The sequence below is a fragment of the Mycobacterium kyogaense genome (genome assembly GCF_036946525.1).
Classification (GTDB): Bacteria; Actinomycetota; Actinomycetes; order Mycobacteriales; family Mycobacteriaceae; genus Mycobacterium; species Mycobacterium kyogaense_A.
This window is the reverse complement of sequence record NZ_JAQIIY010000010.1, coordinates 113146-169506: the sequence shown is the minus strand read 5'-3', so window position 1 is coordinate 169506 and position 56361 is coordinate 113146. Positions and strand designations below refer to the sequence as shown.

Genomic DNA, 56361 nt, shown 5'->3' with positions numbered 1-56361 from the left:
GCCGGTTATGCTCGCGCTGCCCATTGGCGGACAGGAGACCACATGACCACCACTGCGCGGGCCGGGCTCATCGCGCTGGCCACACTCACTCTCGGCGTCGGACTCTCGGCTTGCTCCAACGACACATCGGGCAGCGCGTCCAGCGCGTCGTCGTCGGCGGCATCGTCGTCGGCGTCACCGACCTCGTCTGCCCAAGCCGCCCCGCCCACGTCGTCGGCACCGCCCGCGCCGATCGTGACGCTGGCTGATTACATCCGCGACAACAACATCGTCGAAACCCCGGTGACGCCTGGCGATGCCGGCTCCCCGACGATCGAGCTGCCCACCGTCGAAGGCTGGGAGGACATGGGCGGCAACGCCCCCGAGGGCTCGTACTCGGCCATGACTTTCACGGGCGACCCGGCTGCCACAGCCGACCCCGCGACCGTCATCACCAAGGTGATCAAGCTGACCGGCAACGTCGACCCTGCCAAGGTGCTCGAGGTGGCGCCCGGTGAACTGCGCGCCCTGCCGGGATTCGACGGCCCCTCGGCCGGTCAGCCCAACAAGCTCAGCGGCTTCGACGCGTCGGTCATCGGCGGGACCTACACCAAAGACGGTGCGCCGCGGATGGTCGCCCAGAAGACCGTGGCCATCCCCGGCCAGGACGGCCTCTACGTGTTGCAGATCAACGCCGAGGGCACCCCGGACGAAGCGAACGCGCTGATAGATGCGACGTCGGCGATCGACGACCAGGCGAAGATCACGCCCTAGCCGGAGTCACGCCCGGGAGATCGCGGAGGCTTCCGCGATCTGCTCCGGCGTCGGCCGCACCCCGGTGTAGCGCTCGAACTGCTCGGCGGCCTGCAGCGCTATCACTTCCGCCCCGGTGATCACCGCGATGCCCGCGCGGCGGGCGGCTGCGATCAGTGGCGTCTCCGACGGCAGCGCGACCACGTCGAAGACGGTGTGCGCGTTACGGATCGCGTGCTCGTCGAACGCCAGGTCGTGTTCCTCGGCACCGCCAGCCATCCCGATGGGCGTGACGTTGACGACGATGTCGGCGGTGTGCGGCGCACCCCCGCCGCCGTCGCTGCCGGATTCGTAGGAGTAACCGAGCCGGTCTGCCAGCGCACGGCCGGCGTCGGCGTTGCGCGCGACGATCGTGCCGGCACGAAAACCGCGGTCGGCGAACGCCGCCCCGACCGCACTGGCCATCCCGCCGCTGCCCCTGATCAGCACCGACTGCCCCGGGGCGAGGCCGTTGTCGTCGATGAGTTGTTGCACCGCAAGGTAATCGGTGTTCGATGCGGTCAGTCTGCCGTCATCGTTGACGATGGTGTTGACCGACTGCAGCGTCTGCGCCGAGGGCTCCACCACATCGACGAGCTCGAGCACGTCGGCCTTGAACGGCATGGACACCGAACATCCTCGGATGCCGAGCGCTCGGACGCCACCGATGGCGGCGGCGATGTCCGTGGTGGTGAACGCCTTGTAGATGAAATCCAGTCCGAGCACGTCGTAAAGATGATTGTGAAACCGTGTACCGATGTTGCTCGGACGCCCGGCGAGCGAGATACACACGCGAGTGTCTTTGTTCAGCGCGGGTTTTCGATCAGCCGGGCTCATCCGACGGCCCTGATCACCTGGCGCGCCACGTCGCGGATCTGCTGCACGAGTTCGGCGTCGAAGGGCAGTTCGGACGGTTTCGGCACGTCGATATCGGTGACGACGACGCCGAGGTCGTCGCGGTGCCAGACGGCGCCGAACCGGTCGAGGATCGCCCGCATGGGCATGTTGTCCGACAGCACACGCGCGGTGAATCGGCGCACACCGTCGTCGTACGCCGCCACCGAGATGGCCCGCATCAGGAACGTCCCGATGCCCCGACCCTGGTAGGCGTCGCCGACGATGAAGGCGATCTCCGCCTCCTCGGGATGGCGCTCGTCGCGCACGAATCGTGCGTCTGCCACCACCGGACCGTCCACGCCCTCGGTCAACACGAACACAAAGTGGTCGAGGTAGTCCACCTCGAACAGGTAGGTCATCAACGTCTTGGTCGGTGAGCGGACGGACTGGAAGCGGCGGTAGAGCGTCTCGCTGGAGAACTCGACGGGCCCGTCGGTGGTGCGCGCGTTGTCGCCTGGCAGCACCGGACGCAGATGGAACACACTGCCGTCGCGCATCATCACCGGGATCGGAGTGATGAACGCGGCCAGTCGTTGTCGCGCCGTCCGCACCAGCTTGTCCATCATGCCGGGGATCTCGAGCATCGTGGCGAAGGCTTCGCGTCCGCCCACCCAGCCGGTCAGCGGCTCGGTGGCGATCACGGTGGCCGTGCGGGGAGCGTCGCGCAGCAGCGCGATCTCGCCGACGATCAGTCCGGTACTCACGTCGACCACGGTGTCGTGTCCGTCGGTGCCGGCGTGACTGACCTCGGCGTGCCCCGAGCCGATCAACAGGAAGCTCACGGCGAGCTCACCCTGCTGCATGAGCACCTGGCCGGGGGCGGCGGACAGCGGGCGCAACTGCTCCGCCAGCGGCACCAACGTCGTCACCGCTACCCCGGCGAAGACATCGAGGGCGGCGAGGTCGTCGGCCTCTACGGCGGTCACCCCGGGCATATCTCGAGGCTACGGGCGCCCGTCGGAGCCCGGCAACACTTCCGATGTGACGGTCGGCATATTGCTAGGACCCTAACTATTAGGGCACCATGATTTTGTGACCGCCGCCGCTGACGTCGACCCGCTCGCCCTGGAGCAGCAGGTGTGCTTCGCGCTGGCGGCCACCAACCGTGCAGTGCTCGCGGTGTACCGCCCCCTGCTGGAGCCCCTGGGTCTGACGCACCCGAAATACCTGGTGATGCTCGCCCTGTGGGACCACCGGGGAGCAGCCGGGGACGACCCGGCGCCGATGTCGGTCAAGCAGATCGCCACCACCTTGCAGATGGACTCCGCCACACTGTCTCCGATGCTCAAGCGCCTCGAATCGCTGGGTCTCGTCACCCGCACCCGCAGCGCGGCCGACGAGCGGGCCACCGACGTCGAGCTCACGTCGGACGGCATTGCGCTACGCGAGCGGGCGCTGACCATACCGACCACGGTGATGGCCCGCCTCGGCGTCGACATGGCCGAACTCGACATGCTGCGCTCTGCCCTGACCCGCGTGAACACCGCCGCCCTGGCCGCCGGCGCCCTGTACGAATGAACCCCACCCGAGGAGCCGACATGTCCGCCGACAAGCCCACACTGTGGCAGTACCTGACCTACATCTACGGTCGGCGGCTGCCGTCGTCGATGAATCGCTGGGTCGCCGAGGATCTCGCCGGCGAGGGCGCCGTGCGGCGGCACATGATCCGCTACTCGATCCCACCGATCTTCGTGCTGGCCCCGTTCTGGCTCATCCCGGTCAACCTCTACATGCACCTTGAGATGACCGCGCCCATCTACGTGTGGGCCGTGCTGATGGCGCTGGCGCTGAACAAGCCGTGGCGGCGGCACCGGCTGGCCGTCCACGGACTGGACCCCAACCTCGTCGACGTGATCAAGCGCAAGAAGCAGGCGCAGATGCACGAGGACTACGCACGGCGTTTCGGCGCACGCCCCGAATCAGCGGATTGGCAGCAGAACAGCAGCCCGTTCTGACGAACGTCAGCCCAGGCCGGGAGTCGGCACCAGCACCTCGGTGACGTTGCCGTTGACGGTCACCTGATTCGCCGGATCGTCGATGTTGATGTCCGAGTAATCGGTGTGCCGCTTGCTCATCTGGCCGTCGATCGACCGCTCGTCGCCTGGGATGTAGTAGCAGAAGCCATCCCATTTCCGGCAGATGTCCACCACCTTGTACGGGGTGTTGGGCGGGATGCCGAAACCTTGGGGTGCGCGCCAACGGTTCTTGCCCTCGGGATCGGTGTAGACGAACCCCGTGCCCGCGCGTTCGGGGGAACCGGTGGTGACGAACCGCAGCTCGCTGGGCGGCGGTGCGGTCGGGTCGAACGAGAACTGGCGCAGCCACCGGTTGATGACGTTGGAGCCCAGCGAGTGCCCGAACACGATCTTGGGTCCCGGGGTGTTCCTGATCCATCCGTCGAGCCTCGCCACACCGTCGTCGAGACTGGCCTGCCCGATGGCCGGGCCCGCGAGACCGACGTTCATGTAGTTGATCGGCTCGCAGATGTTCGGCGGCGCACACAGCGAGCCGTGCAGCTGCTGCATGGTCCGCTCGGGCCTGTCGAGCGCTCCGGCGAGCACCGCGACATGAGCTCCGGAACCGGCGCCGTCGTCGACGTCGGCATGAGCGATCGCGGGCGTGACGCCGAACAGCGCCATCGTCACGGTCGCGAGAGTCACCAGTCGTGCTTTCATCGCGTCTTTCCCTTGCACAGGCCGAGTACGGGGTCTGGTCTCTGCATCGCAACACCAGGCCACAAGGTTACGTCCGAACTGGCGACTGTGGACCGCCCCTGATGCGTCGAAATTGCGGCTGACGCGCACCGGCGTTCATGGCGAACACGCCCTCCGACGGGCCGCACTCCCAGACAAGTACGACGCCCACGATGCTTCGAGCAGTCGGAGGATGCGCGGCTCTGTCGAAAAGGTCTGCACGACTGCGCAATAGCCTCGTACAGCAGGGCATGAGGCGTCACGGATGGCGGTTACCGGAGGTCGTTCTCGCTGGGTTCAAATACCATAGGGGGTATGGTATCAATGTACTTCTGGCAACCAAGCCCGCACGGCGCTCTCCAGTGCCGTGACCCTCGACAAGACAAGGAACATCCGCAGTGAAGTTGCTGGCACGCGCGTGGGTACCACTTGTCGCCGCGGTGGCCGTGATCGTCGGCGGCGTCGCGGTAGTCCATCTGCGCGACGCGTTCGGGTCCGAGCCCGTGTTCTCGGCCTCGGGACGCAGTGCCGAGCCTCTCGACCCCACCTACGTCAAGAACATCACCTATGCCGTCTTCGGTCCGAGTGACTCCGCCGGAAGCGTCAGCTATCTCGACGTGAACGCTCAACCCCGGCAGGTCGCGTTCGGCTCGTTGCCGTGGTCGCTGACGGTGTCGACGACCGCGCCCGCGGTGCTGGCCAGCGTGGTGGCCCAAGGCGACGGCGACAGCATCGGCTGCAGCATCACGGTCAACGGCGATGTCAAGGACAACCGCTCGACCGACGGCCACCATGCACAGACCTCGTGTCTGGTCAAAGCCGCATGAGTACCGACGTCGACTCGCGGCCCGCCCCGATGCGCTTCATCCGCCGATTCGCGGTGCCGATCGTGCTGGCCTGGTTGCTGTTGACGGTTGCCGTCAACGTCGCCGTTCCCCAGATCGAGACCGTCGCTCGCGAGCACGCGGTGACCATGTCACCCCAGGATGCTCCGGCGATGATCGCCGCCAGGGACGTCGGCGCCACCTTCGGTGAATCCGATTCCGACAGCATCGCGATGATCGTGGTGGAAGGCGACGACAAGCTCGGTACCGACGCTCGTCAGTTCTACGACGGCCTGATTCGCACCCTGCGTGCCGATACCGAACACGTGCAGCACGTCCACGATGTCTGGGGCGATCCGCTGACGTCGGCCGGCGTGCAGAGCCGCGACGGCAAAGCCGCCTACGTGCAGCTCAACCTCGCGGGAGACCAGGGCAGCACCGAGGGGATCGCCTCCATCGAGTCGGTCCGCCACATCATCGAGCAGACACCGCCGCCCCCGGGGCTGAAGGTGTACCTGACCGGACCGGCAGCGCTCACCGCCGACATGAACGAAGCAGCCGACAAGAGCATGCTCATCATGATGGGCGTCACCGGCCTCGTCATCATCATCATGTTGCTGATCACCTACCGGTCCGTTGCCACCATGCTGCTCGTTCTGGTCATGGTCGGATTCGAGATGGGCACGGCCAGAGGCCTGATCGCACTGCTCGGCAACAACGGCATGCTCGGCTTCTCCACCTTCGTGGTGGCCATGCTCTCCTCACTCGCGATCGCCGCGGGAACCGACTACGCGATCTTCCTGATCGGCCGCTATCAGGAGGCGCGCCGGGCGGGTGAGGGTCCGGAAACCGCGTACTACACCATGTTTCGCGGCACGTACCACATCATCCTCGGCTCTGGATTGACCATCGCCGGCGCCACGCTGTGCCTGCACTTCGCGCGATTGTCGTACTTCAAGGCCCTCGGCATCCCCTCGGCCCTCGGACTCCTGGTCGTCGTCGCGGGCGCCCTCACCGCCGCGCCCGCCGTGGTCGTGATCGCGAGCAGATTCGGACTTCTGGACCCGAAGCGTCAGGTCAATGTCCGGCGGTGGAGGCGAATCGGCACCGCGACGGTGCGGTGGCCGGGCGCCGTGTTCGCCGCCACCCTGGCGATCGCGCTCGTCGGCATCGCCTTCGTCCCCACGATGAAGGTCAACTTCAACGACCGCTACTACATCTCGCAGGATCTGCCCTCGAATGTCGGATACGCCGCAGCAGAGCGCCATTTCACCGCCGCGACCATGAATCCCGACATCCTGATGATCAAGACCGATCACGACATGCGAACCAGTGCCGACATGATCGTGCTCGACAAGATCGCCAAAGAGATCTTCCAGACTCCGGGAATCGCCATGGTGCAGAGCATCACTCGGCCCCTGGGCGGCCCGACCCAACACACGTCGATCCCGTTCCAGATCAGCGCGTCATCCATCCCGATCCAGCAGAACCTGCAGTTCATGAAGGATCGGACGGCCGACATCCTCTCGATGAGCGATGACCTGGGCGACATGATCACTTCCTTGCAGCGCATGCAGACATCGGTCACGCGCATGGGCGATGTCACACACCGCATGGTCGGCGACACCACCGACATCAAGACGGCGATCGACGAGGTCCGTGATCACCTCGCCGACTTCGACGATGTGGTTCGACCCCTGCGCAACTACTTTTACTGGGAACAACACTGTTTCGACATACCCGCCTGTTCTGCGGTCAGGTCCGTCTTCGACGCGATGGACGGCGTGAATTCGTTCAGCGACAAGATGTCGGCACTGATCGGCGACATCCGGGATGCCGACGCCGTACTCCCCGATATGGCGGCGCAGTTCCCGCCGGTCATCGCCGTCGCCGAATCCATGCGAGCCACGCTGCTCACGATGCACAGCAGCTTCGCGGGGCTGATCACGCAGATGTCTCAGATGACCGACACTGCGAGCGCGATGGGGCAGGCGTTCGACGCCTCCCGGAGCGGCGACTACTTCTATCTGCCGCCCGAAGCCTTCGACAACCCCGACTTCAAGAGGGGTCTCGAGCTGTTCCTCTCTCCTGACGGGAAAGCGGCGCGCTTCATCATCACGCACGAGAAAGACCCAGCCACACCTGCCGGCATCGCCTCTGTGACAACGGAACTCGACGCGGCGCATCAGGCCGTGAAGGGCACCAACCTCACGGGCGCGACATTCTCACTGACCGGCACCGCGGCGATCTATCGCGACATCCAATCCGGCTCGCAGTACGACCTCCTGATCGTGGGCGTCGCAGCGTTGACACTCATCTTCATCGTCATGGTGCTGATCACCAGAGCACTGGTGGCCTCGCTGGTGATCGTCGGCACGGTGCTGCTGTCGCTCGGCGCAGCCTTCGGCCTGTCTGTTCTGGTATGGCAGTACATCTTCGGACTCGAATTGAACTGGATTGCTCCGGTGTTCGGCCTGATCATCTTGCTGGCGGTCGGCTCCGACTACAACCTGCTGCTCGTGTCGCGGTTCCAAGAGGAGATCGGCGCTGGGTTACGCACCGGGATCATCAGGTCGATGGGCGAGACCGGAGCTGTGGTGACCTCGGCAGGGCTGGTGTTCGCGTTCACGATGATGTCAATGGCGGCCAGCGATCTGACGTCGATCGGCCAGGCGGGCACCACCATCGGTATCGGCTTGCTGTTCGACACTCTCATCGTGCGATCGCTGATGACGCCGTCCATCGCGGCCCTGCTCGGCCGATGGTTCTGGTGGCCTTTGCGAGTCCCCATGCGCCCGGTCCGGACAGTGTGACCGGCCGGATCCCTGAGAAGAAAGGAAACATCATGTGTCGAGCAGTTGAGTGCCGCACCTGCGGCAAGACGACATGGTCGGGCTGCGGAAACCACGTCGAATCAGTGCGTCGCAGCGTCCCTGCAAGCCAGTGGTGTGGCGGCCATGATGCCGAGCCCTCGGCGGGTCGCACGTGGAACCCGTTCCGCAAGAATCGAACTCGATGACCACCCGAGTCTCTACCGCGCCGGGTAGGCGTGCACGAGCGCCGAGGACAGTTTCGGCACCGCATGGGTCAGGGAGTGCTCGGCCTCGTGCGCGATGCGATGCGCATCGGCGAGACTGACCGCCGGGTCGATGTCGAGTTCGGCGTCGGCGTGCAGCCGATGCCCGATCCACCGCATCTTCACGCTGCGGACGGCCGTCACTCCGGGCTCGGCGGCCAGCGCCGCCTCCGCGGTGTCGACGAACCGCGGATCGACCCCGTCCATCAGCCGGCGGAAGATGTCACGGACGGCGGTGCGCAGCACCGCGAGGATGGCGACCGTGATCACCAGCCCGATGATCGGGTCGGCCAGCGGAAACCCCATTGCGGCGCCCCCGGCGCCGAGAAGCACCGCCAGTGACGTGAATCCATCTGTGCGAGCGTGTAATCCATCAGCGACCAGAGCAGCTGAGCCAATCTTCCTGCCGACACGGATGCGGTAGAGAGCGACCCATTCGTTGCCGAGGAAGCCGACCAGGCCCGCCACCGCGATCCAGCCGACATGGTCGATGGGCACCGGATTCATCAGGCGGCGCACCGATTCGATGCCTGCGACGATCGCGGACAGCGCGATCATCGCGACGACGAACAGCCCGGCGAGGTCCTCGGCGCGGCCGTAGCCGTAGGTGTAGCGGCGGGTGGCGGCCCTGGTGCCCAGGGCGAAGGCGATCCACAGCGGGATCGCGGTCAATGCGTCGGAGAAATTGTGGATGGTGTCTGCCAGCAGCGCCACCGACCCGGAGATGGCGACGATGCCGATCTGGGCGAGCGCAGTCGCGCCGAGGACGAGCAGGCTGATCTTCACCGCCCGGATTCCGGCGGAGCTGGACTCGAGCGCGCTGTCGATACTGTCGCCTGCGTCGTGACTGTGCGGGGCGAAGATCTCACGCAGTGCGCCGCCGAAGGTCCTGCCGTGATCGTGGTCATGAGGGTGCGGGTGGTCGTGAGAGTGCGCGTGGCTCATGCTTTCCGCCCTTCGGGCCGGTGCTTCAGGGTGTCGGAATGAAGGACCGCCAGCTCGGAGTCGTCGCGGTGATGACCGGGGACGCCGGGCCCGGCGTGCTCGGCGTTGTAGACCGCGTCTGTGACGAGTTGCCGCACGTGTTCGTTGTCCAGGCTGTAGTAGATCGTGGTGCCGTCACGGCGGGTGCGGACCAGCCGCGCCATGCGGAGTTTCGCCAAGTGCTGAGACACCGAGGGGGCGGGCTTGCCGATGTGGGCGGCGAGATCGTTGACCGACATCTCGCGACTGCCCAGCGCCCACAGGACCTGCACCCGCGTGGCATCGGCGAGCATGCGGAAGACCTCGACGACCAGGTCGACCTGGTCATCCGGAAGTCGGCGAGAGCATCCTCCCTTATCTGCATGCATACGCAGATAGTAGAGGCGCCTGCCTTGCGGAGGCAAGCGGGACAGTGACCCTAAATACCCCCACTGGTATGCTGACACCAAGCCCGATGACGTGCCGAACTGAGGAGACGAGATGAGCTACGCGCTGTCGACCACCTTGCACGCGACTTTCGACGACGCGGTGGAACGAACCCGCCACGCGCTCGCAGAGCAGGGTTTCGGTGTGCTCACCGAGATCGACATGAAGGCCACCCTGAAGGCCAAACTCGGCGAGGACATCGAGGATTACCTGATCCTCGGGGCCTGCAATCCCCCGCTGGCGCACCGGGCCGTCGAGGCGGACCGCCAGATCGGGCTGCTTCTGCCGTGCAACGTCGTCGTGCGCACCGATCCCTCGCAACCGGGAACCGTGATCATCGACGCGATGGACCCGAAGGTCATGGTGCAGGTATCCGACAACGAGGAACTCGGCCACGTCGCCCAAGACGCCGAGAAGAAGCTGCGGGCCATCGAATCCCTCAGCGAGACGTCCCGCTGACGGCTTTCCCTGGTCAAACTCTGTGGAGCTAAGGGGAATCGAACCCCTGACCTACTCGATGCGAACGAGTCGCGCTACCAACTGCGCCATAGCCCCTGATACCGGTAGCAGGCTACCAGCCGCCGGTCACCGGCAGAAATCGCCTGGGCTACTGCCCGGCCGCCCTCGGCAGGTCGTAGTGCCGGGCGAAGGCGACGTACTCGAGGTGCTCGAACTCCGGGTCCTCGTCGTCGATCTCGAGGACGGCGGCACCGGGCCGACGCAGCCGCGACGGGACGACGTCGAACTCCTGATCGCTGGTGTTCTCGACTCCGAGACGTGACCGCGCCATGCGCTGCGCGCGGCGGCGACGCAGCTGCTCCTCGATCCGGGTCTGGCGGCGCAGATACGCCAGGTACAGCAGCGTGATCGCCGCGATCGTTCCGCATGCCCACCACATCGACGCCGACCAGGTGAACGCTGCCACGGCGCCGGCGAGGATCAGGACCGTCATCACGGCCAGCGTGCGGGCACGGAAGCGGTACTTGCGGGCGCTCACCGCGGCGGCGGTGGCCGATTCACGTCGGCGTCGCGACTCGCTGCGCGAACCAGCGATGCGCAGATCGCCGTCCGCCGGCGGCTCGAGACCTGAGGAGTCGTCGACGTACTCGTACTCGTCGTCACTGCGAGCGTCGTCATCGGCAGCCGAGAGCTCCTCGGCATCTTCGAGGTCCTCGTCCGCGGCAGAGACATCGGCGTCCGACTCGGCACGCACGACGGGTTCGTCGGCCGTCGGCACCGACTCGGCAATCGGCAGCGCGCCGGACTCCTCCACGACGTCGACGTCGAGGTAGTCGTCCTCGTCGCTCCCGCGGGTGTCGGCGGCCACCATCACCACCGCGCGGCCCGCCGCGTCGTCGGCCGGGTTCTCGCTGTCGTCGTCGGAGGGTTGCCAATGCGGATCGCTGCGATGCCCGGAAGCCGGCCCGCCGCGCCGGCGCAGCCGCGCACCGGCGCCGCTGTTGAGCACCCGGGTGGCCAGCGCGACATCACTGGTTCGGCGCACGGCGTCGCGCTTGCTGATCAGCATCGGCACCAGCACGAACAGCCAGAGCACGACGAGGGAGATCCAGAGAAGAGATTGGGGGATGCTTGGCATGGCGCCTGCTCCTTTCCCCATCAGGCTAGGTCTGTTCGACCAGCGCATCCGTGAGCGGCGCGCCGGGACAATTACACACCTGTAATTCGCTGAGTACAAGCACCAAACGTCACTCGTGTCACATCAGCCACAGCAGGTCGGGCAAAGTGGCGATCAGCCCCACGACGCCCGGCCGGCACGCACCAGTGCGGAGGTCACCGAGCCGTTGACCTCTTCGATCGTCAACCCCACCAGCAAGTGGTCCCGCCAGGCGCCGTCGACGTCGAGGTAGCGCTTCAACAACCCCTCTTCGCGGAAACCGGCCTTTGCCAGAACCGCTCGGCTCGCTGAGTTCTCCGGCCGCACGGTGGCCTCCACGCGGTGCAGCATCACCGGCCCGAAGCAGTGGTCCAGCCCCAGTGCCAGCGCCCCGGTCGCGATCCCTCCCCCGACGAATTCCCGAGCCACCCAGTACCCGATCCACGCCGACCGCAGGGCGCCATGGGTGACGTTTCCAATGGTCAACTGGCCGGCGAACTTTCCGTCGAGTTCGATCACGTAGGGCAGCATCCGCCCCTTGCGCGCCTCGGCCCGCAACCCCGAGCACACCGCGGGCCACGATGAAACAGCGTGGCGCAGTTGCCAATCCATATCGGTCGACGGTTCCCACGGCTCGAGGTGGTCGCGGTCGGCAAGCCGTATCCTGCTCCACTGCGCGGCATCGCGCAGGCGCACCGGGCGCAACCGCACGCTTCCCGCGGCCACCCGGATCGGACCCACGGGTTGCGGCCACCCGGGATGCTGCGAACGGGAGCCGAGGAGGTTCATCACTGCACGTAGTTTCGGGCTCAGCCGCGCTGAGCCAGGAACGCGACGTCGACGATCTCGCCCGTGCGGATCTGCTCGGCATCGCTGGGCACGACCACCAGGCAGTTTGCTTCCGCGAGAGTGGCCAGCAGATGCGATGATGCGCCGGGCGATCCGCCGAGCGCCTGCACCAGGTACTCGCCAGTGTCCTGATCCCGCATCAACTGCCCCCGCAGGTATCCCTTGCGGCCCACCACCGACGTGATTGGCGACAGCGCCCGCGCCTGCACGACACGCCGCATCGGCGCCCGCTTGCCCAGCGACAGGCGCAGCAGCGGTCGCACCATCACCTCGAACACCACAAGGGCACTGACCGGATTGGCCGGCAACAGGAACACCGGCACGCCGTCGGGTCCGAGCTGACCGAAGCCCTGCACCGACCCCGGATGCATCGCGATGCGCGTCACCTCCATGTCGCCCAACTGGGCCAGCACAGACCGCACGCCCTCGGCGGCCGCGCCTCCCACCGCCCCCGCGATCACGACGGCTTCGGAACGGCTCAACTGCCCTTCCACGACCTCGCGGAGCTTCGTCGGATCGGTGGGCACGATGCCGACGCGGTTCACCTCGGCGCCGGCGTCGCGTCCGGCAGCGGCCAACGCGTAGGAGTTGACGTCATAGACCTGGCCGTTGCCCGGCGTCCGCGAGATGTCGACGAGCTCGCCGCCCACGCACATCACCGACAACCGCGGCCTCGGATGTACCAGCACACGCTCCCGGCCCACCGCGGCCAGCAGGCCGACCTGAGCCGCGCCGATGATCGCCCCCGCCCGCACCGCCACGTCGCCGGGCTGGACGTCGTCACCCGTACGGCGCACGTAGGCCCCCGAGCGCACACCGCGCAGCACCCGGACCCGGGATTCCCCGCCGTCGGTCCACCGCAGCGGCAGCACCGCGTCGGCCAGCGTCGGCATCGGCGCACCCGTCTGCACCCGCGCAGCCTGGCGCGGCTGCAATCGGCTCGGCGTGCGCGAACCGGCCTCGATCAGGCCCATGACGGGCAGGCTGAGGTCGCGGTTGTCGCGTTCCTCACCGTCACCACCGTCCGGGCCGCCCCCGATGCCGAGCACGTCGACGCTGCGCACCGCGTACCCGTCGATCGCCGCCTGGTCGAATCCCGGCAGCGGCCGCTCGGTCACCACCTCTTCGGCGCACATCAAACCCTGCGCCTCGGCTATCGCCACCCGTACCGGCCGGGGCGCCACCGCGGCCGCGGCCACCCGAGCCTGCTGCTCCTCCACCGAACGCACGGCATGCCTTTCTTCTGTTGAGCGCCTACGCGCTCCGCAGAAGATGCGCGTGATCGGTGGCGCTAGTGCTCGGTCGAATCCCGCCCGAGTCCCAGCCGCTCGACCAACCACCGCCGTAATTCGGGCCCGTAGTCGTCTCGCTCCAACGCAAAGTCAACCGCAGCCTTCAGGTAGCCCCCGGGATTTCCCAGATCGTGTCGAGATCCGCGGTGGACCACGACGTGCACCGGATGGCCTTCTTCGATCAGCAGCGCGATGGCGTCGGTGAGTTGGAGTTCGCCACCCGCACCGCGCGGAATCCGCCTCAGCGCGTCGAAGATCGCCCGGTCCAGCACGTAGCGGCCGGCCGCGGCGTACGGCGACGGGGCGTCCTCTGCCTTGGGCTTTTCCACCATGCCCTTGACCCGCAGCACGTTCGGATTGGCAGCGTCGGGCACGGTCTCGACGTCGAACACGCCGTAGGCACTGATGTCCTCGCGGTCGACCTCGATGGCGCAGAGCACAGAACCCCCGCGCTTGGCACGCACCTTCGACATCGTCTCGAGGACGCCGGTCGGCAGAACCAGATCATCGGGGAGCAGCACCGCGATCGCGTCTTCGTCTGCCGTGAGGCTCGCTTCGACACATCCGACCGCATGACCGAGGCCCTTGGGCTCGGCTTGGACCACGGATTCGACCTTGATCAGAGCGGGGGCTCGGCGCACCTTCTCCAGCATGGTCTTCTTGCCGCGCGCCTCGAGCGTGCCCTCGAGCACCAGATCCTCGACGAAGTGGGCGACGACACCGTCCTTGCCCTCGGAGGTGATGATGATCAGACGTTCGGCACCGGCCTCCGCGGCCTCGGCTGCCACCAACTCGATACCGGGCGTGTCGACGACCGGCAGCAACTCCTTGGGCACCGTCTTCGTCGCAGGCAGGAAACGGGTTCCCAGCCCCGCAGCGGGGACGACCGCGGTACGCGGTATGGGAACTTCAGGCCGATTCATCGTTCACACACTAACCTCTCGGGGTCGGTAGTTCCTCCTTACCCGGCACGCGGAAGGCTACTCAGTGCGGCAGACGAAAACACAGGTACGCGCCGCAATCCTCGCCGCGCGCGGGGCGGCTACGCCGCAGCAGCGAGCCGCCGAAGCCGACGCGCTGACCGCACACCTGCTGAGGTGGGTCACCCCCGGTTCGACGGTGTGCGCCTACGTTCCCGTCGGGTCGGAGCCCGGGTCTGCGGATCTACTGGATGAATTGAACGACCGCGGTGTGCGGGTCCTGCTGCCCGTGGCGCGCCAGGACGACGACGGCGTACCCCGACCTCTGTGGTGGGGCACCTACCGCGCGGGCACGTTGGTCCGTGCGGCATTCGGACTCCGGGAACCCCCGACTCCGCATCTACCGCCGGAGACCGTGGCCGAGGCGAGCGGCGTGCTCGTACCGGCGTTGGCGGTGGACCGCCGCGGGACGCGCCTGGGCCGCGGCGCCGGCTTCTACGACCGCACACTGCAGCTGGCCGCCGACGCCGCACCGTTGGTGGCCGTGGTCCGCGACGAGGAACTGGTCGACGCATTGCCCGCCGAGCCGCACGATGTCCGGATGACTCACGCTGTAACGCCTGGCCTCGGTGTCGTCGAACTACGGCGGGAATGACGGACACCCGCTGGCGGTTCTAGCACTTGAGTCGGTAGAGTGCTAACAAGCGTGACGACCTCGGAGGAAGCTGTGCCCACCTATTCTTATGCGTGCACCGAGTGTGACAACAAGTTCGACGTGGTGCAGGCCTTCACCGACAATTCGCTGACCGAATGCCCTCAGTGCAACGGTCGTCTGCGCAAGGTCTTCGGCAAGGTCGGCGTGGTGTTCAAGGGCAGCGGTTTCTACCGCACCGACAGCCGTGAGTCCGGCAAGAGCTCGACGGGATCCAGCGCGAAGAGCAGCAGCAGCGAATCGAGCTCGTCCAGTTCTTCGGATAGCTCCTCCTCGAACTCCTCGACGAGCAGCTCAGCCAGTTCGTCGTCCTCGGGGTCGTCGTCGTCGAGTTCTTCGTCGTCGACGCCTGCCGCTGCTGCATCCAGCTGACCCGTTATCCACAGGCGTCGAATAACCTCCTGACGGGTCCATCCCGTCGCCCTAGCGTGGCCGCATGGCCGGCTCGCTCGACCCCACCGCTCTGCAGCGGCTCACACGCGCACTGCGCCCTGACTGGTTGCGGACGGTAGTCGCCCGGCGCGTGTTGGCGGGTGCACTTGTCCTGCTCGCTGCCGCCGCTGCGTGGCGTGACGATCCCCGCGACGACCGTACCGACGTCGTCGTCGCCGCCCGCGACCTCAGCCCCGGCTCGGCACTGACAGCCGATGACGTACGACTCGAACAACGCAGTCCCGCAACCATTCCCGACGGCGCCCGCACCCGCGTCGACGAGGTGGCGGGCAGCACCCTCGCCGGACCCGCCCGCCGTGGCGAAGCGTTGACCGACGTCCGTCTCCTCGGGCCGCGACTGGCCGAATCTGCTGCCGGCCCCGACGCTCGCATCGTCGCCGTGCCGTTGGCGGATGCTGCCCTGCTTGACCTGGTACGCGCAGGCGATGTCGTCGACGTCGTGGCAGCGCCCTCCTCCGCCGACAACGGATCCGAGGCACGGGTCATCGCGACAGATGCGATCGTGGTGATGGTGTCGACCAAGAGCGGCGGGATCACCGCCCAGAACGGCAATCGCGTTGTCCTGATTGCCCTTCCGTCGGCATCGGCGAAGACGGTGGCGGGTGCGGCATTGGTGCAGACGGTCACGTTGACCCTGCACTGACCTACTTCACCGTGAGATAGATGACGTTGCCCGTCCTGATCAGGTGCTGGTCGTCGAAGTTGGCGTCCCACACCCGCTTCCAGATGTCAGGACCGGTCGTCAGGTTGACCACCGACGCCTCGTCGAGCGGGACACGGGACTGACGGGTGACGATGACCCGGTTGCCCGCGGCCTCCAGTTCACTGATGGTGTCTCCGGCGCTACCCGCGGTGGGGGCGGCAAGAGCAGGTGCGGCGAATCCCAGCACCACTGCGGTGAGGGCGGTTGCTGTTGCGGTGGCGATACCGATCCTGGTCATCTCAAATCCCTGCTCTGTGGCGATGTGTTCGATCTGATCGCTTAAACCCGCAGCTCAGGCGGATCATTCCGGTGGCAGTAAATGTTCGATCGATGGCAGGAACGACTAACGTGGACCCCTGTCAGTCCGCATACTCCGACCGAGAGGACCAGCATGCTCAAGGGATTCAAGGATTTTCTCGCCCGCGGCAACGTGATCGACCTGTCGGTGGCGGTGGTCATCGGTACTGCGTTCACCGCCCTGGTGAAAGCGTTCACCGACAGCGTGATTCAGCCGCTCATAGATCGCATCGGCGCCGGAGGCGACCGCGAATACGGAATCTTGAAGGTGCCGCTCGGCGCCGACAAATTCCTCGATTTCAACGCTGTGCTGTCGGCGGTGATCAACTTCGTCCTCGTTGCCGCCGTCGTCTATTTCGTGATCGTGTTGCCGTACAAGAAGCTCCGCGAGCGCGGCGAAGTCGAACAGGCCCAGGACACGGAGCTGAGCCTGCTCACCGAGATCCGTAACCTCCTGCAAGCGAACGAGGGTTCGGCAGGAAAGCATGTCAGTGGACCCGGCACCGGACCGAGCCCGGATACCGCGAAACACACCAGCGCAGACCGCGACTGAGCGCGCTCACCCCCGCACACAAAACACATGGCCCCCGGCTTTCGCCGGGGGCCATGTGCTTGAGAACGCGATCAGGGGTTGTTGATGTCGAAAGGGATCGCCATCCAGTTCGCGCACCAAGGACCGTCGTACACGCAGGCGCTGATGTCGCCGGCAGCACCGGAGAACACCCACGCCTTCGTGCCGGGGACACCCCGGCTGGACGTACGAACCTCGCCGCCCTGCGAGGCAAGCGCCTCACCGAAGCCGGAGGTGCGAACCTCGCCCTGTGCATAAACACCGGACGAGCCGTTGGACACGTCAGGCGAGCGCACAGCACCGTCGGCCTCGCGGCCGTTGCCCGGCGTGGAGGGGTCGGCGCTGATGTCGTCGGCGCTGGCAGTGCCCACGCCGATTGTCATGAGCGCGGCGGCAGCGGCGAGGCCGCTCAGCCCCATTGCGATCGGCTTCGCCAACCGCGCGGAAACGGAAGTACCGTACTCGGCCACCGGCCGTCCCTTCTCTCTGAACTGGATGAAGCTATGTCGGCTCAGATTACCAGTGTTGATCGCGTTGCGCGCACGTAGCGCAATGTTGAGAATCATCTTCCTCACCTTGAGTTTTCCGCCACCGAAGTGGGTACAACTCTTAGTTCATGTTCCACGGTTCGCCGTAGGTGGTGACGCTGTCGCCATCCTTGGAAATGAGCCGCGCGTAGGGCCGCAGAAGCACACCGCCGGCAGCACCGGTCACCGTGCCGTGCGCGTTCGACACCGCGACCGCTCCGTGGTCACCGGAGACGTCGACGGAGAACGTCGCGACCTCCTGGATACCGGGGCCGTTGCCCAGATCCGCCGAGATCGAGACACCCGGCAGCAGCGGCGGCGTCGAGATCGGCGGGAACAGATCGATGGCACCCTGACTGGTGCCGATGACGTCCTGCGCGTCCAGTGCGATGTTGGGGGTGGTGTAGCTGAAGTTGATGCCCACACCCAGCGACCACGGGAAGCCGATCTGGTAACCCAGCTCCAGCGTGCCCTCGAAGTCCTTGGCACCATCGCCGACGACGGTGTAGACCGCCTTACCGGAGTGGAACCACTCGCGGGTCAACCGGTTGCGGTCAAGGGGGAACACACCATTGAGGAACGTGTCCCACTGCTGGATCGTCAAGGTCCGACCCTTGCCGTCCACCAGGCTCAGTTCGTTGTCCAGCCCTGCGTGTGAAGTGCCAGTGCTGACGAGCAGCGCCGCGACGCTCATGCTCAGTGCAACCAACACCCGAAAGATCAGCTTCATGCTCTCCTCAGCCCGTAGACGGTGATTTATTGGAAAATTTCTCATCTTTGAGGAGACGAAAATAACCAGCGGCCAGCAGGAGCGCTTGCCCGCCAAGCTGTTTGGTAACCAATTGCCAGGTCCGTCACAGGAAAGCGACCCCTGACCGAAGTCAGGGGCCGTTCCTCGAGGGCGAACGCGACGTCAGTTCATGTTCCAGGGCTCTCCGTAGGTGGTGACGCTGTCTCCATCCTTCGAAATGAGCCGCGCGTAGGGCCGCAGAAGCACTCCGCCAGCGGCACCGGTCACCGTGCCGTGCGCGTTGGACACCGCGACCGCTCCGTGGTCACCGGAGACGTCGACGGAGAACGTCGCGACCTCCTGGATACCGGGGCCGTTGCCCAGATCCGCCGAGATCGAGACACCCGGCAGCAGCGGCGGCGTCGAGATCGGCGGGAACAGATCGATCGGACCCTTGGCCGTGCCGATGATGTCCTGTTGATCGAGTGCGATGTTGGGGGTGGTGTAGCTGAAGTTGATGCCCACACCCAGCGACCACGGGAAGCCGATCTGGTAACCCAGCTCCAGCGTGCCTTGGAAGTCTTTGGCGCCGTCGCCGACCACGGTGTAGACCGCCTTACCGGAGTGGAACCACTCGCGGGTCAACCGGTTGCGGTCAAGGGGGAACACACCGTTGAGGAACGTGTCCCACTGCTGGATGGTCAAGGTGCGGCCCTTGCCGTCCACCAAGCTCAGTTCGTTGTCCAGCCCTGCGTGTGAAGTGCCAGTGCTGACGAGGAGCGCCGCGACACTCATGCTCAATGCCATCAGCACCCGAAAGATCAGCTTCATGCTCTCCTCAGCCCGTAGACGGTGACTTACGCGAAGGTTCTCCTCGTCGAGGACATGAAATTAACCAGCGGTGCGTCGGAATGCTTGCCCGCCAAGCTGTTTGGTAACCAGTTGCCAACCTGGTCACAGGTGGGGCTCGCATGATCGTGGAGTGCAGGGGTGCAGAACACGAAGAAGCGGCCCCTGACCGAAGTCAGAGGCCGCTTCTCTAGCCTGAAAGGAGTTGCGTTAGTTCATGTTCCAGGGTTCGCCGTAGGTGGTGACGCTGTCACCCGCCGACGAGATCAGCCGTGCGTAGGGGCGCAGGAGCACACCGCCGGCAGCACCGGTCACCGTGCCGTGCGCATTCGACACCGCCACAGCACCGTTGGCGCCGGACACGTCGACGGTGAACGTCGCGACTTCCTGGATACCGGGGCCGTTGCCCAGGTCCGCCGAGATCGACACGCCGGGGAACAGCGGCGGCGTCGAGATCGCCGGGAAGAGGTCGATACCGACGTCGCCGACACCGATGACGTCCTGACCGTCGAGCGCGATGTTGGGGGTGGTGTAGCTGAAGTTGATGCCCACGCCCAGCGACCACGGGAAGCCGATCTGGTAACCCAGCTCCAGCGTGCCCTCGAAATCGTCGGCACCTTCACCGGCGACGCTGTAGACAGCCTTGCCCGAGTGGAACCACTCGCGGGTCAGACGGTTGCGGTCAAGGGGGAACACGCCGTTGAGGAACGTGTCCCACTGCTGGATCGTCAACGTCCGACCCTGACCGTCGACCAGGCTCAGCTCATTGTCCAGCCCTGCGTGAGAGGTGCCAGTGCTGGCGAACAACGCCGCGATGGCCGCGACCATCGCGATCAGCACCCGAGAGATTGTCTTCATGGTGGTCCTTTTCAGGTAGGTGAGAGAGACGGAGTGCCGGCCCCGAGGACCGGCACTCCACCGAACTCGTGGGCGATGCCCGTGGGTCAGTTCATGTTCCAAGGCTCGCCGTAGGTGGTGACGCTGTCACCCGCCGACGAGATCAGCCGTGCGTAGGGGCGCAGGAGCACACCGCCGGCAGCACCGGTCACCGTGCCGTGCGCATTCGACACCGCCACAGCACCGTTGGCGCCGGACACGTCGACGGTGAACGTCGCGACTTCCTGGATACCGGGGCCGTTGCCCAGGTCCGCCGAGATCGACACGCCGGGGAACAGCGGCGGCGTCGAGATCGCCGGGAACAGGTCGATCGCGCCGACCTCGGTGCCGATGACGTCCTGACCGTCAAGCGCGATGTTGGGGGTGGTGTAGCTGAAGTTGATGCCCACGCCCAGCGACCACGGGAAGCCGATCTGGTAACCCAGCTCCAGCGTGCCCTCGAAATCGTCGGCACCTTCACCGGCGACGCTGTAGACAGCCTTGCCCGAGTGGAACCACTCGCGGGTCAGACGGTTGCGGTCAAGGGGGAACACGCCGTTGAGGAACGTGTCCCACTGCTGGATCGTCAACGTCCGACCCTGACCGTCGACCAGGCTCAGCTCATTGTCCAGCCCTGCGTGAGAGGTGCCAGTGCTCACGAACAACGCCGCGATGGCCGCGACCATCGCGATCAGCACCCGACTGATTGCCTTCATGTTCTCCCTTGCTCAGTAGAACGGGTCCCCATGTCGGGGCACCGGTTGCCCGTGCCTGGCCGTACCGCTACACCACACACCTCGCAAGAACTTCATGTGAGTGGAATTAAAAAGCCCACATTTTGTTCTTACGAATCACTCATCGTTTTGACGAGAGGAACATAACGAGGAGGCATCCGACCGGCAACGCGTACGTCTGTGTGGTGTCGTAGGGCGCACGGCGCAGCCATCGTTTGCTGACGACTCCTCGAGAGTCGGTGACCCCCTCCTCGCGACGACGGGGGTTGGCCGAAGAACACCGTCGCTGATCTTGACCCCGCACCAACGTCTTCGCGTTCGGTGGCGCGGTCGTTACACCACATTCCTGTACTGGAGCTGTGGCGAACCTACAGGTCAGCCGTGATCGCTGTGATGAGGCGGAATGTTGTCACGCAGCCAGCGCTCCTGATCGGCGTCCTCCCCCACCCGATCGGGGTCGCGCTCGCCGGTCGGCATCTCGGGCAATGTCTCGCCGAACACCTTGTTAACTACATCCCGTGAAGGCCGTGAACGATCGGTCATTGAGCCCATCCCGTGTGACGAAGATCACATCCTGGTCGGGACGCCAGTTCACGTGCTGTTAACTCTGCAGGTCGAACACGCCGCAGGCACAGATAAACGCGGGCCGGAGAGGAAGCTCCTCCGGCCCGCGTGCGGACTAGCTGCTGCCAGCCCACGGCGATTAGATCTCCAAACTGGATAGCTGCGCGATGATGTGCGCAGCCAGTGGCCCGAGGGTGGCCATGCCGTCGCGGACGGCGGCTCGCGACCCGGCGAGGTTCACCACCAGCGTGCTGCCAGACACGCCGGCGAGCCCACGCGACAGCCCCGCATCTGCGGTGCCGGCCGCCAGGCCGGACGAACGCACCGCCTCGGCGATGCCGAGAAGCTCCCGGTCGAGCAGGTCGCGGGTCGCCTCCGGGGTGACGTCGCGCGGCGTCACTCCCGTGCCGCCGACCGAGATCACGAGATCCACGCCACCGATCACGGCGGTGTTGAGCGCGTTGCGAATTTCGACCTCATCGGAGGACACCACGATGACGCCGTCGACGACGAACCCGGCCTCGCCGAGCAGTTCTGCGACCAGAGGCCCGCTGTGATCCTCTTCGTCGCCGTGCGCTGTGCGGTCGTCGACGACGACGACGAGAGCCCGGCCGACCAACGTGTGGGGCTGTTCCATGGGGACAACCGTATATGTCGGCACCGACGACGGCGCAGCCACTCGTAGCGTCAATCTCGGGGAACCGTGGACTACCTTCACTGCGCCGCCTTACCCAACGTCACGTCGACGGTCTGCGGCTTGCCGGCCGGATCCAGATACGTCAGCGTCACCTTGTCGCCCGGCGCCTTGGACCGCACCGCGGCCACGAGCGCGTCAGCGCTGTCGATCACCCGGTCGTCGAGCTTGGTCACCGTCACACCCGCAGGAAGTCCGGCCGTGGACGCCGCGCCGTTCGGCGTGACCTCGACGATCTTGGCTCCGTCCCCGCCGGCGTTGTTGCCCACCTGGACGCCGAGCGAGGCCCGTGTCGCGCTGCCCGTCTGGATCAGTTCGTCGGCGATCCGCTTGGCCTGGTCTACCGGGATCGCGAAGCCCAGTCCGATCGAGCCGCCCTGCTGCGCTCCGGAATCGGCTCCCATGGTGGCGATGGCCGAGTTGATGCCGACCAGCTCACCGTTCATGTTGACGAGCGCGCCGCCGGAGTTACCCGGGTTGATCGCCGCGTCGGTCTGGATGGCGTCGAGCACGGTGTTCTGGTTCTGCGCGTCACCGCCGGCGGCGACCGGACGGTTCAAGGCGCTGATGATGCCCGTCGTCACGGTGCCTTCCAGGCCCAGCGGTGAGCCGATCGCGACGACGTCCTGACCGACGCGCAGGTTCGCAGACGATCCGATCGCGATCGGCGTCAGGCCCGAGACACCCTTGGCGCGCACCACCGCGATGTCGCTGCCGGGATCGGTACCGACGATGTCGAACGGAGCGCTCCGGCCGTCGGCGAAGGTGACCTTGGTTTCCGGCCCGCCCGGACCGGCCGCAGCGGCGACCACGTGGTTGTTGGTCAGGATCAGCCCGTCCGTGGACAGGATGACGCCGGAGCCCTCTTCGGACTGGCGGCCCTCGTTCACCTCGAGCTTGACGACACTCGGGACCACCTTCGCCGCGACCTGCTCCACCGAACCGTTCGGCACGCTCGCGGCGGGCTGACTCGGCGCCGCACCTGACGCGCTGAACCCGGTGGAACTGTGCGCCGGGTGCATCAGTGTCGCGACGCCGCCACCGATGCCCGCGGACACGATCGCGATGGCCACTGCCCCGGTGACGAGACCCGTTGCGCGCGAGCGCTTTTTAGGGGCAGGAGCGGCGGGCGGAAAGCCGGGCCGCTGGTACGGGTTGGGCATCGGCGCGCCGTGATAGGGATCGTAGGGCGACCGGTAGGCCTGACGCTGCTGCTCCGTCGCGTACCGCCAGTCGTAGCCGGGCTGCTCATGGGCGCCGGACCGTTGGGGGCCGACCTGACCATGCGGTGCCTGGCCAGCCATTCCGGGCTGCTGACCCGGATGCTGACCCGGTGAGTACCTCGGATGGTTGGTCATGTCGATGCAGTGTCTTCCTCGAGTAGGGGTGGTCTACTTCACCAACGAAGTGTGTGGCACCCAGAGTGCCCACCTGGGCTGAGAGTGCCCTGAGATTCGCATCGGTACACGCCCAGATTCTGCCGCGGCCATGTGAAGATCGTCGCTGGTGACACGCATCACCGCGGGAATCACGATGCGCGTGTCGCCGTCGTGTCCACCGACACGGACGGCCGGCCGGGCAGCACCATGTGCACCGATGTCCCTGGCGGGTCCTCGCCGGGGACGGTGTCGGTGACGAGCAGCGTTCCGCCGTGCTTGGCCACCACCTGCTTGACGATCGCCAGTCCCAGTCCCGAACCCGGCATCGCGCGCGCCGCGGTGGACCGGTAGAACCGCTCGAACACGAGATCTCTTTCGTGGGAGGGGATTCCCGGTCCGTTGTCCGACACCACCAGCGCCGCGTGGTTGGGGTCGACCTGCCTCAGGTGGACGCCGACCCGACCGCCCGGGGGGCTCCATTTGGCGGCGTTGTCCAGAAGGTTGAGAACCGCCCGGCCCAGCCCGGCCGCGTCGCCGTAGACCTGCCAGGGTGTGACGGTGACGTCGAACTCGATGTCGTTGCGGCGGCGGCGAACCCGCTCCAGGGACCGATCGATGACATCGGCGATCTCCACGACCTCGTGCACCACGCGGCCGGCATCCTCCCGCGTGAGATCCACCAGATCACCCACCAGTGTGGACAATTCCTCGATCTGCCCCATCACGTCGGACTGCAGGTCGGCCATCTCGTCTTCCGGAATCCGCGGGGCACCCGGGCGCATCGACGCCATCAGCAGTTCGACGTTGGTGCGCAGCGACGTCAGCGGCGTGCGCAGTTCGTGACCCGCGTCGGTGACCAGCCTGGCCTGGCGATCGCGTGATTCGGCGAGCGCACGCAGCATCATGTTGAAAGCTTCGGTCAGTCTCGCCAATTCGTCATGCCCGACAACGGGGATCGGGCGCAGGTCGTCGGTGCGCGCGACACGCTCGGCGGCCTGGGTCAATCGAGCCACGGGCCGTAGGCCTGCGGTGGCCACCATTCCACCCGCGATGGCAGCGATCGCCACCCCGATCCCGCCGACCCAGAACAGCACCGTGCCCAGCTTCTTGAGAAGATCGCCGGTCGGTCCCAGGCTCTTTGAGAGCAGCAGCGACGACCCGTTCGCGAAGTGCACGGCGAACACCCGCTGGTGACCCACCGTGCGCAGCGACATCCCCAAATTGCCTGCGATGACGTCCTTTTCGGGCTGCCCGACGGGAATGTTGTCCGAGGTCTGATAACCGGCCCGGCCGGGGATGACCAGCTTGGCGTTCATGTCCGAGTACGCCGTGGCTTCGATGGCCCTGCCCGGATCGACTTCGAGTGAGCCGCTCTCGACGAGAAGTTGGGCGCGCTTGAACAGCTGGCCGTCGAGATCGTCGTAGAGCGCCCGGGAGACCACGGCGTAGACCGCGACACCCATCAACACGACGGCCATGAGCACCATGGACATCGCCAGCAGCATCACGCGCCAGCGCAGCGACACCGAACTGCCGGCCGGTTGTTGTTGAGGCTGTCCCGGCCACGCGACGTCGGGGTGCGGCTGCATCAGGGCGGGGTCTCCCGCAAGACGTAGCCGACGCCCCGCACGGTGTGGATGAGCCGCGGCTCGCCCTCGGCCTCGGTCTTGCGTCGCAGATATCCGACGTAGACCTCGAGCGCGTTGCCCGAGGTCGGGAAATCGAAGCCCCACACCTCTTCGAGGATGCGGCTGCGCGTCAGCACCCGCCGGGGATTGGCGATGAGCATCTCCAGCAACGCGAACTCGGTGCGGGTGAGGCTGATCGGACGCTCTCCGCGGGTCACTTCACGCGTCACCGGATCCAGCGAGAGGTCGGCGAACGTCAGCGCGGCCGATTCGCTCGAATCGTCGAGCGTGGTGCGGCGCAGCAGTGCCCGCATGCGCGCCAGCAACTCTTCGAGAGCGAACGGCTTGGGCAGGTAGTCGTCGGCACCGGCATCCAGGCCGGCCACCCGCTCGGATACGGAATCGCGGGCCGTCAGCACCAGGATCGGCAGGTCGTCGCCGGTGCTGCGGAGCTGGCGGCACACCTCGAGCCCGTCGAGGCGGGGCATCATCACGTCGAGCACGACGGCGTCGGGACGAGCTGACGCGATCAGATCGAGCGCCTCGCGGCCGTCCTGGGCCAACTCCACGGAGTAGCCGTTGAAAGACAGGGAGCGGCGTAGCGATTCGCGGACCGCGCGGTCATCATCGACGACGAGTATGCGCACCGCCACAGTCTCGACCCCGTGTCTGAGAGAGTGCTGAGAGCCGCGCTGATGAAACCTGAATGTTTCCGCTACGCGTCGTAACGGTTAGCGGCGGTCCAGATCGATGAGACCCAGGCGCGCGGCCTTGAGCAGCCGACGCGGCACCTTGCGCTGCTGACCTGCGACGGTCACGCTCACGAGCCCGGTGGCCGTGGCTTTCCACTGCGCGCGCCGGCTCCGGGTGTTCGCACGCGACATCCTGCGCTTCGGGACAGCCATGATCGAGCTCCATCTGTTTCGGGGTGTCCGAGGGTGCACCCAAGGACGTGAACCGGGCTGCCTGCGATCCTGGGCGTACCGGACGCGGGCAATTGGTCACCAGGATAACCGGTGAGCTCGGCGGGCTCCAAACCCTGCAGATGTCACCGCGAGCGACACGCGGCCGGGTCTTGACGTGGTACCGCCGGTACCCAGTAACCTACCGGTTGGTTGGGCGCTCTGCCCACCAGAGGACGGGAGACTGTGTGAGGTCGGTGTCGGACCGCGATCCCGTGCGGATCGGGAACTGCTCGGGCTTCTACGGCGACCGGCTCTCCGCCATGCACGAGATGCTCGTCGGCGGCGATCTCGACTACCTGACCGGCGACTACCTGGCCGAGCTGACCATGCTGATCCTCGGCCGCGACCGGATGAAAGACCCCGACCGCGGCTACGCCAAGACGTTCCTGCGCCAGCTCGAACAATGCCTGGGGCTGGCCATGGACCGCGGCGTGCGCATCGTCGCCAACGCCGGCGGCCTCAATCCCGCAGGGCTGGCTACTGCCATCCGCAACCTGGCCGAACGCCTCCAGATCACGGTCGCCGTCGCTTACGTCGAGGGCGACGACCTGCTCCCCCGCGCCGACGAGCTCGGGCTGGGTCGACCGCTGACCGCCAACGCCTACCTCGGCGCGTGGGGCATCGCCGACTGCCTGCAGGCGGGCGCCGACGTCGTGGTGACGGGCCGCGTCACCGACGCGTCGGTGATCGTCGGCCCCGCGGCCGCGCACTTCGGGTGGCAGCGCGACGACGTCGATCGCATCGCCGGCGCGATTGCCGCGGGGCACATCATCGAATGCGGCACGCAGGCCACCGGCGGCAACTACTCCTTCTTCACCGAGATCGCCGACCTGAACCACGCCGGCTTCCCGATCGCCGAGATCCACGCCGACGGCTCGTCGGTCATCACCAAGCACCCCGGCACCGGCGGCGCCGTCACCGTCGGCACCGTCACCGCGCAACTGCTCTACGAGATCGGCGGAGCCCGCTACGCCAATCCCGACGCCACGCTGCGGGTCGACTCGATCACGTTGTCCGACGACGGACCCGACCGGGTGCGCGTCAGCGGCGTCACCGGAGAACCTCCGCCGCCGACCCTGAAGGTCAGCCTCAACAGCCTCGGCGGATTCCGCAACGAGATGACGTTCGTCCTGACAGGACTCGACATCGAGGCCAAGGCAGCGCTCGTACGCCGTCAACTCGAGGCGAGCCTGACCGTCCGGCCGTCGGAGATGCAGTGGTCCCTGGCCCGCACCGACCATGCCGACGCCGACACCGAACAGACCGCCAGCGCACTGCTGAGCTGTGTGGCGCGCGACGCCGACGCCGCAGCGGTGGGCCGTCGCTTCTCCGCTGCCGCCGTCGAACTGGCGTTGGCCAGCTATCCCGGCTTCACGAGCACCACCCCGCCCGGCGACGGTCAGGTCTACGGCGTGTTCACCGCCGGTCATGTGCCGGCCGAGCAGGTGCCCCACGTGGCCGTACACCCCGACGGCACCCGCGTCGACATCGCACCCGCCGCGCAGACCCGGGAGCTCGAACCGGTCCCCGACGTCGAGCCACCGCAGCCGAGTGCCGGCGGCGCAACGCGGCGCGTGCCGCTGGGCACCATCGCCGGCGCCCGGAGCGGAGACAAGGGCGGCAGCGCGAACGTCGGCGTGTGGGTGAGGACCGATGACCACTGGCGCTGGCTCGCGTCGGCCTTGACCGTCGAGAAGCTCCGCGAGCTGCTGCCGGAGGCGGCCGGGCTTCCGGTGACCCGACATCTGTTACCCAACCTGCGGGCCGTGAACTTCGTGATCGACGGCATCCTGGGCCAGGGGGTCGCGTCCGCGGCCCGGTTCGATCCGCAGGCCAAAGGGCTGGGTGAATGGCTGCGCAGCCGAACCATCGATATCCCCGAGGAGTTTCTGTCGTGAGCATCTGGACCACACCGGAACGCGAGGACCTGCGAAAGACGGTGCGCGCCTTCGCTGAACGTGAGGTGCTCCCCCACGTCGACGAATGGGAACGCGTCGGCGAGCTGCCCCGGGATCTGCACCGCAAGGCAGCGGCGGCAGGGCTGCTGGGCGCCGGCTTCCCGGAGACGGCAGGCGGCGAGGGCGGCGACGGCGGCGACGCGCTCGTCATCTGTGAGGAGATGCACCAGGCGGGGGCGCCCGGCGGCGTGTTCGCCTCGCTCTTCACCTGCGGCATCGCGGTGCCGCACATCATCGCCTCCGGCGACGAACACCTCATCGAGACTTACGTGCGACCGACGTTGCGCGGCGAGAAGATCGGGTCGCTGGCGATCACCGAACCCGGCGGCGGCTCCGACGTCGGCCACCTGACCACCCGCGCGGTCCGCGAAGGCGACGAGTTCGTCATCAACGGCGCCAAGACCTACATCACCTCGGGCGTCCGAGCCGACTTCGTCGTCACCGCGGCACGCACCGGCGGGCCGGGCGCGGCCGGGGTGTCGCTGATCGTCGTCGACAAGGGCACTCCGGGATTCGAGGTGACCCGCAAGCTCGACAAGATGGGCTGGCGTTCCTCCGACACCGCCGAACTGTCGTACACCGACGTCCGTGTGCCCGTCGCCAACCTCGTCGGCGCCGAGAACAGCGGCTTCTTCCAGATCGCCGCGGCATTCGTCTCCGAACGCGTCGGCTTGGCCGCGCAGGCCTACGCCAGCGCGCAGCGGTGCCTCGACCTCACCGTCGAGTGGTGCCGCAACCGCGAGACCTTCGGAAAGCCGCTGATCGCACGGCAATCGGTGCAGAACACGCTGGCCGAGATGGCGCGGCGCATCGACATCGCGCGGGTCTACACCCGCCACGTGGTGGAACGCCAGATCGCCGGCGACCAGAACCTCATCACCGAGGTCTGCTTCGCCAAGAACACCGCCGTCGAGACGGGCGAGTGGGTGGCCAACCAGGCGGTGCAACTGTTCGGGGGCATGGGCTACATGGCCGAATCGGAGATCGAACGCCAGTACCGCGACATGCGCATCCTCGGCATCGGGGGCGGCACCACCGAGATCCTGACATCGCTGGCCGCCAAGACGCTGGGCTTCCAGGCGTGACGCTCCGCTCGACACTCGACCCCCGCTCCCCCGCATACCGCGAGGCCGCTGACGCGATGGCGATCAAGCTCGCCGAGCTCGACGCCGAGCACGCCAAGGCACTGGCCGGAGGCGGGGAGAAGTACGTCAGCCGTCACCACGCCCGCGGCAAGATGACCGCCCGCGAACGGATCGAGGCACTCGTCGATCCCGACTCCCCTTTCCTCGAGCTGAGCCCGCTCGCCGCGTGGGGCAGCGACTTCACCGTCGGCGCGAGCGTCGTCATCGGGATCGGCGCGGTCGAGGGCGTCGAATGCCTGATCGTGTCCAACGATCCCACCGTCAAGGGCGGCACCAGCAACCCGTGGACGTTGCGAAAGATCTTGCGAGCCAACCAGATCGCGTTGGAGAACCGACTACCGGTGATCTCGCTGGTGGAATCCGGCGGCGCGGACCTGCCCACGCAGAAAGAAATCTTCATCCCCGGCGGGCAGATGTTCCGCGACCTGACCCGGCTCTCGGCGGCGGGTATCCCGACGATCGCGCTCGTGTTCGGCAACTCCACCGCGGGCGGGGCCTACATCCCCGGAATGAGCGACCACGTCGTGATGATCAAGGACCGCTCGAAGGTGTTCCTGGCCGGCCCCCCGCTGGTGAAGATGGCGACCGGGGAGGAATCCGACGACGAGTCCCTGGGTGGGGCCGAGATGCACGCCCGCACATCAGGTCTGGCGGACTACTTCGCCGTCGACGAACTCGATGCGATGCGGATCGGCCGCCGCATCGTGGCCCGCCTCAACTGGGCCAAGAAGGGTCCGGCGCCGAAGCCCTACGTCGAGCCGGTGTTCGATACCGAGGAACTGCTCGGCATCGTTCCGCCGGATCTGCGCATCCCGTTCGATCCGCGCGAGGTGATCGCCCGCATCGTCGACGGCTCCGAATTCGACGAGTTCAAACCGCTCTACGGCGGCTCACTGGTGACCGGATGGGCCACGCTGCACGGGTTCCCGCTCGGCATCCTCGCCAACGCGCGCGGCGTGCTGTTCAGCGAGGAGTCGCAGAAGGCCACGCAGTTCATCCAGCTGGCCAACCGCTCGAACACGCCACTGCTGTTCCTGCACAACACCACCGGCTACATGGTGGGCAAGGCGTACGAGGAAGGCGGCATGATCAAACACGGATCGATGATGATCAACGCCGTCTCCAATTCGACTGTGCCGCATCTGTCGTTGCTGATCGGCGCGTCCTACGGCGCAGGGCATTACGGCATGTGCGGGCGCGCCTACGACCCCCGCTTCCTGTTCGCCTGGCCCAGCGCGAAATCAGCGGTGATGGGCGGCGCCCAGTTGGCCGGTGTGCTGTCGATCGTGAGCCGGGCCGCTGCGCAGGCTCGCGGTCAGGAGGTCGACGAGGCCGCCGACGCTGCATTGCGCGCGGCGGTCGAGGCGCAGATCGACGCCGAATCGCTGCCGATGTTCCTGTCCGGACGGCTCTATGACGACGGCGTCATCGATCCGCGCGACACCCGAACCGTGTTGGGCATGTGTCTGTCGGCGATCGCCAACGGCCCGATCGAGGGGACGTCGAATTTCGGCGTCTTCCGGATGTGAGTGCCCTGATGTGTGTGATTTCGGCGTGTTCGTCGTCGCTGAGCGCAGATAATCACGCCGAAATCGCAAGGAGAGGCGCGTGATCACCCGAGTTCTGGTCGCCAACCGTGGCGAGATCGCGCGGCGGGTGTTCGCCACCTGCCGGCGACTCGGCATCGGCACTGCCGCGGTCTACACCGACCCCGACGCCGAGGCGCCCCACATCGCCGAGGCCGACGTTCGCGTGCGCCTCGACGGCACCCGCGGTTACCTGGACACCGCCCAGCTGATCGCCGCCGCGCGGGCCGCGGGTGCCGACGCCGTCCACCCCGGTTACGGATTCCTCTCGGAGAACCCCGATTTCGCGGCCGCGGTGATCGACGCCGGCCTGACATGGATCGGCCCGCCGGTGGCCGCGGTGGCTGCTATGGGTTCCAAGATCGAGGCGAAGAAGATCATGGCCGCGGCAGGCGTGCCGGTGCTCGACGAACTCGATCCGGACACGGTGACCGCCGACATGCTGCCGGTGCTGATCAAGGCGTCGGCCGGCGGCGGCGGCCGGGGTATGCGCGTGGTGCGTGATCTCGCCGAGCTGTCCGCGCAGGTCGACGGCGCCCGACGAGAAGCCGAGTCGGCGTTCGGCGACCCCACAGTCTTTTGCGAGCGCTACCTCGACGCCGGCCATCACGTCGAGGTGCAGGTGATGGCCGACGCACACGGCACGGTGTGGGCGGTGGGCGAGCGGGAGTGCTCGATCCAGCGCCGTCATCAGAAGATCATCGAAGAGGCGCCCTCCCCGTTGGTGGAGCGCACACCGGGCATGCGGGACAAGCTGTTCGAGGCGGCCCGGCTGGCCGCCACCGCGATCGGCTACACCGGGGCGGGCACGGTCGAATTCATGGCCACCTCGGATTCGACGACGGACGATGGTTCCTTCTTCTTCCTGGAGATGAACACCCGCCTACAGGTCGAGCACCCCGTCACCGAACTCACGTCCGGTCTCGACCTGGTGGAGCTGCAGCTGTCGGTCGCCGACGGAGCCCCGCTGGGCCCGCAACCACCGGCCTCGACCGGCTCGTCGATCGAGGCGCGGCTCTACGCCGAGGACCCCGCCAAGAACTGGCAGCCGCAGGCGGGCACCGTGCACCGCTTCGACGTGCCCACGGCAGGAAAGCATTTCGAGCTGCTCGACCGGGCGGGAGTGCGCCTGGACTCCGGAGTCGACGACGGCTCGGTGATCTCGGTGTTCTACGACCCGATGATCGCGAAGGTCATCTCCTGGGCACCCACCCGGGAGCGAGCCGCCGCGCTGCTGGCCGACGCGCTCACCCGCACCCGGCTGCACGGTGTCCGCACCAACCGCGACCTGCTGGTCAACGTCCTTCGGCATTCGGCGTTCCTGGCCGGCGCCACCGACACCGCGTTCTTCGACACCCACGGCCTCGCCGAGCTCGCCGCACCGGTGGCCGACACCGCGACGACCGAGCTGTCGGCCATCGCCGCGGCGCTGGCCGATGCCGCGCACAACCGCCGCACAGCAACGGTGTTCGCGGGCATTCCGAGCGGGTGGCGCAATCTCGCGTCAGGCTGGCAGACCAAGAGCTATGTCGACGACGAGGACACCGCACACGACGTGGCCTACCGCGTCCTGCGCGACGGCGTACGGATCGCGGATCGCGACGACGTCACACTGGTGTCGGCGACGCCGGATCAGGTGGTGCTGAGGGTGGCAGGCGTGGACCGTCCGTTCGGCGTCGCCCGTCACGGAGACGACGTGTACGTCGACTCCCCCGCCGCCGCGGTGCACCTGACGGCGCTGCCGCGGTTCCCCGACCCGGCCGATGCCGTGGCGCACGGCTCGCTGCTCGCGCCGATGCCCGGCTCGGTGCTGCGAGTCGGGGCCGCCGTCGGCGACACCGTCACCGCGGGCCAGCCGCTGGTGTGGCTGGAGGCGATGAAGATGGAGCACACCATCGCCGCGCCGGCCGACGGAGTGTTGGCCGAACTCAACGTCACCGCGGGAACGCAGGTGGAAGTGGGCGCCGTACTGGCGCGTGTCGATTCAGGAGAGGCGTCATGACCGGATTCATCGAGACCGAAGAACAGCAGGCCCTGCGTAAGGCGGTCGGCGCGATGGCCGCCAACTACGGGCAGGACTACTACCTGGAGAAGGCTCGCGCCGGCCAGCACACCGACGAGCTGTGGGCAGAGGCCGGCCGGCTCGGCTTCATCGGGGTGAATCTCCCCGAGGAGTACGGCGGCGGCGGTGCGGGCATGTACGAGCTGAGCCTGGTCATGGAGGAGATGTCCGCGGCGGGGTCGGCTCTGCTGATGATGGTGGTGTCGCCTGCGATCAACGGGACGATCATCGCCAAGTACGGCACCGACGAGCAGAAGCAGCGCTGGCTGCCGGGCATCGCCGACGGCACGATCACGATGGCCTTCGCGATCACCGAGCCCGATGCGGGCTCCAACTCCCATCGCATCACCACCACGGCGCGGCGCGACGGCAGCGACTGGATCCTCTCCGGCCAGAAGGTCTACATCTCCGGCGTCGACCAGGCTCAAGCCGTGCTCGTCGTGGGCCGGACAGCCGACCACAAGACGGGCAATCTGAAGCCCGCGCTGTTCGTCGTACCGACCGACACCCCGGGCATGAGCTGGACGAAGATCGACATGGAGATCGTCAGTCCGGAGAACCAGTTCCAGCTGTTCTTCGACGAGGTCCGCCTGCCCGCCGACGCCCTGGTCGGCTCGGAGGACGCCGCCATCGCCCAGCTGTTCGCGGGACTGAACCCCGAACGCATCATGGGTGCGGCGAGTGCGGTCGGCATGGGACGGTTCGCCCTGGAGAAGGCCACCTCGTACGTCAAGACCCGGCAGGTGTGGAAGACGCCGATCGGTGCGCACCAGGGCATCTCGCATCCCCTGGCGCAGAACCACATCGAGGTCGAACTGGCCAAGCTGATGATGCAGAAGGCCGCTGCGCTGTACGACTCGGGTGACGACGCCGGCGCCGCCGAGGCGGCCAACATGGCCAAATATGCCGCGGGCGAGGCGTCGGTGCGCGCCGTCGACCAGGCGGTGCAGTGCCTCGGCGGCAACGGGCTGACCAAGGAGTACGGCATCGCCTCGGTGCTGACCGCCTCGCGGCTGGCCCGCATCGCGCCCGTCAGCCGGGAGATGGTGCTCAACTTCATCGCGCAGACCTCGCTCGGACTCCCCCGGTCCTACTGATGCTGGTCAGCTATGAGCGCGACGGCCCAGTCGTCCGGCTGACGCTCGACTCACCGCACAACCGCAACGCGTTGTCGACGGCGTTGGTCGCCCAACTGCACGAAGGTCTGGAACGGGCCGCGGCCGACCCGGAGGTGCGGGTCGTCGTGCTGGGCCACACGGGTGGGACGTTCTGCGCGGGCGCCGACCTGGCCGAGGCGGCAGGCCGCGATCCCTCCGAGCTGGCCGTCGACCGGGCCCGGGAGATGACGCAGCTGCTCCGTCGCATCCTGACGTGCCCGCTGCCCGTCATCGCCGCCGTCGACGGTCACGTCCGTGCGGGCGGGCTCGGCCTCGTCGGTGCCTGCGACATCGTGGTGGCCGGCACGGCCAGTACGTTCGCGCTGACCGAGGCCCGCATCGGCGTGGCCCCGTCGATCATCTCGCTGACGTTGCTGCCGAAGATGACCGCCCGCGCCGCCGGCCGCTATTTCGTCACCGGCGAGAAGTTCGGCGCTACCGAGGCCGAGCAGATGGGCTTGGTCACTCTCGCCACCGCAGACGTCGCCGCCACCGTCGACGATCTGACGGCGGCGATCGCGCAGGGCTCGCCTCAGGGGCTGGCCGAATCGAAAGCGCTGACCACCGCCGCGATTCTCGACGACTTCGACCGCCGCGCGGAGTCTCTGACGCAGCGTTCGGCGGCGCTGTTCGTCTCCGACGAAGCCCGCGAGGGCATCCTCGCCTTCCTCGAGAAACGCAAGCCCCGCTGGATCGGCTGACAGCTCACAGTTTGGCCACGGACCTTGCATGTATCGCCGATCGTCGTAACCTGGTGGCGATGTTCGGACGTAGCAGGAGGGCCCTATGAGCAGCCCCGCGTCGCGAAACCGCTCGATGCGTGCTGCCGACACCGATCGCATCCAGGTCGCGCAGTTGCTGACCGATGCGGCGGCGTCAGGCACGATCGGCGTGAGTGAATACGAAGCCCGGCTGGCCAGGGCGTATGCGGCTCAGACCTGCGATGAACTCGACCGGCTGTCGGCTGATCTGCCGGGCGCGATCACCCGCGGCCGCAGCGGCACGTGCCGCCCCGCACCGTCGAGCACCCTGTTGGCGATCCTGTCGGGCTACGAGCGGCGCGGCCGATGGAACGTCCCGAAGCGGCTGACCACATTTGCGTTCTGGGGCGGCGGCGTCGTCGATCTGCGCTACGCCGACTTCACCGCACACGATGTCGAGATCCGCACCTACACGATCATGGGCGGCCAGACCATCCTCGTCCCGCCGGAAGTGAACGTCGACCTGCGCGGTGTGTCGGTGATGGGCAGCTTCGACCACAGCATCGAAGGCGAGGGCGCCACGGGTGCGCCCTGCGTCCGCATCTCCGGGTTCGCGCTGTGGGGCAGCGTCACCGTCAAACGGAAGAAGCGCAAGTCGGCCTGACGAGTCAGCGCCGCCGCTTGGACCCCAGGTAGTCGCCCACCACCGCGGCACCGAGCCCGTCGAGGTCGGGCACGACGACACGGCCGCCCACCCGCCGGGCCACCTGATCGATGAACCGGGCCAGGCCCGGGTCGCTGCCCAACCGGAAAATCGTCACCTGCGCGCCCAGTCGCGCGACCTCGTCGAAGCCCTTCACCGTGTGTCCGATAGTGCGGGGGTGCGGCGGATAGTCGAAGAACACCGCGGGACTTCCGTTCCTGTCGAAGTCCTCGAGGTGGGCGGTCGGCTCACCGTCGGTGACGACGAGGATGACGGGTTGCGCGTTCGGATGCCTGCGCAAGTGCCGGGTGGCCAGCGCCAGCGCGTGATGCAGGTTCGTGCCCTGCTCGTAGACACCCTCCAGTCCCGTGAGTTCGGCCGCGCTCACCGTGCGCGCGTAGCGCCCGAACGCGATGATCTGCAGCGCATCGGATCGGAACCGGGTGCTGACGAGGTGGTTGAGTGCGAGCGCGGTGCGCTTCATCGGGAGCCAGCGGTTCTCCATGACCATGGAGAACGAGGTGTCGACGAGCAGCGCGACCGCGGCCTGCGTGCGGGTCTCGGTCTCGGAGATCTCGACATCGTCGACCGTGATGCTGATGGAGCCCCTTCGTTCCCCGGTGCCGGCTTCGCGGAGTACAGCGTTGGTGAGCGTTCGCGTCACATTCCACGGTTCGGTGTCGCCGAACTGCCACGGCCGCGTCGCACCGGTCAGCTCACCGGCCGCACCGGCACGGCGGGTGTCGCGTTCACCGTGCCGGCCCGAAAGCTGTTGCGCCACATCCCGCAACGCAGTCTGGCCGAGCTGACGCATCGCCTTGGGCGACAGCCGCCACTGCCCGTCGGCACCCCGGTCGAGGAAGCCCTGGTTCATCAGCGCACGTTCGAGTTCGGCCAGCGTGCGCGCGTTCACCGCAGCTTCCTCGCCGAGCTGACGGGCCAGCATGTCGAGGTCGACATCGTCCATGGAGGCACCTGAGTAGCTCTGCGAGAGTTGCTCAGCGAGCTGCTCGAGCTCGGCGATATCGGCCAGCGCCTGCGCGCCCTCGGCCATGCCCAGCGGGTCGTCCCCGGAGAAGCGCTCCGAGCCGTTCCAGTCCTCTCCGGGCCGGGCGGCCTGCAGGTGCGCGTCGAGTCGATCGAGGGCGTTCATCAGCGATGGTGACCCGAAGGCGTTCTGCGCCAACTGATCCAACTCGGCGCGTTGCTGCTCGGACAGGCTGTTACGGAAGCGCTGCGCGGCCGCCGCCCGCTTGGCCAGCGAGTCGAGCAGTTCGTCGATGTTGCGCGGGCTCTCGGGGAAGAACTCACCGTGCTTAGCCATGAAGTTCTCGAAATCCTGCTGGCTGTCTTCGCCTTTGGCGTGCTTGTCCAGCAGGTCGTTGAGGTCGTCGAGCATGTCGTTTACGCGTTGCCGATCCTCGTCGGTGGCGTTCTCCAACGCCTCCTTCATGCCGGCGAAACGCTGATCGAGCATCTCGCGACCCATGAGGTCCTTGATCTGCTCGTACTTCTGTCGGGCCTCGGGTGAACGCCAGTCGTACTCCGAGAGCTCCTGAACGGCCTTGGCCGGTGAGGGCGAGAGCGACTCCAGTTGCAGCTCACCGAATCTCGCGTCGTCGTCGAGTGCGCGCGCCAGCTCTTTGCGTTCGGCGAGCACGGCCTCGTCGAGCAGCTTCTTGATGTCGGCCAGGGTGCCGTCGAGGTTGTTGCGCTGAAGAAGTTCCCGACGCCGACGGTTGGCCTCGGCGGCCAGCTTGTCGGCGCCTGGCATGTTCTTGGAGCCTCGCCGCAGCAGTTCCTGCATCGCGCGCCGCGGCGAGGTGCCCTCCATGACGTCCTGCCCGATGGCTTCGAGTGCCTCACGCAGGTCGACCGGAGGGGCCAGCGGATCGGGCCCGCCGGTGTATCGCGAGTACCGCGAAAGTCTCTTAACCATAGACAGTTTCGCCCTCTCCGGACACCTTGTCGATGCGCTTGGCCAGGTAGAGCGCCTCGAGCGCCAGCTCGATCGCTGCCGCCCGCTGTCCCTCCGACGAGGCGTCGAGGCGGCGCTGAATCTCCGCGACGGCGGACACCTCGGGCAGTGCGGCGAGCACCTCGCGCGCCGATACCCGCTCCCCCGTCGTGACGGGTGAGCCGTTCTCGACCGCGGTGACGATCGGGCCGACGTCGATGCCGCCGAGCAGCCGCTGGGCAGTCTCGGCGGTGGCGCGCCGCAACAGGTGTTCGAGCACCGCCTGCTCGCGGCCCTCTTCCCCGGACTCGAATTCCAGCTTGCCTCGCAGCACGTCGATCACGGTGCCGAGGTCGACGACACGCGCCACCGGGTCCTGTTCGCCGAGCAGCGCGGCGCGGTGCCGGGCGGATGCGGCGACGGTTTCCGCGGCGGCGATCGCGAACCGGGCCGAGACGCCGGAGCGCTGATCGATCGCGGTCGATTCGCGCAGTGCGCGAGCGAATCTGGCGAGGATGGCCATCAGGTAGGGCGGCACCTCGGCGGCCAGGTGGGCCTCCTGGGTGATGACGCCGACCTCGGCGTCCAGTTCGAGCGGGTAGTGGGTGCGGATCTCTGCACCGAAGCGGTCCTTCAGCGGCGTGATGATCCGTCCGCGGTTCGTGTAATCCTCCGGGTTGGCGCTCGCGACCACGAGGACGTCGAGCGGCAGCCGCAGCGTGTAGCCGCGGACCTGGATGTCGCGCTCCTCCATGACGTTGAGCATCGCGACCTGGATGCGCTCGGCGAGGTCGGGTAGCTCGTTGACCGCGACGATGCCGCGGTGCGCACGCGGGATCAGGCCGTAGGCGATCGTCTCTGGATCGCCGAGGCTGCGGCCCTCGGCCACCTTGATCGGGTCGATGTCGCCGACCAGGTCGGCCACGCTGGTGTCGGGGGTGGCGAGCTTCTCGGTGTAGCGCTCGCTGCGGTGCCGCCACGCGATCGGTAGGTCATCGCCGGAGTCGGCGGCACGCCGAATCGACTCCGGAGTGATGGGGCTGTAGGGGTGCTCGCCCAGTTCCGCGCCGGCGATTACGGGCGTCCACTCGTCGAGCAGTCCGCTCAGGGCGCGCAGCAGACGCGTCTTGCCCTGCCCTCGTTCACCGAGCAGAACCATGTCGTGGCCGGCGATCAGCGCCCGTTCCAGCTGCGGAATGACGGTGTCGTCGAAGCCGAGGATGCCCGGCCAGATCTGTTCGGCGGTGGCTCCCGAGCTCAGCGCGGCGAGCAGGTTCTCCCGGATCTCGGCCTTGACGCTGCGCTCCTGATGCCCGGAGGCACGCAGCTCGCCGACGGTGCGGGGCAGGTCGGCGGTGGCGGGCGAAGGTTGGAAAGCTGAAGTCACCACTCCACGCTACGACTGTTCCCCGCGAGCGCGCGGGTCTGCGCGCAACACACCGTCTCACGCAGGCATTTTGCGTGCGTTCACGGCGATCGTCAGTGCGCGAAGTGACGCGCTCCGGTGAGGTAGAGCGTGATCCCCGCCTCGGCAGCCGCCGCCGTCACCTCGTCGTCGCGCATCGAACCGCCGGGATGGACCACGGCCGTCACTCCCGCGCGCGTCAACGTCTGCAGCCCGTCGGGGAACGGGAAGAACGCGTCGGAGGCCGCGACGGCACCCTGCGTGCGGTCACCGGCCCGCTCCACCGCCAGGCGCGCCGCGTCGACGCGGTTGACCTGACCCATACCGACGCCGACGGTGGCGCCGTCCTTGGCGATCACGATCGCGTTGGACTTGACCGCGCGGCAGGTTCGCCACGCGAACACCAGATCGGCGAGCACCGCCGGATCCGCGGGCGTGCCGGTAGCCAACGTCCAATTCGCCGAATCGTCGCCCGCTGCGTCCACCGCGTCGCGCTGCTGCACCAGCAGGCCGCCACTCACCTGGCGGAACTCGGTGCCCCCGGGTTGCGGCTCCGAGGCCACCAGGATGCGGATGTTCTTCTTGCCGCGCAGCACCTCCACCGCGCCCGGCTCATAGGCCGGCGCGACGATGACCTCGGTGAAGATTCCCGCCACCGTTTCGGCCATCTCGACGCTGACTTCGGTGTTGGTGGCGATCACGCCGCCGAACGCCGACAGCGGGTCGCATTCGTGGGCCTTGCGGTGTGCATCGGCGACCGACACCTTCGACACCGCGATGCCACAGGGGTTGGCGTGCTTGATGATCGCCACGCAGATGTCCTCGTGGTCGAACGCCGCGCGCCACGCCGCGTCAGCGTCGGTGTAGTTGTTGTACGACATCTCCTTGCCATGCAACTGCTCTGCCTGCGCCAAACCCGGCCAGCCGCCGTCGTCGCTGTAGAGGGCCGCCTGCTGGTGCGGGTTCTCGCCGTAGCGAAGCACCGCGGTGCGCCGGAACGTCGCCCCGAACCACGGCGGCAGCGCCACGTCGCCGGCCTCGGCGGTGTCCTCGGGCGCCAGCACCGACTCCATCCACGACGCCACCGCGACGTCGTATTCCGCGGTATGACGGAAAGCCAGTGACGCCAACTTCTTTCGTTCGGCGAGAGTGAAGCCGCCGGAACGGACCGCAGCCAGCACACCGTCGTAGCCCAGCGGTTCGACGACCACCGCGACGCTGGGATGGTTCTTGGCCGCGGCGCGCACCATCGACGGGCCGCCGATGTCGATCTGCTCCACACACTCGTCGACACCGGCCCCGGAATTCACCGTCTGCGTGAACGGGTACAGGTTGACCACGACGAGTTCGAAGGCCTCGACGCCGAGCTCCTCGAGTGCCGAAACATGTTCGGGCTTGCGCTGATCGGCGAGCAGCCCGGCGTGGACGCGGGGATGCAGTGTCTTCACCCGGCCGTCGAGCACCTCGGGGAATCCGGTCACGTCCTCCACCGGGGTCACCGGAACACCGGCGTCGGCAATGGTTTTCGCGGTCGAGCCGGTCGAGACGATGTTGACCCCCGCCTCGTGCAGGCCCTGGGCCAGCGGCACGAGCCCCGTCTTGTCGTACACGCTGATCAGGGCGCGGCGGATACGCCGCCTGCCGTCGAGCTCGCTCATCCTATGGTCGCCTTTCGTCCCGTCCAGGTGACGCCGCGGGTGGCCAGCGCCGCCAGGACATCCACCAGAAGTTCTCGTTCGATCACCTTGATCCGTTCGTGCAGGGTGGCCTCGTCGTCGCCGTCGAGCACGGGCACCGCCTGCTGCGCGACGATCGGGCCGGTGTCGGTGCCCGCGTCGACGAGATGGACGGTGCACCCGGTGACGCGGACGCCGTAGGCGAGTGCGTCACCGACGGCGTGCGCGCCGGGGAACGCGGGCAGCAACGCCGGATGGGTGTTGACCACACGTCCCGGAAAGCGCGAAAGAAACGCCGGACCAAGGATTTTCATGAAGCCCGCCGAGACCACCAGATCGGGCTCGTGTGCCGCCGTCGCCGCGGTGATCGCCGCGTCCCATGTAGCGCGGTCGGGGTGGGCGCGCAGCGGCACCGTGAACGTCGGGACCGACGCGCGCTCCGCGATCTCCAACGCGCGACACTCGCGGTCGGTACCGACGGCGACGACGCGCGCGGGGTAGTCGCCGACCGCGGCTTCGAGCAGCGACGCGAGCAGGGAGCCGGTGCCGGAAGCGAGGACCACGAGCCGCGACGGCGCACTCGGGGGAACCCGGACCGGTGGCTGCACGGCTGGAAGCCTAGTGGGTGGTGCCGTCGCGGCCCGAACGCATGTCGTCGTCGGCGACGAAATGGTCCTCGGGATCCTCATGCTCGGCGGGAAGCTCTGCCGACGCGAACTCCTCGCGCACCGGTGGCGGCGGCGCCTCGGGCTCGGGGTCGGGCACTGGATCGGGCACCGGATCGGGCACAGGCTCGACGCGCTCCGAGGCGATCACGACGGTGTCGGATTCGAGTTCGGCGTATGCCGGCTCGTCGTCTACGGGGTCCTGCGCGAGGGCCCCGGATTCGACGAGCGGCTTGGGCCTACGAACCCTGGGCGCGAAGCCGCCCGACATGGCGACGGTCAGCGCGCCGATGCCGGCGAACCACACGAAGACCGCGGGCCCGAAAGTCGCCTGGTCGACCCCGACGTCGCCGAAGTTCCCCAGCGGTCCGCCGCCGGCGTAACCGAGCAGCGCCATCGCGCCTGCGCCGAGGGCCGCGGCCACCACCAGCTTGGCCAGCGCCTGCACCGGCGGCAACGCCCGGCGTGCGCACTGCTGGCCCAGCGCGACCCCGGAGACTGCGCCGACGATCAGCAGCGCCACCCAGATCGGGCCCAGCGGCGGGGTCGGTACGGCGGCCAGCACGGGCAGGGCCGGCACGTCACCGCCCAGCACGGTGAACGCGCTGAACGTGGCCAGCCCGACATGCGCGCTGGAGCCCACGGCGACCGCGGCGGCGCCGACGACGACGTTGGGCAGGTACAGCAGCGAGAGCACGGTCAGGCTCAGCTGCCCGAACAGCGAGTCGGTGATCGAGTAGAGGTCGTGCATCGTCGACCAGTGCACGACGAGCGAGCCCGCCACCACCGCCGCGGACAACGCTGACAGAGCCAGCACCCCGACGCCTGCGGCGCGGAAAGCATCGGGCAGCCAGGCGGGGAGCGGCGGGCGCAGCAGCCGCCGGCCCATCCGGGCGCCGACGCCCAGCGCGGCCCCGAGCAGGTGCACGACCAGCACACTGGCGAAGGCGCGCGAGGCGTCCGGCGTCTGCAGCTCAGTCAGCACCGACGCGGCATCGTGGATCACCGCCAGGCACAGCGCCGCGATCAGCAGGGGCCCGCCGAGCGCCGAAGCCACCACCCAGCGCGTCACGAACCAGGACGTGTGGGTGACCGCGGCCGCGGTCGTGCGCGCCGTGCCGTAGACCATGGCCAGCGCGGGAAGCAGCGGCATCACCCCGAGCGCGCTGCCCGCGATGGACACCGGCACCTGGTGCACACCCAGCCACATGCTGGCGATCGCACCGAGCGCACCGGTCATGTCGCTGTTCGCGATCAGTAGCTGCAGCAGCACCACCGCCGCGATGACGACCAGCGCGACCAGCGACGGCCCGAACGCCACCCGGAGCAGTTCACGCGCCTGGCGTGGGCCCGCCGGTCCGGGCGTGTTACCCGCGCGTGGGGCTGTGTTCACGGGTCGGGCCGCTCCTGAAAAGACGCTGTCGGACGCGCGACGGTCACGCATGCGCGCTTGAGACTACGACGCGCTCGATCAAACTACGAGGAGGACGGGCCCGACTGCGAGGACGGCGAGGACTGGTGCTGCGTGGGCACCTGCGTCGTCGGAGTGCTGCTGGACGGCGGCTGGCCGTAGGTCGGGTAGCCGGTGGGCGGCGTCGGCGAACCGGATTGCGCGCCCGAAGGCTGCTGACCGGACTGACTGCCCGACGGCTGCTGGCCCGACGGGGACGTGGCCGGGAAGCCGCCGGTGGACGGGCCGGAGCCCGGATAGCCGCCGTACGGCGTCGGGTAGCCGGGGCGCTGCTGTTGGGGCTGACCGTGCTGCGGCTGACCCTGCTGGCCCGGCTGGCCGTAGTAGGAGCCGGGGTACTGGCCGTATTGCGGCTGCTCGTACTTGGGCCGCGGCGTGGGCGGGGTGAGGATGCCGGAGTCGAACAGCAGCACCACGACCGCAGTCGCGGCCTGGAGCAGCGTGAAGGCTGTGACCAGCCACAGGCCCCAGGCGACGCTGGTCCCGCTGGGCTTGTTGAGCACTTCCGAGATCACCAGCAGGAAGCCCAGCACGGACGCGACGGCGGCCAGTGCGACACGGCTCTTCTGCTTGGGCAGCAGGCCGACACCGGCGAGGAGCGCGCCGACGACCGAGGCGACGATCGCGATGCCGAGACCGACGGAGCTGCCGCTGAGCTCGCCGAGACCCGGGAAGTCGGAGGACTCGACGGTGAACTGCGGCGCGAAGTACGACAGGTACGCGAGCAGACCGAGACCGGCGACCGCGGCGCTGAGGTACTCGGGCAGCTTGCCGGGGCCTTCCGCGGCGGGGCCGCTGGGCTCACCGACCCGGGCGAACTGCTGCGTCGGCGCGCTGAACTGCGTGGTGGGCTGCTGGCCCGGCTGATAGCCGTGGCCTCCGGTCGGGCCTTGTGGGTACGACATGACCTCTCCTGTGGTGTGCGGGCCCCGTGTCCACGATGCCGATCGACGATGCCGATCAGCGATGTCGACGCAGGCGACTGCGATCCCGACGGACCGCCTGAGCGATTCGATGAACCACGCTAGCGCACATCGCTGGGGACCCCGAGGGGCGGAGGCAGGCCTCAGGCGGGGATCAGCACCGGTGTGTCGGCCGTCGACTGCTCCGCGGCCTCGATCTCGCGGACCAGTGGCAGCACCTTGGCACCGAAGTACTCGATCTCCTCCTGGAAGTGCAGGAAACCACCGAGGATCAGGTCGACGCCGCGCTTTCGGTACGCCGCGATGCGCTCGGCGATCTGTTCCGGCGTGCCGATCAGCTGCGTGCGGAAGCCGTCGTTGTACTGCACCAGGTCCTCGAAGCTCGAGTCCGCCCACATACCCGTCTTGTCGCCGGTGGAGTTGCCGGCCTGCTGCACGGCGGATCGGAATCCCTCGACAGCGGGCCGATTGGCCTTCTCCACGATCTCTCTGAGGGTCTCTTTCGCTTCTTTTTCTGTGTCCCTGGCGATGATGAAGCCGTTCAGGCCGAACTTGACCTCGCGCCCGACGTCCCGGGCATGGTCACGGACGTCGACGATCTGTTCGGTGACGCCGTCGAAGTCCTTGCCGTTGGAGAAGTACCAGTCGGCGTAGCGGCCGCCGTTGCGGCGAGCCGCGGTGGAGTTGCCGCCCTGGAAGATCTCCGGGTTCGGCCGCTCGGGTGTGTTGACCGGTTTGGGTTTGAGGGTGAAGTCGTGGATGCGGTAGAAGTCGCCGCGGAAGTCGACGTCGTCTTCGGTCCAGATCTTGCGGAGGACCTGCAGGAACTCGGCGCTTCGCCGGTAGCGTTCGTCGTGTTCGAGCCAGGGCTCACCCAGGTGGGTGAACTCGTCCTTGAACCATCCGGACACGACGTTGACGGCGAATCGGCCGCCGGAGAGCTGGTCGGCGGTGGCGCCCAGCTTGGCCAGTACGCCGGGCTGCCACAGCCCCGGGTGGACGGCGGCGATCACCTTGAGCCGCTGGGTGGCCAGCAGCAGCGCGAGGCTGAAGCTCGTCGACTCGTGCTGGTATTCCGCGCCGTAGCTGGCTTCGTAGCGGACCTGGGACAGCGCGTACTCGAACCCGTTGTTCTCGGCGGTCTGTGCGAGCTTGACGTTGTAGTCGTAGTTCCAGTCGGTGCGCTGCTCGATGTCGCTGACCACCAGGCCGCCGCTGACGTTGGGCACCCAGTAGGCGAAAGAGACGTTCTCGGCGATGCGTTCGGTCGTCATGGTGTGCCATCGAAGCGTCGCCGCGGCCGCCCGTCATCGGTATGGATCGCGATGAGGCGAAGTCAGCCCATCACGATCGGCGTGGCCTCGATGCCGTTGAACCGCGACGCGGTGACGGAGGTGTAGGCGCCCATCATCGGACTGACGAGGATGTCGCCGACGGCCAGGCCGGGCATCGGGTAGTCCCGCGCGATCACGTCGGCGCTGTCACACGTGGGCCCCGCCAACGTCACCGGCTGCAGCGTCGGCTCGGCCTGCCCATCCAGCTCGGCGAGCGCCAGGATCGGCGCGTGGACGTCCTCGGTCATCACGTTCGAATAGCTTCCGTACAGCCCGTCGTCGAGGTAATGCCACGTCCGTCCACCCCGTTCCGCGCTTCCCACCACCGACGTCAGCAACGTCATGCAGTCGGCAGCCAGGAACCTGCCCGGTTCACACACCCACGTGAACTCTTCGCGGCGCGTGCCGAGGACGTCGTCGACGATGGCGCCGATCTCGGAGATGGGCGGCTCGTCTTCGCGGTAGCTGACCGGGAATCCCCCGCCGATGTCGATGACCCGTGTGGGTTGTCCCAGTGCGGCGGCGAGGTGATCTGTGAGATCGAGGGTGTGGTGGAGCGCGCGGCGGAACGGTTCTGTCGAGCTGCTCTGACTCCCGACGTGAAAGCTGAATCCCGCGAACCCGACACCGCTGGCCAGTACGTGCTTGACCAGCAGTTCGGCGTCGGCGGCCGTGACTCCGAACTTCGACGACAGATCCGATTTCGCCGCGGGATTGGGGAAGGCGAGTCGGACCAACAGGTCGATGTCGGCGGCACGGCCGGCGAACTTCGCCACTTCGGCGACGTTCTCGACGACGAAGGTGCGAATGCCCGCGGCGTAGGCGTGGTCGATGTCGGCCGGCTTCTTGATGGGGTTGGTGTGGATGCCGCGGTGCAGCGGCAGGCCGAGGCGGCCCAGCAGATCCACCTCGCCCCGCGTCGCGACGTCGAAGCCGCCGCCGCAGATCGCGACGGTGGACAGCACCACAGGGTGCGGCAGCGCCTTGACCGCGTAGTGCACGTCGAAGCCTGGAAGCGCGCGCTGCAGTTCACGCAGCCGCCGCGCCACCCGGTGGGGTTCGAGGACGAGGAGTGGCGTGCCGTGCGTCTGGGCCAGCTGGGTCCAGCGCGGTGCGGTGGCGCGCAGCTGCTCACGCAGCTGAGACCGTCGGTGCGGGTTCATGACCGCTCCTTTTGTCGATCGGACGGCGGTGTGCGAGCAGCGCGGTGAAGCGCTCGTAGCTGAAGACGGCGCATCCGTAGAACGCCACGTCGGAGACCAACTTGCCGAAGATCCAGCCTGCGGCGATGTTGCCCAACAGCATCGGTCCGACATAGAAGGCCAGAGGGCGCACCGCGATGCTGTCGATCAGTTCGGCGGGGCCGAACTCGATCGCGACACTGCGTAGTGCCAGCAGGGTCGACACCATGATTCGATCGCCGCGCGTCCGGTGGCAGTGATCGCGATAGGTCCACCGCAGAGCGGTCAGGAATGCCGTTGCGTAGTAGCCGGCGGAGGCTCCGACGGTGGCGGCGACTGCCGCGGCTGCCAACGAGCCGGTGGCTCCGTAGGCCAGCGCGGCTGCTCCGAATTCTGCTGCGGTGCCGGCGATTTCGCACGTTAGATAGCGACGGAGCCATTCCCCGATCCGGGACCGCATGGGCGTTCGTGCCTTCATGCGAATAACTGTCGCGCGACCGAATTGCGCGGTCTTGAGTAGCGCGCTACCCAACTCTGCCCGCACGGGTGCGTCCCACTACCCGAGCACCCCCACTTGCGGACGCATATTGGAACACGTTCTAATTCACCCTATGGACTTTGGGTTGGTGCTGTTCACCTCCGACCGCGGCATCACGCCGGCCGCGGCGGCCACGCTCGCCGACGAGCACGGTTTCTCCACGTTCTACGTGCCGGAGCACACCCACATCCCGATCAAACGCCAGGCCGCCCACCCGACCACCGGCGACGAGACCCTGCCTGATGACCGCTACATGCGCACCCTGGACCCGTGGGTGTCGCTGGGCACCGCGGCCGCGGTGACGTCGCGGGTCCGGTTGTCGACGGCGGTGGCGCTGCCCGTCGAACACGACCCGATCACGCTGGCCAAATCGATCGCCACCTTGGACCACCTGTCCGGCGGCCGGGTCTCCCTCGGCGTCGGATTCGGTTGGAACACAGATGAACTCGCCGACCACAACGTGCCCCCCGGACGCCGTCGCACGATGCTTCGCGAATACCTGGAGGCGATGCGGGCACTCTGGACCGACGAAGAGGCCGCCTACGAGGGCGAGTTCGTGAACTTCGGTCCGTCCTGGGCCTGGCCCAAGCCGGTGCAGTCGCACATTCCCGTGCTCGTCGGCGCCGCGGGTACCGAGAAGAACTTCAAGTGGATCGCGAAGTCGGCCGACGGCTGGATCACCACTCCCCGCGACTTCGACATCGACGCACCGGTCAAGCTGCTGCAGGACACCTGGGCTGCAGCCGGACGGGACGGGGCTCCGCAGATCGTGGCGCTGGACTTCAAGCCGGATCCCGACAAACTGGCTCGCTGGCGTGAGCTCGGGGTGACCGAGGTGCTGTTCGGTTTCCCCGATCGCAGCCCCGACGAGGTCGCCTCGTACGTCGAACGGCTCGCGGGAAAGCTCAGCGCGCTGGTGTGAATTGGTGCGCCGGACTCCCCGGCCCCGGTCCTAGGCTGGTGAGGAACGCCGGTTTGGGGGCCTGATGTCCATCTCGATGATTCGCGCGCAGCAGCCGCAGCGCGTCGTCGATTCCGGGCATGACCTCAGCCGAAAGGCTTCGATGCTCGATGGGCTGATCGGCGAGCAGGTGCGCGCGGCCAACCGTATGCGGGAGAGCTGGTTCGGCCGGGCGACGAAGGCTGCCGCCGCGAAGTCTTACCGGGACATCCAGCAGGAGTATCTCGAGCACGAGAAGCTGGTCGCCCTGGCTGCGGCCATGCAGTCCGGCGGCGAGGCGATGGTCGCGATCCGATCGGTGTTGTTGACGTGGGTGGGTATCGCCGCATCGATGTTCGACGTCAGCGATGCCGGCGTGGTGACTGCCCGGGCGCCGAACGACACGGCGCCGTGGGTGGCCATCGCCGCGGCGTACACGAGGATCATCCAGCAGCTCATCGAACAGTTCCTCACCGCCGACGAGAAAACAGCCACGGGTACCGGCGCCATCAACGCGGGCTGGCTTCCGGGCAACAATCCCGGGCCCGGCGGCATCGACCCCGACAGTCTGAACAGCGATCAGCTGAAGTGGCTGCAGAGCCTGGCAGGTTCGGGAGATCCGACGACCGGTGACGGCGGGGTCGGCGTACCCAACACCGACCTGTCGATCATGGGGATGACCCCCGACGGACGCATGTTCACGATCCAGGGCGACACTGCCGAGCACATGGGCGACGGTGGTGGGCCGGGGCCGCGAACAGAGCAGGGCGGTTTCAACAACATCATCTTCTGGACGATGGACGAGCACGGGAAGTGGGTGGTCGACGACGTCGTCGACGACCCGTTCCCGAATGCCCCAGGTGACATCTCGACGATCCCGACGTCGACGTTCACCGACGGCGACACGATGTACGCCTCGGTGATGAACGTCGCGAACTGGGAGCGGGGCACATGGCGGACCCGGAGCTCTGAACTGTACAAATCCGTCGATGGCGGCAAGACATGGACGAAGGCAGGCCCGGCATGGACGAACAATGCCGCGTCCAACAACCCTTTTCAGGTGCAGAGCTTCACTCCGCGCGACGATGGATATGTGTACATGTACGGCTCGGAGAACGGCCGAAGCAATGACGGTCTCCATGTCGCGCGCGTACCCACCGCCGATATCGAGGACCACGCGAAATACGAGTACTGGAACGGCAACTCGTTCGCCACCGGGGAAGGCGGCGCCGACGCAAGCCCGCCTGTACTGCAGCCACCGGCGGGCTACAGCGGCGTCGGCGAACCCAACGTGCACTTCTACGACAACAAGGCACTTCTGACCTTCAACGACAACAAGGGCAACATCTTTACGAGCTCGTCGACGGACGGCGTGAATTGGTCGCCGCCTCAGCTGGTCACATCGCAACCGGGCGCTTACGGCGTCTTCCAGTCACCGCTGTCAGCCGGCGATTCCGTCGATGCCTCGATCTCGCTGTGGAATCCCTATGGGACGCTCCTGGTCACCATCGCGAACTCCGATACGAAAGGACTGGGCGGGTATTGATCACACCATCGATGAAGTGGGAGGCCTCATGCCGTTCGAGCGAGGGGTTCTGATGACCACTGTCCGTCGACGAGCACGCTTCTGCGCCCTCGTGGTCGCCTGCGCTGCAGCTCTCGCAGGCTGCGGCAGCATGACGGACAGCCGAGCGGACACGAGTACCCCGTCGACATCGTCATCCGCCGCGACCCCGCCTGGTCCCGACTTCTCGGGCATGACGCCCGTCGACCTGCAGCAGTTCCAGCAGACCTATCCGTACTTCATGGGCGTGCAATTCAGCACCCCCGACGGTCAGCAGTGCTACAGCAACGACATGAATTCGCTCGACGACCAGGCGATCCGGACGCTCACCTGTGAGGGACCGCGGCCCGACAAGGGGCCGGGATCGTGGGAGATCGACGTCGCTACCGACAGACCGGCGGCCATCGAGCCAGCCGCCCCATCACTCAACCCCGACTACCAGCCGCCAGAGAACGAGCGACCCACGTCTCTTCCGCCGCACCATGTCATCGACTACAAAGGCATCCGATGCGGAGTCGATGACGCGGGCACCACCGCCTGCACGGTGGGCGACCATGGCTTCGTGCTCACCCCGACGGCGACCACGCTCTTCTAACCCAGGACGGCCCTGTTGCCCTCGTCCGTCGGCGTCACAACGACTTTCGCCCCCAACGGATCACCGTCGGACATCAGCGCGACCAACTTCTCGTCGGTGGAGGTGGCCATGAATCGGGAGCCGTCGTCAAGACGCCCGACGATGATGCCGGTGTGCACCGGCCAGTCGTAGCGCACCGAGTACGTCTCGACGACACCGGGCCCCTCGGGCTGCTTCGTCACCGGGATCGTCGGTAGCGCGGCCACCTGCTCGGTGAGTTCCGCGCTGCGCGACGAACGCCATTCGACGGGCTCGGTCGAGTAGATGCCGACCGAGTACTTGCTCATGATGCCGCCGTTCGCGCCGACGAAGCCGAATTCACCGGGCTGATCGCGCATTTGGGTGACGGTCTCGGCGATCGCGTGAGCCGAGTAGCTGTTGCCCGGCCCTCCGAAGTACGGGAGGCCTCCGGTCAGGGTCAGGCCGCGGGGATCGTCGCCGCTGATGCCGAGCGCCTCGCCGGCTACGAACACGGGGAACGGGAAACAGCTGTACAGATCGAAGGTGGCGATGTCGTCGACCCCCACCCCGGCCACCCGCAACGCCTCGTGCACCGCGTGGACAGCAGCGGGGCTGGCTCCCATGTCTGCCCGGCTCAGCAGAGCCTGCTCCACGAGGTCCGAGTGCCCGTGGACGAACACCCACTTCTCTTGCGGAATGCCGTGGCGGCGAGCCGCTTCGATCGACATCACGATCAACGCGGCGCCCTGGTTCACGGTGTCGCGAGCGACCAGGTACCGCGGGTAGGGGTCGCAGATCATCCGGTTGTCGTCGGTGACGGTCTCGATCTCCTCGACCGAGCGTTCCACCGGCGACGACGAAAGCGGGTTCTTCGCAGCCACTTTCGACATCGGCGCGAACAGCTCTGCCATCGCATGTCGATACTCCTGCACGCCGAGGCCGAGCCGGGCCCGGCGCGCATTGTCGAGCAGCCCGTATTGCACTGGGGCGCCGGTCAATCCGTGCGTGACGGTGTATTCGTCGATGTAGCTGTAGATCCCGTGCCCGCGATCCTCGAGCTGACCGTCGACCGTCTCGGTGAAGTCCGGTTTGTCGTCGCGGTCGGTGAAGTACTTGGCCGTCGATCCCGGCTCGGAGCCCATGATCATCACGACATCGGCGTCGCCGGCGACGATCGCAGCGCCCGCCTCAGCCACCAGCTTCTGCGGGCCTTGCCCACCCACCGGTTCGAGGACGACGCGCGCCGGATTCCCACCCAGGCGTTGCATGACCGAGCGCGGATAGTTGTTCGACTTGCCGAGCGTGGCGGGCATCGGGCCCGAGATCTCGAACTGCCGCAGCCCGAAGACCGTGTCGACGGCCGCTGCCACTGAGCCTGCATCGGCACCGGTGTCCGCGAGGGCGGCCCGCGCGGCTTCGGTCGCCAACTCGACGGCCGACATGCCGCGATAGCCGGGGTCGTCGATGCGTTCGGTGAACTGACCGACGCCGACCAGAATCGGGGTGCGCGGATCAACCGGCATGACGGGCCTCCTGACAGGTGTTAATTCGAGAGGCTAATAGAACGTGTTACTGCTCTCCAAACGCGGCGAGCGCGCACGTTTGTACGGCTGCGACGGCGTGTTGGTGTGCAAACGCGCGCACTCGCGGAACAGCGGGCGGTCAGGAGGGTGCCGCGCCGAGACGGGCGGAGATTCGGGCTGCCGCATCGGCGACAGCCAACCCGAGCGGTTCGAGCATCGGCGCCGGCACCCGGAATCGTGGCGCCGACAGCATGATCGCCGCGACGAGCTCTCCACGGTGGTCGTGCACCGGCGCCGCAATGCCCACCTCCTCGATGGACGTGAGGCCGTCGTTGATCGCGTAGCCGCGGCCGCGGGTCTCGCCCAACTCGTCGAGGAGCGCGCCGACAGCCTCCCCGTCCGGGCCGACGAGCAGACGTCGGTCGAAGAGCCGACGCACCTGGGGTTCGGTCATCGCGGCGAGGAACACCTGTACGCAGGAACTCTGGTAGGTGTCGTAGCGGGTACCGACCTCGGCGGTGTGCTTGACCTGCTTGGGGCTCGACACCTGGTCGACGACCACCACCTCGTTGCCGTTCCACATCGTCAGCGCACTCGTCTCCCCGGTGCGACGGGTCAGCGCATCGAGTTCGGGGTGCGCGAGGCGCCGGACGTCGAGGTTGGCCAGCAGCGGTCCGGTCAGCGCGATGAGGCCGAGGCCCAGCCGGAAGCGACCCGTGCCCTCGTCGCGCTCCACGTAACCCGCCTTCTCGAGGGTCGCCAGGATGCGCGAGACGCTGCTCTTGTGCAGGTCCACCTTGCGGGCGATCTCGGTGACTCCGAGAACCGGTTCGGCGATCGAGAAGGACTCCAGCACGCGCAGCCCGTTGAGCAGGACTGACGACGATCGGGCGTCGCCATTGCGTTCGGTCGCGAGCACGCCGTCGTCGTCGTCGGTACTCACGACCACCACCCCTTCGCCGTCATCCCCGATAGTCGCCCGGTGTCCGTGTCATTGTGACCGACGCGGCGGCCGGGCCCAGGCTGGCCGGGACCCGGCACGGCACTCACGCGTCGACGATGTTGTGCTCGGGGCCGAAGGGGAACTTCGTGATGTTCTCCGCGCCGTCCTCCCCGATCACGAGAATGTCGTGTTCGCGGTAGCCGCCGGCACCGGGAAGGCCTTCGGGAATCATGATCATCGGCTCCATCGAGACCACCATGCCGGGCTCGAGCACGGTGTCGATGTCCTCGCGCAGTTCCAGACCCGCTTCCCGACCGTAGTAGTGCGACAGCACCCCGAACGAGTGGCCGTACCCGAATGTGCGGTTCGGCATCAGGCCTTCGGCCTCGTAGATCTCGTTGAGTTCGGCACAGATGTCCTTGCAGACGGCACCGGGTTTGATCAACTCGAGGCCGCGCCGATGCACGGCGACGTTCACCTCCCACAAGCGCAGATGCTCTGCCGAAGGCTGACCGTAGAACAGGGTGCGTTCGAGCGCGGTGTAATAGCCCGCGATCATCGGAAAACAGTTGAGCGACAGGATGTCTCCGCGGCCGACGGTACGACTGGTCGCCCAGTTGTGTGCGCCGTCGGTGTTGATCCCGGATTGGAACCACACCCAGGTGTCGCGCAACTCGGCATGCGGGAAGGTGCGCGCGATCTCGCGGATCATCGCGTTCGATCCCGCGATCGCGACCTCGTACTCGGGCACCCCCTCGGCGATCGCCTCGCGCACCGCGGCACCACCGAGATCGGCGATCCGGGCGCCGTGCTTGATGAGCTCGATCTCCTCGGCCGACTTGATCATCCGCAGTCGCATGGTCGCCGCGGCGACGTCGACGGCCTGCATCCCGGGCAGCGCGCCCGTGATCCGCGCCAGCAGGTCGGGGTTGATGTGGTCGTTCTCGACGCCGAGCCTGCCCTCGGTGATGCTGTGCTCGGCGAGCACCTGTGCCACGCCGTACTCGAAATTGTCTCGCCGCCAGTCGGTGTAGACGAGGTTGTCGCCGAACGTACGCCGCCACGGCATACCGGCGTCGATGTTGGCCGATACGGTCGTCGCGCTCTCCTCCGTCACCACCAGTGCATACGGCCGGCCGAATGCCGTGTAGAGGAAGTCCGAGTAGTAGTTGATGTTGTGGTAGCTGGTGAACACCACGGCGGCCAGACCGTCGTCGGCCATCTGCTTGCGCAGAGTCGTCAGGCGCGCCTCCATCTCCGCGGCGGTGAACGTCGGGGTGACCCTGTCACCGTTGGGGATTCGCTTCAGGCGCTCGAGGTTCATCGGTGTTCCTTCCGGGGGTGAGCTCGACGAGACGTGAACAGGTCTGTGCATAGGGTGCAACGGTGTTGCGTTTATGTCAACAGATTGCACCGTGTGGCAGTGCGCCAACAACATTTCGTCCGACGTGTAAAAAGCATGTAAACAATGCTCAGGGCCGCCTTTGAGCTGCCGAGCACCACCTTCGCGCTCCTGTTGACAGGTGCCGCGGCTCACATTAGATTCCGGACCAGTGCATCGTCGTTGCATTAGACGCAACTAGTCACCGGTTGGGTCGCCGACACCCGAAGGAACGTCCATGAGCACAGACCACCCCGTGTCCGTCGAGTCCGAGGTATCGAGCGCCGACGTCCCCGGATCCGCTGACATCCACCGGATCGAAGACGTGCTGCAGCCGATTCCCGAAGCAGTCCGCACCTCGCGCGTCTCCGGGCAGTTCTGGATCTGGGCCGGCGCAAACATCGCCCCGATCAACTGGGTGCTCGGCGCGCTGGGCATCGGACTCGGATTGGGGCTGCGAGACACACTGATCGCGTTGATCGGCGGCAACGTCGTCGGCATGGCACTGTTCGGGGTCTTCGTGCTGATGGGGCAGCGCACCGGCGTCACCGGGATGGTGCTCTCGCGTGCCGCCTTCGGCCGGCGCGGCGCCTACGTACCGGCCGCCATCCAGGCCGTCCTGGCGATCGGGTGGTGCGCCGTCAACACCTGGATCATCCTGGATCTGGTCATGGCGCTGCTCGGCCAGCTCCACCTCGTCGATCCCGACGCGCCGAACATCGCGGCCAAGGTCGCCGTCGCAGCGTTGATCATGGCCATCCAGGTCACGATCGCGTGGCTCGGCTATCGCGCCATCGCGACCTTCGAGCGCTGGACGGTGCCGCCCACCCTGGCCGTGCTGATCCTGATGTCGGTCGTCGCCTGGTTCCACCTCGACATCAACTGGTCCTATGCCGGACCCGCGGGCAATGTCCTCGAGGGGACCGAGCGGATCGCGGCGATGTCGGCGGTGATGACGGTCATCGGAATCGGTTGGGGCATCACATGGTTCACCTACGCGTGCGACTACTCGCGGTTCGTCAGCACCACGGTGCCGCCGCGCAAGCTCTACCTCGCGAGCACCCTGGGCCAGTTCATCCCCGTGGTGTGGCTCGGCGTGCTCGGGGCCAGCCTCGCCACCACCAACGGTGAGGTCGATCCCGGGGAACTGATCGTCTCGAACTTCGGATCGCTGGCGCTGCCGGTGCTGTTCCTGGTGATCCACGGCCCGATCGCCACCAACATCCTCAACATCTACACCTTCTCGGTCGCCACGCAGGCACTCGACGTGAAGCTGTCCCGGCGCAGATTGAACCTGCTCGTCGGCATCTTCGCGCTCGTCGTCGTCATCTTCTTCGTCTTCCAGTCCAGCCTCGCCACGGTGCTGAGTACCTGGCTCGGTGCGATCGTGGCCTGGATCGCCAGCTGGGCGGGAATCATGCTCGTCCACTACTTCGTGATCGAACGCGGCAGCTTGGACGCGCAGCGGCTGTTCGACCCCGTCGGCTCCCGCCGCCTGCCCGACGTCAACTGGACGACCATGGCTTGCTTCGTGGCCGGCATCGTCGGCACCTGGATGTTCATGTACGGCGCCCTGCCCGTCATGCAGGGCTTCGGATCCCGGGCGATGCACGGACTGGACCTGTCGTGGTTGGCAGGCGGCCTGGTGGCGGGTGGACTGTACGCGGTGCTCGGCCCTCGCGCGCACCGGCGCAACTCCGACGCCGCCGCCCAGTCGCCCGTCCGCACCGCCGAAGGAACCGCCCCGTGAGCAGTCCCACCACCACTCGACTGGACGACCTGCGCTGGCCCGAGGGTTATCGCGCCGCGGCCGCGTTCACTTTCGACGTCGACGCCGAATCCTGTGTGCTGGCCCATGATCCGAGTGCGGCGAACCGCATGTCGCTGATGAGTCACCAGTCCTACGGGCCCCGGGTCGCCGTGCCGCGGCTCCTGCGGCTGCTGGCCCGCCACGACGTCCGGGCCACATTCTTCGTGCCGGGTTTCACCGCGGACTGTTACCCCGACACGGTGCGGGCGATCATCGACGCCGGACACGAGATAGGCCATCACGGCTATCTGCACGAACCCATGCAGGGCATCGACGCCGCCACCGAAGGACGCTACCTCGACCGTGGTCTCGACGCCCTCGAACGGGTGGCCGGCATCCGCCCGCTCGGATATCGCGCCCCGTGGTGGGAGACGAACTGGCACACGCCGGCGCTGCTCGCCGACCGCGGATTCCTCTACGATTCCAGCCTTCTCGACGGCGACAAGCCCTACCGGTTCGCCGTCGCACCGGACTCCGCCGAGACCCTCATCGAGATTCCCGTCGACTGGGCCCTCGACGACTGGGAACAGTACGCCTTCTACCCCGGCGTGACCGGAAGCGGCGTCATCGAGAGTCCCGCCAAGGTTCTCGAGATGTGGACCCTCGAGGCGGAGGCCCACCACCTCGACGGGGGCTGCTTCGTCCTCACCAACCACCCGTTCATCTCCGGACGGCCCTCCAAAGCCGTTGCGCTGGAACGTCTCATCGAGAACGTCACGGGCATGGACGGCATGTGGGTGACCACGCTGGGCGAGATCGCCGCACACGCGCAGCAGGCATGCACCGAGACGTACCTGCACACCCGCTTCGAGGTGCCCGCGTTCCCCGACGTCGACGTCCGCACGACCCGGCACCGGTGAACCCGCCCCGCTCGGATGCCGGGCACCCGCCGCTGGGGGCCATCCCCTCGACGGTGGTGCCCCGCTACGCCGGCAAATCCACGTTCGCCCGAATCGCCGACATCGGTGAAGTCGACGACTACGGGATCGCCGTGCTGGGCGTGCCTTTCGACGGCGGAACCTCCTATCGGCCGGGCGCCCGATTCGGTCCGATGGCCGTCAGGCAGGCCGCGCGCACGCTGCGGCCCGGCTTCCACGTCGAACTGGGAGTCACG

55 protein-coding genes and 1 tRNA gene (1 of these 56 only partly in view) are annotated in these 56361 nt (G+C 67.3%); 23 read left to right on the top strand and 33 right to left on the bottom strand.

Annotated elements, in window-relative coordinates; translation table 11 throughout:
- Nucleotides 1-42 precede the first annotated feature (42 nt).
- Nucleotides 43-753 (top strand): LpqN/LpqT family lipoprotein, encoded by a 711-nt coding sequence (locus tag PGN37_RS09260; protein WP_335330730.1) that lies wholly within the window; start codon nucleotides 43-45, stop codon nucleotides 751-753.
- Nucleotides 754-759: 6 nt separating this feature from the next.
- Here PGN37_RS09260 and PGN37_RS09255 read toward each other — a convergent pair whose 3' ends face one another.
- Together PGN37_RS09255 and PGN37_RS09250 are read right to left on the bottom strand one after the other, a co-directional pair.
- Nucleotides 760-1608 carry a shikimate 5-dehydrogenase gene (locus PGN37_RS09255; protein ID WP_335330729.1) on the bottom strand — a complete coding sequence of 283 codons (849 nt, stop codon included), beginning with the start codon at nucleotides 1606-1608 and terminating at the stop codon, nucleotides 760-762.
- Nucleotides 1605-2603, bottom strand: coding sequence for a GNAT family N-acetyltransferase (locus tag PGN37_RS09250; RefSeq protein ID WP_335330728.1), 999 nt, complete (start codon nucleotides 2601-2603; stop codon nucleotides 1605-1607). Before PGN37_RS09250 ends, PGN37_RS09255 begins: the two co-directional genes overlap by 4 nt.
- 97 nt (nucleotides 2604-2700) lie before the next feature.
- On the opposite strand from PGN37_RS09250, the gene PGN37_RS09245 reads away from it, so the two are divergent.
- Nucleotides 2701-3186 carry a MarR family winged helix-turn-helix transcriptional regulator gene (locus PGN37_RS09245; RefSeq protein WP_335330727.1) on the top strand — a complete coding sequence of 162 codons (486 nt, stop codon included), beginning with the start codon at nucleotides 2701-2703 and terminating at the stop codon, nucleotides 3184-3186.
- 20 nt (nucleotides 3187-3206) lie between these two features.
- Nucleotides 3207-3623, top strand: coding sequence for a DUF5313 domain-containing protein (locus tag PGN37_RS09240; protein ID WP_335330726.1), 417 nt, complete (start codon nucleotides 3207-3209; stop codon nucleotides 3621-3623).
- A 6-nt stretch (nucleotides 3624-3629) separates the two neighbouring features.
- Here the strand turns inward: PGN37_RS09240 and PGN37_RS09235 are convergent, their stop codons facing one another.
- Entirely contained in the window at nucleotides 3630-4343 is a 714-nt protein-coding gene (locus PGN37_RS09235; protein WP_335330725.1) for a PE-PPE domain-containing protein, read from the bottom strand.
- A gap of 416 nt (nucleotides 4344-4759) precedes the next feature.
- Here PGN37_RS09235 and PGN37_RS09230 point away from each other — a divergent pair, with 416 nt between their 5' ends.
- Nucleotides 4760-5188: an MmpS family transport accessory protein gene (locus PGN37_RS09230; protein ID WP_335330724.1), complete on the top strand. Its 429-nt coding sequence runs from the start codon at nucleotides 4760-4762 to the stop codon at nucleotides 5186-5188.
- A gap of 29 nt (nucleotides 5189-5217) precedes the next feature.
- Entirely contained in the window at nucleotides 5218-7998 is a 2781-nt protein-coding gene (locus PGN37_RS09225) for an MMPL/RND family transporter (RefSeq protein WP_335330770.1), read from the top strand.
- A gap of 218 nt (nucleotides 7999-8216) precedes the next feature.
- Here the strand turns inward: PGN37_RS09225 and PGN37_RS09220 are convergent, their stop codons facing one another.
- Together PGN37_RS09220 and PGN37_RS09215 are read right to left on the bottom strand one after the other, a co-directional pair.
- Nucleotides 8217-9206 carry a cation diffusion facilitator family transporter gene (locus PGN37_RS09220; RefSeq protein ID WP_335330723.1) on the bottom strand — a complete coding sequence of 330 codons (990 nt, stop codon included), beginning with the start codon at nucleotides 9204-9206 and terminating at the stop codon, nucleotides 8217-8219.
- Entirely contained in the window at nucleotides 9203-9613 is a 411-nt protein-coding gene (locus tag PGN37_RS09215; RefSeq protein ID WP_335330722.1) for an ArsR/SmtB family transcription factor, read from the bottom strand. The genes PGN37_RS09220 and PGN37_RS09215 overlap by 4 nt, the downstream gene beginning before the upstream one ends.
- 112 nt (nucleotides 9614-9725) lie before the next feature.
- Between PGN37_RS09215 and PGN37_RS09210 the strand changes: the two genes are divergently transcribed.
- The gene (locus PGN37_RS09210; protein ID WP_335330721.1) at nucleotides 9726-10130 is read left to right on the top strand and encodes a DUF302 domain-containing protein; all 405 of its coding nucleotides are present in this window, start codon (nucleotides 9726-9728) and stop codon (nucleotides 10128-10130) included.
- Nucleotides 10131-10153: 23 nt separating this feature from the next.
- Here PGN37_RS09210 and PGN37_RS09205 read toward each other — a convergent pair.
- The 5 genes from PGN37_RS09205 to PGN37_RS09185 all read right to left on the bottom strand — a co-directional run bounded on the left by PGN37_RS09205 (nucleotide 10154) and on the right by PGN37_RS09185 (nucleotide 14350).
- A tRNA-Ala gene (locus PGN37_RS09205) sits at nucleotides 10154-10226 on the bottom strand.
- Between the two features lie 52 nt (nucleotides 10227-10278).
- Nucleotides 10279-11268, bottom strand: a complete 990-nt coding sequence (sepX, locus tag PGN37_RS09200; RefSeq protein ID WP_335330720.1) for a divisome protein SepX/GlpR — start codon at nucleotides 11266-11268, stop codon at nucleotides 10279-10281.
- 153 nt (nucleotides 11269-11421) lie between these two features.
- Nucleotides 11422-12075 (bottom strand): GNAT family N-acetyltransferase, encoded by a 654-nt coding sequence (locus PGN37_RS09195; protein WP_335330719.1) that lies wholly within the window; start codon nucleotides 12073-12075, stop codon nucleotides 11422-11424.
- A gap of 20 nt (nucleotides 12076-12095) precedes the next feature.
- Nucleotides 12096-13364: a molybdotransferase-like divisome protein Glp gene (gene glp, locus PGN37_RS09190; protein WP_335330718.1), complete on the bottom strand. Its 1269-nt coding sequence runs from the start codon at nucleotides 13362-13364 to the stop codon at nucleotides 12096-12098.
- A 62-nt stretch (nucleotides 13365-13426) separates the two neighbouring features.
- Entirely contained in the window at nucleotides 13427-14350 is a 924-nt protein-coding gene (locus PGN37_RS09185) for a UTP--glucose-1-phosphate uridylyltransferase (protein ID WP_335330717.1), read from the bottom strand.
- A gap of 64 nt (nucleotides 14351-14414) precedes the next feature.
- Between PGN37_RS09185 and PGN37_RS09180 the strand changes: the two genes are divergently transcribed.
- The 3 genes from PGN37_RS09180 (at nucleotide 14415) to PGN37_RS09170 (ending at nucleotide 16155) form a co-directional block, all read left to right on the top strand.
- A complete protein-coding gene (locus tag PGN37_RS09180) occupies nucleotides 14415-15002 on the top strand; it encodes a 5-formyltetrahydrofolate cyclo-ligase (RefSeq protein ID WP_335330716.1) in 588 nt (195 codons plus the stop codon).
- Between the two features lie 72 nt (nucleotides 15003-15074).
- Nucleotides 15075-15431: an FmdB family zinc ribbon protein gene (locus PGN37_RS09175; RefSeq protein ID WP_335330769.1), complete on the top strand. Its 357-nt coding sequence runs from the start codon at nucleotides 15075-15077 to the stop codon at nucleotides 15429-15431.
- A gap of 64 nt (nucleotides 15432-15495) precedes the next feature.
- A complete protein-coding gene (locus PGN37_RS09170; protein ID WP_335330715.1) occupies nucleotides 15496-16155 on the top strand; it encodes an SAF domain-containing protein in 660 nt (219 codons plus the stop codon).
- A 1-nt stretch (nucleotide 16156) separates the two neighbouring features.
- On the opposite strand, the gene PGN37_RS09165 is transcribed toward PGN37_RS09170, so the two are convergent.
- Nucleotides 16157-16453, bottom strand: coding sequence for a hypothetical protein (locus PGN37_RS09165; protein ID WP_335330714.1), 297 nt, complete (start codon nucleotides 16451-16453; stop codon nucleotides 16157-16159).
- Between the two features lie 153 nt (nucleotides 16454-16606).
- On the opposite strand from PGN37_RS09165, the gene mscL reads away from it, so the two are divergent.
- On the top strand, nucleotides 16607-17065 hold the full coding sequence (gene mscL, locus PGN37_RS09160; RefSeq protein ID WP_335330768.1) for a large-conductance mechanosensitive channel protein MscL: 459 nt from the start codon (nucleotides 16607-16609) through the stop codon (nucleotides 17063-17065).
- A gap of 71 nt (nucleotides 17066-17136) precedes the next feature.
- Here mscL and PGN37_RS09155 read toward each other — a convergent pair whose 3' ends face one another.
- From PGN37_RS09155 to rpmF, 10 genes are all read right to left on the bottom strand, one after another.
- Nucleotides 17137-17649: a hypothetical protein gene (locus PGN37_RS09155; protein ID WP_335330713.1), complete on the bottom strand. Its 513-nt coding sequence runs from the start codon at nucleotides 17647-17649 to the stop codon at nucleotides 17137-17139.
- A 43-nt stretch (nucleotides 17650-17692) separates the two neighbouring features.
- Nucleotides 17693-18340, bottom strand: coding sequence for an MspA family porin (locus PGN37_RS09150; protein ID WP_335330712.1), 648 nt, complete (start codon nucleotides 18338-18340; stop codon nucleotides 17693-17695).
- 183 nt (nucleotides 18341-18523) lie between these two features.
- Nucleotides 18524-19171: an MspA family porin gene (locus PGN37_RS09145; RefSeq protein WP_335330711.1), complete on the bottom strand. Its 648-nt coding sequence runs from the start codon at nucleotides 19169-19171 to the stop codon at nucleotides 18524-18526.
- Nucleotides 19172-19399: 228 nt separating this feature from the next.
- The gene (locus PGN37_RS09140; RefSeq protein WP_335330710.1) at nucleotides 19400-20047 is read right to left on the bottom strand and encodes an MspA family porin; all 648 of its coding nucleotides are present in this window, start codon (nucleotides 20045-20047) and stop codon (nucleotides 19400-19402) included.
- Nucleotides 20048-20133: 86 nt separating this feature from the next.
- Complete coding sequence (locus tag PGN37_RS09135; RefSeq protein WP_335330709.1) at nucleotides 20134-20781, bottom strand: MspA family porin; 648 nt, start codon at nucleotides 20779-20781, stop codon at nucleotides 20134-20136.
- A 721-nt stretch (nucleotides 20782-21502) separates the two neighbouring features.
- On the bottom strand, nucleotides 21503-22000 hold the full coding sequence (locus PGN37_RS09130) for a MogA/MoaB family molybdenum cofactor biosynthesis protein (protein ID WP_335330708.1): 498 nt from the start codon (nucleotides 21998-22000) through the stop codon (nucleotides 21503-21505).
- Nucleotides 22001-22077: 77 nt separating this feature from the next.
- Complete coding sequence (locus PGN37_RS09125) at nucleotides 22078-23415, bottom strand: S1C family serine protease (protein ID WP_335330707.1); 1338 nt, start codon at nucleotides 23413-23415, stop codon at nucleotides 22078-22080.
- Between the two features lie 170 nt (nucleotides 23416-23585).
- Nucleotides 23586-25025 carry a HAMP domain-containing sensor histidine kinase gene (locus tag PGN37_RS09120; protein WP_335330706.1) on the bottom strand — a complete coding sequence of 480 codons (1440 nt, stop codon included), beginning with the start codon at nucleotides 25023-25025 and terminating at the stop codon, nucleotides 23586-23588.
- Nucleotides 25025-25711, bottom strand: a complete 687-nt coding sequence (locus tag PGN37_RS09115) for a response regulator transcription factor (RefSeq protein ID WP_335330767.1) — start codon at nucleotides 25709-25711, stop codon at nucleotides 25025-25027. Before PGN37_RS09115 ends, PGN37_RS09120 begins: the two co-directional genes overlap by 1 nt.
- Nucleotides 25712-25795: 84 nt before the next feature.
- Nucleotides 25796-25969, bottom strand: a complete 174-nt coding sequence (gene rpmF, locus PGN37_RS09110; RefSeq protein WP_335330705.1) for a 50S ribosomal protein L32 — start codon at nucleotides 25967-25969, stop codon at nucleotides 25796-25798.
- A 272-nt stretch (nucleotides 25970-26241) separates the two neighbouring features.
- On the opposite strand from rpmF, the gene PGN37_RS09105 reads away from it, so the two are divergent.
- The 7 genes from PGN37_RS09105 to PGN37_RS09075 all read left to right on the top strand — a co-directional run bounded on the left by PGN37_RS09105 (nucleotide 26242) and on the right by PGN37_RS09075 (nucleotide 35302).
- Nucleotides 26242-27927 carry an acyclic terpene utilization AtuA family protein gene (locus tag PGN37_RS09105; RefSeq protein ID WP_335330766.1) on the top strand — a complete coding sequence of 562 codons (1686 nt, stop codon included), beginning with the start codon at nucleotides 26242-26244 and terminating at the stop codon, nucleotides 27925-27927.
- Nucleotides 27924-29072: an acyl-CoA dehydrogenase family protein gene (locus tag PGN37_RS09100; RefSeq protein WP_335330704.1), complete on the top strand. Its 1149-nt coding sequence runs from the start codon at nucleotides 27924-27926 to the stop codon at nucleotides 29070-29072. Before PGN37_RS09105 ends, PGN37_RS09100 begins: the two co-directional genes overlap by 4 nt.
- Complete coding sequence (locus PGN37_RS09095; protein WP_442932890.1) at nucleotides 29069-30661, top strand: acyl-CoA carboxylase subunit beta; 1593 nt, start codon at nucleotides 29069-29071, stop codon at nucleotides 30659-30661. The genes PGN37_RS09100 and PGN37_RS09095 overlap by 4 nt, the downstream gene beginning before the upstream one ends.
- A 79-nt stretch (nucleotides 30662-30740) precedes the next feature.
- Nucleotides 30741-32720: an acetyl/propionyl/methylcrotonyl-CoA carboxylase subunit alpha gene (locus tag PGN37_RS09090; protein ID WP_335330703.1), complete on the top strand. Its 1980-nt coding sequence runs from the start codon at nucleotides 30741-30743 to the stop codon at nucleotides 32718-32720.
- Entirely contained in the window at nucleotides 32717-33877 is a 1161-nt protein-coding gene (locus tag PGN37_RS09085; RefSeq protein WP_335330702.1) for an acyl-CoA dehydrogenase family protein, read from the top strand. Before PGN37_RS09090 ends, PGN37_RS09085 begins: the two co-directional genes overlap by 4 nt.
- Nucleotides 33877-34638 (top strand): enoyl-CoA hydratase family protein, encoded by a 762-nt coding sequence (locus PGN37_RS09080; protein ID WP_335330701.1) that lies wholly within the window; start codon nucleotides 33877-33879, stop codon nucleotides 34636-34638. Before PGN37_RS09085 ends, PGN37_RS09080 begins: the two co-directional genes overlap by 1 nt.
- A gap of 85 nt (nucleotides 34639-34723) precedes the next feature.
- Nucleotides 34724-35302 (top strand): DUF1707 SHOCT-like domain-containing protein, encoded by a 579-nt coding sequence (locus PGN37_RS09075; RefSeq protein WP_335330700.1) that lies wholly within the window; start codon nucleotides 34724-34726, stop codon nucleotides 35300-35302.
- A 4-nt stretch (nucleotides 35303-35306) separates the two neighbouring features.
- Here PGN37_RS09075 and PGN37_RS09070 read toward each other — a convergent pair whose 3' ends face one another.
- The 9 genes from PGN37_RS09070 to PGN37_RS09030 all read right to left on the bottom strand — a co-directional run bounded on the left by PGN37_RS09070 (nucleotide 35307) and on the right by PGN37_RS09030 (nucleotide 46431).
- Entirely contained in the window at nucleotides 35307-37280 is a 1974-nt protein-coding gene (locus PGN37_RS09070) for a vWA domain-containing protein (RefSeq protein ID WP_335330699.1), read from the bottom strand.
- Nucleotides 37273-38685: a sigma 54-interacting transcriptional regulator gene (locus PGN37_RS09065; RefSeq protein WP_335330698.1), complete on the bottom strand. Its 1413-nt coding sequence runs from the start codon at nucleotides 38683-38685 to the stop codon at nucleotides 37273-37275. Before PGN37_RS09065 ends, PGN37_RS09070 begins: the two co-directional genes overlap by 8 nt.
- 92 nt (nucleotides 38686-38777) lie before the next feature.
- Nucleotides 38778-40361, bottom strand: coding sequence for a bifunctional phosphoribosylaminoimidazolecarboxamide formyltransferase/IMP cyclohydrolase (purH, locus tag PGN37_RS09060; protein ID WP_335330697.1), 1584 nt, complete (start codon nucleotides 40359-40361; stop codon nucleotides 38778-38780).
- A complete protein-coding gene (purN, locus tag PGN37_RS09055; RefSeq protein ID WP_335330696.1) occupies nucleotides 40358-40987 on the bottom strand; it encodes a phosphoribosylglycinamide formyltransferase in 630 nt (209 codons plus the stop codon). The genes purH and purN overlap by 4 nt, the downstream gene beginning before the upstream one ends.
- A gap of 10 nt (nucleotides 40988-40997) precedes the next feature.
- Nucleotides 40998-42488 carry a cell division protein PerM gene (locus PGN37_RS09050; protein ID WP_335330695.1) on the bottom strand — a complete coding sequence of 497 codons (1491 nt, stop codon included), beginning with the start codon at nucleotides 42486-42488 and terminating at the stop codon, nucleotides 40998-41000.
- Nucleotides 42489-42520: 32 nt separating this feature from the next.
- Entirely contained in the window at nucleotides 42521-43420 is a 900-nt protein-coding gene (locus PGN37_RS09045) for a DUF5336 domain-containing protein (RefSeq protein WP_335330694.1), read from the bottom strand.
- A gap of 161 nt (nucleotides 43421-43581) precedes the next feature.
- Nucleotides 43582-44712 carry a dimethylsulfone monooxygenase SfnG gene (gene sfnG, locus PGN37_RS09040; protein WP_335330693.1) on the bottom strand — a complete coding sequence of 377 codons (1131 nt, stop codon included), beginning with the start codon at nucleotides 44710-44712 and terminating at the stop codon, nucleotides 43582-43584.
- Between the two features lie 62 nt (nucleotides 44713-44774).
- Nucleotides 44775-45935 (bottom strand): type III PLP-dependent enzyme, encoded by a 1161-nt coding sequence (locus PGN37_RS09035; protein ID WP_335330692.1) that lies wholly within the window; start codon nucleotides 45933-45935, stop codon nucleotides 44775-44777.
- Nucleotides 45904-46431 carry a hypothetical protein gene (locus PGN37_RS09030; protein WP_335330691.1) on the bottom strand — a complete coding sequence of 176 codons (528 nt, stop codon included), beginning with the start codon at nucleotides 46429-46431 and terminating at the stop codon, nucleotides 45904-45906. The genes PGN37_RS09035 and PGN37_RS09030 overlap by 32 nt, the downstream gene beginning before the upstream one ends.
- Before the next feature lie 133 nt (nucleotides 46432-46564).
- Between PGN37_RS09030 and PGN37_RS09025 the strand changes: the two genes are divergently transcribed.
- The 3 genes from PGN37_RS09025 (at nucleotide 46565) to PGN37_RS09015 (ending at nucleotide 49590) form a co-directional block, all read left to right on the top strand.
- Nucleotides 46565-47413: an LLM class F420-dependent oxidoreductase gene (locus tag PGN37_RS09025; protein WP_335330690.1), complete on the top strand. Its 849-nt coding sequence runs from the start codon at nucleotides 46565-46567 to the stop codon at nucleotides 47411-47413.
- A gap of 64 nt (nucleotides 47414-47477) precedes the next feature.
- A complete protein-coding gene (locus PGN37_RS09020; protein WP_335330689.1) occupies nucleotides 47478-48977 on the top strand; it encodes a DUF4185 domain-containing protein in 1500 nt (499 codons plus the stop codon).
- A 130-nt stretch (nucleotides 48978-49107) separates the two neighbouring features.
- On the top strand, nucleotides 49108-49590 hold the full coding sequence (locus PGN37_RS09015; protein ID WP_335330688.1) for a hypothetical protein: 483 nt from the start codon (nucleotides 49108-49110) through the stop codon (nucleotides 49588-49590).
- On the opposite strand, the gene PGN37_RS09010 is transcribed toward PGN37_RS09015, so the two are convergent.
- The 3 genes from PGN37_RS09010 to PGN37_RS09000 form a co-directional block, all read right to left on the bottom strand.
- Entirely contained in the window at nucleotides 49587-51113 is a 1527-nt protein-coding gene (locus PGN37_RS09010; RefSeq protein WP_335330687.1) for an acetyl-CoA acetyltransferase, read from the bottom strand. The two genes, PGN37_RS09015 and PGN37_RS09010, sit on opposite strands and share 4 nt — an antisense overlap.
- A 139-nt stretch (nucleotides 51114-51252) precedes the next feature.
- Nucleotides 51253-52056 carry an IclR family transcriptional regulator gene (locus PGN37_RS09005; RefSeq protein ID WP_335330686.1) on the bottom strand — a complete coding sequence of 268 codons (804 nt, stop codon included), beginning with the start codon at nucleotides 52054-52056 and terminating at the stop codon, nucleotides 51253-51255.
- 103 nt (nucleotides 52057-52159) lie between these two features.
- On the bottom strand, nucleotides 52160-53380 hold the full coding sequence (locus PGN37_RS09000) for a M24 family metallopeptidase (RefSeq protein ID WP_335330685.1): 1221 nt from the start codon (nucleotides 53378-53380) through the stop codon (nucleotides 52160-52162).
- A 295-nt stretch (nucleotides 53381-53675) separates the two neighbouring features.
- Between PGN37_RS09000 and PGN37_RS08995 the strand changes: the two genes are divergently transcribed.
- The 3 genes in view from PGN37_RS08995 to speB are tightly spaced (each overlapping or abutting the next) and all read left to right on the top strand, a layout consistent with a single transcriptional unit that may run on beyond the window.
- Nucleotides 53676-55187 (top strand): purine-cytosine permease family protein, encoded by a 1512-nt coding sequence (locus PGN37_RS08995; protein WP_335330684.1) that lies wholly within the window; start codon nucleotides 53676-53678, stop codon nucleotides 55185-55187.
- Entirely contained in the window at nucleotides 55184-56107 is a 924-nt protein-coding gene (locus tag PGN37_RS08990) for a polysaccharide deacetylase family protein (protein WP_335330683.1), read from the top strand. Before PGN37_RS08995 ends, PGN37_RS08990 begins: the two co-directional genes overlap by 4 nt.
- Nucleotides 56104-56361, top strand: the start of a protein-coding gene (gene speB / locus PGN37_RS08985; protein ID WP_335330682.1) for an agmatinase. Its footprint extends 711 nt past the window's final position; only the first 258 of its 969 coding nucleotides appear in the window; the start codon lies at nucleotides 56104-56106; its stop codon lies off the right edge, out of view. Before PGN37_RS08990 ends, speB begins: the two co-directional genes overlap by 4 nt.

Excerpts from the sequence above, each read along its gene's own strand:
- PGN37_RS09260 (WP_335330730.1), top strand. The coding sequence starts at position 43 with ATGACCACCACTGCGCGGGCCGGGCTCATCGCGCTGGCCACACTCACT.
- PGN37_RS09255 (WP_335330729.1), bottom strand. The coding sequence starts at position 1,608 with ATGAGCCCGGCTGATCGAAAACCCGCGCTGAACAAAGACACTCGCGTG.
- PGN37_RS09250 (WP_335330728.1), bottom strand. The coding sequence starts at position 2,603 with ATGCCCGGGGTGACCGCCGTAGAGGCCGACGACCTCGCCGCCCTCGAT.
- PGN37_RS09240 (WP_335330726.1), top strand. The coding sequence starts at position 3,207 with ATGTCCGCCGACAAGCCCACACTGTGGCAGTACCTGACCTACATCTAC.
- PGN37_RS09235 (WP_335330725.1), bottom strand. The coding sequence starts at position 4,343 with ATGAAAGCACGACTGGTGACTCTCGCGACCGTGACGATGGCGCTGTTC.
- PGN37_RS09225 (WP_335330770.1), top strand. The coding sequence starts at position 5,218 with ATGCGCTTCATCCGCCGATTCGCGGTGCCGATCGTGCTGGCCTGGTTG.
- PGN37_RS09220 (WP_335330723.1), bottom strand. The coding sequence starts at position 9,206 with ATGAGCCACGCGCACTCTCACGACCACCCGCACCCTCATGACCACGAT.
- PGN37_RS09215 (WP_335330722.1), bottom strand. The coding sequence starts at position 9,613 with ATGCATGCAGATAAGGGAGGATGCTCTCGCCGACTTCCGGATGACCAG.
- PGN37_RS09210 (WP_335330721.1), top strand. The coding sequence starts at position 9,726 with ATGAGCTACGCGCTGTCGACCACCTTGCACGCGACTTTCGACGACGCG.
- sepX (WP_335330720.1), bottom strand. The coding sequence starts at position 11,268 with ATGCCAAGCATCCCCCAATCTCTTCTCTGGATCTCCCTCGTCGTGCTC.
- PGN37_RS09195 (WP_335330719.1), bottom strand. The coding sequence starts at position 12,075 with ATGAACCTCCTCGGCTCCCGTTCGCAGCATCCCGGGTGGCCGCAACCC.
- PGN37_RS09185 (WP_335330717.1), bottom strand. The coding sequence starts at position 14,350 with ATGAATCGGCCTGAAGTTCCCATACCGCGTACCGCGGTCGTCCCCGCT.
- PGN37_RS09170 (WP_335330715.1), top strand. The coding sequence starts at position 15,496 with ATGGCCGGCTCGCTCGACCCCACCGCTCTGCAGCGGCTCACACGCGCA.
- PGN37_RS09165 (WP_335330714.1), bottom strand. The coding sequence starts at position 16,453 with ATGACCAGGATCGGTATCGCCACCGCAACAGCAACCGCCCTCACCGCA.
- mscL (WP_335330768.1), top strand. The coding sequence starts at position 16,607 with ATGCTCAAGGGATTCAAGGATTTTCTCGCCCGCGGCAACGTGATCGAC.
- PGN37_RS09155 (WP_335330713.1), bottom strand. The coding sequence starts at position 17,649 with ATGATTCTCAACATTGCGCTACGTGCGCGCAACGCGATCAACACTGGT.
- PGN37_RS09150 (WP_335330712.1), bottom strand. The coding sequence starts at position 18,340 with ATGAAGCTGATCTTTCGGGTGTTGGTTGCACTGAGCATGAGCGTCGCG.
- PGN37_RS09145 (WP_335330711.1), bottom strand. The coding sequence starts at position 19,171 with ATGAAGCTGATCTTTCGGGTGCTGATGGCATTGAGCATGAGTGTCGCG.
- PGN37_RS09140 (WP_335330710.1), bottom strand. The coding sequence starts at position 20,047 with ATGAAGACAATCTCTCGGGTGCTGATCGCGATGGTCGCGGCCATCGCG.
- PGN37_RS09135 (WP_335330709.1), bottom strand. The coding sequence starts at position 20,781 with ATGAAGGCAATCAGTCGGGTGCTGATCGCGATGGTCGCGGCCATCGCG.
- PGN37_RS09130 (WP_335330708.1), bottom strand. The coding sequence starts at position 22,000 with ATGGAACAGCCCCACACGTTGGTCGGCCGGGCTCTCGTCGTCGTCGTC.
- PGN37_RS09125 (WP_335330707.1), bottom strand. The coding sequence starts at position 23,415 with ATGACCAACCATCCGAGGTACTCACCGGGTCAGCATCCGGGTCAGCAG.
- PGN37_RS09120 (WP_335330706.1), bottom strand. The coding sequence starts at position 25,025 with ATGCAGCCGCACCCCGACGTCGCGTGGCCGGGACAGCCTCAACAACAA.
- rpmF (WP_335330705.1), bottom strand. The coding sequence starts at position 25,969 with ATGGCTGTCCCGAAGCGCAGGATGTCGCGTGCGAACACCCGGAGCCGG.
- PGN37_RS09085 (WP_335330702.1), top strand. The coding sequence starts at position 32,717 with ATGACCGGATTCATCGAGACCGAAGAACAGCAGGCCCTGCGTAAGGCG.
- PGN37_RS09080 (WP_335330701.1), top strand. The coding sequence starts at position 33,877 with ATGCTGGTCAGCTATGAGCGCGACGGCCCAGTCGTCCGGCTGACGCTC.
- PGN37_RS09075 (WP_335330700.1), top strand. The coding sequence starts at position 34,724 with ATGAGCAGCCCCGCGTCGCGAAACCGCTCGATGCGTGCTGCCGACACC.
- PGN37_RS09070 (WP_335330699.1), bottom strand. The coding sequence starts at position 37,280 with ATGGTTAAGAGACTTTCGCGGTACTCGCGATACACCGGCGGGCCCGAT.
- purH (WP_335330697.1), bottom strand. The coding sequence starts at position 40,361 with ATGAGCGAGCTCGACGGCAGGCGGCGTATCCGCCGCGCCCTGATCAGC.
- PGN37_RS09050 (WP_335330695.1), bottom strand. The coding sequence starts at position 42,488 with ATGCGTGACCGTCGCGCGTCCGACAGCGTCTTTTCAGGAGCGGCCCGA.
- PGN37_RS09045 (WP_335330694.1), bottom strand. The coding sequence starts at position 43,420 with ATGTCGTACCCACAAGGCCCGACCGGAGGCCACGGCTATCAGCCGGGC.
- sfnG (WP_335330693.1), bottom strand. The coding sequence starts at position 44,712 with ATGACGACCGAACGCATCGCCGAGAACGTCTCTTTCGCCTACTGGGTG.
- PGN37_RS09035 (WP_335330692.1), bottom strand. The coding sequence starts at position 45,935 with ATGAACCCGCACCGACGGTCTCAGCTGCGTGAGCAGCTGCGCGCCACC.
- PGN37_RS09030 (WP_335330691.1), bottom strand. The coding sequence starts at position 46,431 with ATGAAGGCACGAACGCCCATGCGGTCCCGGATCGGGGAATGGCTCCGT.
- PGN37_RS09025 (WP_335330690.1), top strand. The coding sequence starts at position 46,565 with ATGGACTTTGGGTTGGTGCTGTTCACCTCCGACCGCGGCATCACGCCG.
- PGN37_RS09020 (WP_335330689.1), top strand. The coding sequence starts at position 47,478 with ATGTCCATCTCGATGATTCGCGCGCAGCAGCCGCAGCGCGTCGTCGAT.
- PGN37_RS09015 (WP_335330688.1), top strand. The coding sequence starts at position 49,108 with ATGACGGACAGCCGAGCGGACACGAGTACCCCGTCGACATCGTCATCC.
- PGN37_RS09010 (WP_335330687.1), bottom strand. The coding sequence starts at position 51,113 with ATGCCGGTTGATCCGCGCACCCCGATTCTGGTCGGCGTCGGTCAGTTC.
- PGN37_RS09000 (WP_335330685.1), bottom strand. The coding sequence starts at position 53,380 with ATGAACCTCGAGCGCCTGAAGCGAATCCCCAACGGTGACAGGGTCACC.
- PGN37_RS08995 (WP_335330684.1), top strand. The coding sequence starts at position 53,676 with ATGAGCACAGACCACCCCGTGTCCGTCGAGTCCGAGGTATCGAGCGCC.